50 protein-coding genes (2 of these 50 cut by a window edge) are annotated in these 55,771 nt (G+C 73.2%); 23 read left to right on the top strand and 27 right to left on the bottom strand.

Features of this window, described 5'->3' with window-relative positions; translation table 11 throughout:
- The 3 genes in view from ACQPZP_RS29385 to ACQPZP_RS29375 are tightly spaced (each overlapping or abutting the next) and all read left to right on the top strand, a layout consistent with a single transcriptional unit that may run on beyond the window.
- Positions 1-133, top strand: the 3' end of a protein-coding gene (locus ACQPZP_RS29385; protein ID WP_433472969.1) for a branched-chain amino acid ABC transporter permease. The gene continues 737 nt to the left of window position 1, outside the view; only the last 133 of its 870 coding nucleotides appear in the window; its start codon lies beyond the left edge, outside the window; the stop codon is at positions 131-133.
- Positions 130-1,971 (top strand): branched-chain amino acid ABC transporter ATP-binding protein/permease, encoded by a 1,842-nt coding sequence (locus tag ACQPZP_RS29380; RefSeq protein WP_433472968.1) that lies wholly within the window; start codon positions 130-132, stop codon positions 1,969-1,971. The genes ACQPZP_RS29385 and ACQPZP_RS29380 overlap by 4 nt, the downstream gene beginning before the upstream one ends.
- The gene (locus tag ACQPZP_RS29375; protein WP_433472967.1) at positions 1,968-2,687 is read left to right on the top strand and encodes an ABC transporter ATP-binding protein; all 720 of its coding nucleotides are present in this window, start codon (positions 1,968-1,970) and stop codon (positions 2,685-2,687) included. Before ACQPZP_RS29380 ends, ACQPZP_RS29375 begins: the two co-directional genes overlap by 4 nt.
- Positions 2,688-2,732: 45 nt before the next feature.
- Here the strand turns inward: ACQPZP_RS29375 and ACQPZP_RS29370 are convergent, their stop codons facing one another.
- Positions 2,733-3,725, bottom strand: coding sequence for a ThuA domain-containing protein (locus ACQPZP_RS29370; RefSeq protein WP_433472966.1), 993 nt, complete (start codon positions 3,723-3,725; stop codon positions 2,733-2,735).
- Positions 3,726-3,919: 194 nt separating this feature from the next.
- On the opposite strand from ACQPZP_RS29370, the gene ACQPZP_RS29365 reads away from it, so the two are divergent.
- Complete coding sequence (locus tag ACQPZP_RS29365) at positions 3,920-6,079, top strand: PQQ-binding-like beta-propeller repeat protein (protein ID WP_433472965.1); 2,160 nt, start codon at positions 3,920-3,922, stop codon at positions 6,077-6,079.
- A gap of 25 nt (positions 6,080-6,104) precedes the next feature.
- Here ACQPZP_RS29365 and ACQPZP_RS29360 read toward each other — a convergent pair whose 3' ends face one another.
- Complete coding sequence (locus ACQPZP_RS29360; protein WP_433472964.1) at positions 6,105-6,767, bottom strand: TetR/AcrR family transcriptional regulator; 663 nt, start codon at positions 6,765-6,767, stop codon at positions 6,105-6,107.
- A 38-nt stretch (positions 6,768-6,805) separates the two neighbouring features.
- Positions 6,806-8,650: a bifunctional sugar phosphate isomerase/epimerase/4-hydroxyphenylpyruvate dioxygenase family protein gene (locus ACQPZP_RS29355; protein WP_433472963.1), complete on the bottom strand. Its 1,845-nt coding sequence runs from the start codon at positions 8,648-8,650 to the stop codon at positions 6,806-6,808.
- A gap of 210 nt (positions 8,651-8,860) precedes the next feature.
- Here ACQPZP_RS29355 and ACQPZP_RS29350 point away from each other — a divergent pair, with 210 nt between their 5' ends.
- Positions 8,861-9,274 carry a nitroreductase family deazaflavin-dependent oxidoreductase gene (locus tag ACQPZP_RS29350; RefSeq protein WP_433472962.1) on the top strand — a complete coding sequence of 138 codons (414 nt, stop codon included), beginning with the start codon at positions 8,861-8,863 and terminating at the stop codon, positions 9,272-9,274.
- 18 nt (positions 9,275-9,292) lie between these two features.
- Here the strand turns inward: ACQPZP_RS29350 and ACQPZP_RS29345 are convergent, their stop codons facing one another.
- The 3 genes from ACQPZP_RS29345 to ACQPZP_RS29335 form a co-directional block, all read right to left on the bottom strand.
- A complete protein-coding gene (locus tag ACQPZP_RS29345) occupies positions 9,293-10,576 on the bottom strand; it encodes an RNA polymerase sigma factor (protein WP_433479691.1) in 1,284 nt (427 codons plus the stop codon).
- Positions 10,576-10,995: a YciI family protein gene (locus ACQPZP_RS29340; protein WP_433472961.1), complete on the bottom strand. Its 420-nt coding sequence runs from the start codon at positions 10,993-10,995 to the stop codon at positions 10,576-10,578. The genes ACQPZP_RS29345 and ACQPZP_RS29340 overlap by 1 nt, the downstream gene beginning before the upstream one ends.
- Positions 10,996-11,146: 151 nt before the next feature.
- Positions 11,147-11,905: a hypothetical protein gene (locus ACQPZP_RS29335; RefSeq protein ID WP_433472960.1), complete on the bottom strand. Its 759-nt coding sequence runs from the start codon at positions 11,903-11,905 to the stop codon at positions 11,147-11,149.
- 179 nt (positions 11,906-12,084) lie between these two features.
- Here ACQPZP_RS29335 and ACQPZP_RS29330 point away from each other — a divergent pair, with 179 nt between their 5' ends.
- Entirely contained in the window at positions 12,085-13,305 is a 1,221-nt protein-coding gene (locus ACQPZP_RS29330) for an aldehyde dehydrogenase family protein (RefSeq protein WP_433472959.1), read from the top strand.
- Positions 13,306-13,312: 7 nt separating this feature from the next.
- Here ACQPZP_RS29330 and ACQPZP_RS29325 read toward each other — a convergent pair whose 3' ends face one another.
- Positions 13,313-13,915: a response regulator transcription factor gene (locus ACQPZP_RS29325; RefSeq protein ID WP_433472958.1), complete on the bottom strand. Its 603-nt coding sequence runs from the start codon at positions 13,913-13,915 to the stop codon at positions 13,313-13,315.
- Positions 13,912-15,129 carry a histidine kinase gene (locus ACQPZP_RS29320; RefSeq protein ID WP_433472957.1) on the bottom strand — a complete coding sequence of 406 codons (1,218 nt, stop codon included), beginning with the start codon at positions 15,127-15,129 and terminating at the stop codon, positions 13,912-13,914. The genes ACQPZP_RS29325 and ACQPZP_RS29320 overlap by 4 nt, the downstream gene beginning before the upstream one ends.
- A gap of 161 nt (positions 15,130-15,290) precedes the next feature.
- Between ACQPZP_RS29320 and ACQPZP_RS29315 the strand changes: the two genes are divergently transcribed.
- Entirely contained in the window at positions 15,291-15,728 is a 438-nt protein-coding gene (locus ACQPZP_RS29315) for a hypothetical protein (RefSeq protein WP_433472956.1), read from the top strand.
- 31 nt (positions 15,729-15,759) lie between these two features.
- A complete protein-coding gene (locus ACQPZP_RS29310) occupies positions 15,760-16,335 on the top strand; it encodes a hypothetical protein (protein WP_433472955.1) in 576 nt (191 codons plus the stop codon).
- A gap of 29 nt (positions 16,336-16,364) precedes the next feature.
- Here the strand turns inward: ACQPZP_RS29310 and ACQPZP_RS29305 are convergent, their stop codons facing one another.
- The 6 genes from ACQPZP_RS29305 to ACQPZP_RS29280 all read right to left on the bottom strand — a co-directional run bounded on the left by ACQPZP_RS29305 (position 16,365) and on the right by ACQPZP_RS29280 (position 21,782).
- Entirely contained in the window at positions 16,365-16,685 is a 321-nt protein-coding gene (locus tag ACQPZP_RS29305; protein ID WP_433472954.1) for a GroES family chaperonin, read from the bottom strand.
- A 10-nt stretch (positions 16,686-16,695) separates the two neighbouring features.
- Positions 16,696-17,604, bottom strand: a complete 909-nt coding sequence (locus ACQPZP_RS29300; protein WP_433472953.1) for an NAD-dependent epimerase/dehydratase family protein — start codon at positions 17,602-17,604, stop codon at positions 16,696-16,698.
- A 60-nt stretch (positions 17,605-17,664) separates the two neighbouring features.
- Positions 17,665-18,438 (bottom strand): serine protease, encoded by a 774-nt coding sequence (locus ACQPZP_RS29295; RefSeq protein WP_433472952.1) that lies wholly within the window; start codon positions 18,436-18,438, stop codon positions 17,665-17,667.
- Between the two features lie 17 nt (positions 18,439-18,455).
- Complete coding sequence (locus ACQPZP_RS29290) at positions 18,456-19,403, bottom strand: DMT family transporter (RefSeq protein ID WP_433472951.1); 948 nt, start codon at positions 19,401-19,403, stop codon at positions 18,456-18,458.
- 129 nt (positions 19,404-19,532) lie between these two features.
- A complete protein-coding gene (locus tag ACQPZP_RS29285) occupies positions 19,533-20,300 on the bottom strand; it encodes an SDR family NAD(P)-dependent oxidoreductase (RefSeq protein WP_433472950.1) in 768 nt (255 codons plus the stop codon).
- 24 nt (positions 20,301-20,324) lie between these two features.
- Positions 20,325-21,782: a flavin-containing monooxygenase gene (locus ACQPZP_RS29280; protein WP_433472949.1), complete on the bottom strand. Its 1,458-nt coding sequence runs from the start codon at positions 21,780-21,782 to the stop codon at positions 20,325-20,327.
- 116 nt (positions 21,783-21,898) lie between these two features.
- Here ACQPZP_RS29280 and ACQPZP_RS29275 point away from each other — a divergent pair, with 116 nt between their 5' ends.
- From ACQPZP_RS29275 to ACQPZP_RS29265, 3 genes are read left to right on the top strand one after another with little or no spacing between them, the layout of a single operon-like run.
- Positions 21,899-24,331: a DUF4132 domain-containing protein gene (locus ACQPZP_RS29275; protein WP_433472948.1), complete on the top strand. Its 2,433-nt coding sequence runs from the start codon at positions 21,899-21,901 to the stop codon at positions 24,329-24,331.
- Positions 24,328-26,655, top strand: a complete 2,328-nt coding sequence (locus ACQPZP_RS29270) for a DUF4132 domain-containing protein (protein WP_433472947.1) — start codon at positions 24,328-24,330, stop codon at positions 26,653-26,655. The genes ACQPZP_RS29275 and ACQPZP_RS29270 overlap by 4 nt, the downstream gene beginning before the upstream one ends.
- Positions 26,655-27,047 (top strand): hypothetical protein, encoded by a 393-nt coding sequence (locus ACQPZP_RS29265; protein WP_433472946.1) that lies wholly within the window; start codon positions 26,655-26,657, stop codon positions 27,045-27,047. The genes ACQPZP_RS29270 and ACQPZP_RS29265 overlap by 1 nt, the downstream gene beginning before the upstream one ends.
- Before the next feature lie 18 nt (positions 27,048-27,065).
- On the opposite strand, the gene ACQPZP_RS29260 is transcribed toward ACQPZP_RS29265, so the two are convergent.
- Complete coding sequence (locus ACQPZP_RS29260; protein WP_433472945.1) at positions 27,066-27,731, bottom strand: DNA-binding response regulator; 666 nt, start codon at positions 27,729-27,731, stop codon at positions 27,066-27,068.
- Between the two features lie 76 nt (positions 27,732-27,807).
- Between ACQPZP_RS29260 and ACQPZP_RS29255 the strand changes: the two genes are divergently transcribed.
- Positions 27,808-28,662 (top strand): aldo/keto reductase, encoded by an 855-nt coding sequence (locus tag ACQPZP_RS29255; RefSeq protein WP_433472944.1) that lies wholly within the window; start codon positions 27,808-27,810, stop codon positions 28,660-28,662.
- A gap of 62 nt (positions 28,663-28,724) precedes the next feature.
- Positions 28,725-29,282, top strand: coding sequence for a PadR family transcriptional regulator (locus ACQPZP_RS29250; RefSeq protein WP_433472943.1), 558 nt, complete (start codon positions 28,725-28,727; stop codon positions 29,280-29,282).
- A gap of 21 nt (positions 29,283-29,303) precedes the next feature.
- Here ACQPZP_RS29250 and ACQPZP_RS29245 read toward each other — a convergent pair whose 3' ends face one another.
- Positions 29,304-30,290, bottom strand: coding sequence for a diacylglycerol/lipid kinase family protein (locus tag ACQPZP_RS29245; RefSeq protein WP_433472942.1), 987 nt, complete (start codon positions 30,288-30,290; stop codon positions 29,304-29,306).
- 172 nt (positions 30,291-30,462) lie between these two features.
- On the opposite strand from ACQPZP_RS29245, the gene ACQPZP_RS29240 reads away from it, so the two are divergent.
- Positions 30,463-31,458 carry an alpha/beta hydrolase gene (locus ACQPZP_RS29240; RefSeq protein ID WP_433472941.1) on the top strand — a complete coding sequence of 332 codons (996 nt, stop codon included), beginning with the start codon at positions 30,463-30,465 and terminating at the stop codon, positions 31,456-31,458.
- 20 nt (positions 31,459-31,478) lie between these two features.
- Complete coding sequence (locus tag ACQPZP_RS29235; RefSeq protein WP_433472940.1) at positions 31,479-32,366, top strand: amidohydrolase family protein; 888 nt, start codon at positions 31,479-31,481, stop codon at positions 32,364-32,366.
- Between the two features lie 46 nt (positions 32,367-32,412).
- Here the strand turns inward: ACQPZP_RS29235 and ACQPZP_RS29230 are convergent, their stop codons facing one another.
- The 3 genes from ACQPZP_RS29230 to ACQPZP_RS29220 all read right to left on the bottom strand — a co-directional run bounded on the left by ACQPZP_RS29230 (position 32,413) and on the right by ACQPZP_RS29220 (position 34,945).
- Positions 32,413-33,435 carry a cation diffusion facilitator family transporter gene (locus ACQPZP_RS29230; RefSeq protein WP_433472939.1) on the bottom strand — a complete coding sequence of 341 codons (1,023 nt, stop codon included), beginning with the start codon at positions 33,433-33,435 and terminating at the stop codon, positions 32,413-32,415.
- Positions 33,432-33,821, bottom strand: coding sequence for an ArsR/SmtB family transcription factor (locus tag ACQPZP_RS29225; RefSeq protein WP_433472938.1), 390 nt, complete (start codon positions 33,819-33,821; stop codon positions 33,432-33,434). Before ACQPZP_RS29225 ends, ACQPZP_RS29230 begins: the two co-directional genes overlap by 4 nt.
- A gap of 74 nt (positions 33,822-33,895) precedes the next feature.
- A complete protein-coding gene (locus ACQPZP_RS29220) occupies positions 33,896-34,945 on the bottom strand; it encodes a DUF6777 domain-containing protein (RefSeq protein ID WP_433472937.1) in 1,050 nt (349 codons plus the stop codon).
- Positions 34,946-35,047: 102 nt separating this feature from the next.
- On the opposite strand from ACQPZP_RS29220, the gene ACQPZP_RS29215 reads away from it, so the two are divergent.
- Positions 35,048-36,547 (top strand): serine/threonine-protein kinase, encoded by a 1,500-nt coding sequence (locus ACQPZP_RS29215; protein ID WP_433472936.1) that lies wholly within the window; start codon positions 35,048-35,050, stop codon positions 36,545-36,547.
- Here ACQPZP_RS29215 and ACQPZP_RS29210 read toward each other — a convergent pair.
- The 6 genes from ACQPZP_RS29210 to ACQPZP_RS29185 form a co-directional block, all read right to left on the bottom strand.
- Entirely contained in the window at positions 36,536-37,702 is a 1,167-nt protein-coding gene (locus tag ACQPZP_RS29210; RefSeq protein ID WP_433479690.1) for a VWA domain-containing protein, read from the bottom strand. The two genes, ACQPZP_RS29215 and ACQPZP_RS29210, sit on opposite strands and share 12 nt — an antisense overlap.
- 64 nt (positions 37,703-37,766) lie before the next feature.
- Positions 37,767-40,085 (bottom strand): DUF5682 family protein, encoded by a 2,319-nt coding sequence (locus ACQPZP_RS29205; protein ID WP_433472935.1) that lies wholly within the window; start codon positions 40,083-40,085, stop codon positions 37,767-37,769.
- A complete protein-coding gene (locus ACQPZP_RS29200; protein WP_433472934.1) occupies positions 40,082-41,167 on the bottom strand; it encodes an ATP-binding protein in 1,086 nt (361 codons plus the stop codon). Before ACQPZP_RS29200 ends, ACQPZP_RS29205 begins: the two co-directional genes overlap by 4 nt.
- A complete protein-coding gene (locus ACQPZP_RS29195) occupies positions 41,164-42,669 on the bottom strand; it encodes a DUF5691 domain-containing protein (RefSeq protein WP_433472933.1) in 1,506 nt (501 codons plus the stop codon). Before ACQPZP_RS29195 ends, ACQPZP_RS29200 begins: the two co-directional genes overlap by 4 nt.
- Positions 42,666-43,964 (bottom strand): SWIM zinc finger family protein, encoded by a 1,299-nt coding sequence (locus ACQPZP_RS29190; RefSeq protein WP_433472932.1) that lies wholly within the window; start codon positions 43,962-43,964, stop codon positions 42,666-42,668. The genes ACQPZP_RS29195 and ACQPZP_RS29190 overlap by 4 nt, the downstream gene beginning before the upstream one ends.
- A gap of 57 nt (positions 43,965-44,021) precedes the next feature.
- Positions 44,022-44,783 (bottom strand): M50 family metallopeptidase, encoded by a 762-nt coding sequence (locus ACQPZP_RS29185; protein WP_433472931.1) that lies wholly within the window; start codon positions 44,781-44,783, stop codon positions 44,022-44,024.
- Between the two features lie 267 nt (positions 44,784-45,050).
- Between ACQPZP_RS29185 and ACQPZP_RS29180 the strand changes: the two genes are divergently transcribed.
- The 4 genes from ACQPZP_RS29180 to ACQPZP_RS29165 are packed head-to-tail and all read left to right on the top strand — an operon-like array spanning position 45,051 to position 51,570.
- Complete coding sequence (locus ACQPZP_RS29180) at positions 45,051-47,192, top strand: hypothetical protein (RefSeq protein ID WP_433472930.1); 2,142 nt, start codon at positions 45,051-45,053, stop codon at positions 47,190-47,192.
- A gap of 57 nt (positions 47,193-47,249) precedes the next feature.
- Positions 47,250-48,233 carry an AAA family ATPase gene (locus ACQPZP_RS29175; protein ID WP_433472929.1) on the top strand — a complete coding sequence of 328 codons (984 nt, stop codon included), beginning with the start codon at positions 47,250-47,252 and terminating at the stop codon, positions 48,231-48,233.
- A gap of 14 nt (positions 48,234-48,247) precedes the next feature.
- Entirely contained in the window at positions 48,248-49,390 is a 1,143-nt protein-coding gene (locus ACQPZP_RS29170) for a DUF58 domain-containing protein (protein WP_433472928.1), read from the top strand.
- Positions 49,387-51,570, top strand: a complete 2,184-nt coding sequence (locus ACQPZP_RS29165; protein ID WP_433472927.1) for a DUF3488 and transglutaminase-like domain-containing protein — start codon at positions 49,387-49,389, stop codon at positions 51,568-51,570. Before ACQPZP_RS29170 ends, ACQPZP_RS29165 begins: the two co-directional genes overlap by 4 nt.
- Here the strand turns inward: ACQPZP_RS29165 and ACQPZP_RS29160 are convergent.
- Positions 51,551-52,189, bottom strand: coding sequence for a hypothetical protein (locus ACQPZP_RS29160; RefSeq protein WP_433472926.1), 639 nt, complete (start codon positions 52,187-52,189; stop codon positions 51,551-51,553). The genes ACQPZP_RS29165 and ACQPZP_RS29160 overlap by 20 nt on opposite strands.
- 18 nt (positions 52,190-52,207) lie before the next feature.
- On the opposite strand from ACQPZP_RS29160, the gene ACQPZP_RS29155 reads away from it, so the two are divergent.
- The 3 genes from ACQPZP_RS29155 (at position 52,208) to ACQPZP_RS29145 (ending at position 55,497) form a co-directional block, all read left to right on the top strand.
- Entirely contained in the window at positions 52,208-52,405 is a 198-nt protein-coding gene (locus tag ACQPZP_RS29155; RefSeq protein WP_433472925.1) for a hypothetical protein, read from the top strand.
- Complete coding sequence (locus ACQPZP_RS29150; protein ID WP_433472924.1) at positions 52,402-53,334, top strand: threonine ammonia-lyase; 933 nt, start codon at positions 52,402-52,404, stop codon at positions 53,332-53,334. The genes ACQPZP_RS29155 and ACQPZP_RS29150 overlap by 4 nt, the downstream gene beginning before the upstream one ends.
- 78 nt (positions 53,335-53,412) lie before the next feature.
- Positions 53,413-55,497: a fibronectin type III domain-containing protein gene (locus ACQPZP_RS29145; protein WP_433472923.1), complete on the top strand. Its 2,085-nt coding sequence runs from the start codon at positions 53,413-53,415 to the stop codon at positions 55,495-55,497.
- Here ACQPZP_RS29145 and ACQPZP_RS29140 read toward each other — a convergent pair.
- A protein-coding gene (locus tag ACQPZP_RS29140; RefSeq protein WP_433472922.1) for a protein kinase domain-containing protein crosses the window boundary here: on the bottom strand, positions 55,494-55,771 show its end. The gene runs 1,390 nt beyond the window's last position; 278 of the gene's 1,668 nt are visible here — the last part of the coding sequence; its start codon lies beyond the right edge, outside the window — the gene reads right to left on this strand; its stop codon occupies positions 55,494-55,496. The genes ACQPZP_RS29145 and ACQPZP_RS29140 overlap by 4 nt on opposite strands.

The raw sequence follows: 55,771 nt of genomic DNA, 5'->3' as shown, positions 1-55,771 counted from the left end.
CGGGATCCTGGACTCCTTCGCCGCCGGGCACTTCCAGGGCTACTCCGAGCTGGTCGTGTTCCTGGTGTTCACGGTGGCGATCATGATCCGGCCGACCGGGCTGTTCGGCGAGATGACGGTGAGCCGCGCATGACGGACCTGCTCAGGCATCCCCGCACCCCGCGGCTCGGCGGGATCGCGGTGCTCGTCGCCGCGGCCTGGATCCTGCCGTACCAGGTCGGGAGCTACGCGATCCACGTCGTCGACATCGCGCTGGTGTTCGCGCTGCTGGCGATCGGGATGGGCCTCGCCATGGGCATCGCGGGCCAGATCAACCTCGCGCAGGTCGCCTTCTTCGGGGTGAGCGCCTACGCGACCGCGATCCTCACCACCCACAACGGGCTCGGGTTCTGGCCGGCCGCCGCGCTGGCGATGCTGGCGTCCGCGGTGGTCGGGCTGCTCGTCGGCATCCCGGCGCTGCGGATGCAGTCGCACTACCTCGGCATCGTCACGCTCGGGCTCGCGCTCGGGTTCATCAACTGGACGACGAACGCCGAGATCGCCGGCGGCGCCGAGGGCATCTCGGCCATCCCCGTCCCGCCGATGTTCGGCATCGACCTGTCCAGCGAGTACCTCTACTACTACCTGGAAGTGGTGGTGTTCGCGCTCGCGCTGCTGTTCGGGCGGTTCGTCGTCCGGACCGGCCTCGGCCGGCGGATGATGGCGATGCGCGACGACCCGCTGGCCGCGGGCGCGGTGGGGGCGGAGATCCCGCTGCTGAGGATGACGGCGTTCATGTTGTCCAGCGTGTTCGGCGGTCTGGCCGGTGTGCTGTACGTGGGCCTGATCCGCTACATCGCGCCGGACACCTTCAACATCGCCAACATGTTCCTGCTGCTGGCGATGGTCGTCATCGGCGGCCGGCAGAGCCTGGTCGGCTGCGTCGTCGGCGCGGTCGGCCTCACGCTGATCCGCGAGCAGCTGGTGGACCACCCCACCTACGCGCAGCTCGGTTTCGGCGTGGTCGTGGTGCTCATGGTGGTCTTCGCGCCGACCGGCCTGGCGGGTGTCCCCGCCCGGCTGAAGGCCGTCGTCGACCGGCGCCGCGGCAGGTCCGCCGACCGCGCCGTGCTCGGCCCGTTCCGGCCGTACGAACCCGTTGAGGACACGAGGGCGGAGAAGGACACGACGCCGATGCTGGAGATCGAGAACCTCTCCAAGCAGTTCCGCGGGCTGAAGGCGCTCAAGGACGTCTCCCTCACCGTGGAACGCGGCGAGATCAGGGGCATCGTCGGCCCGAACGGCTCGGGAAAGACGACCCTGTTCAACGTCATCAGCGGCTTCTACAAGGCGTCCGGCGGGCGGGTGCTCATGGACGGCCGGGTCATCTCGGGCGGACGCCCGTACCGGCTGTCGATGCTCGGCCTGGCCCGCACCTTCCAGAACCTCCGCCTGTTCGGGGAGCTGTCCGTCCGCGACAACCTGCTCGTCGCGCTGGACCGGTCGCGCACCCGCGCCATCTGGCGGTACGTGCTGTGGCCGGTCGGCGTCTGGCGGCAGGAGCACCGGCTGCACCGGCAGGCGGACGATCTGCTCGGCCGCTTCGGGCTCGGCGAGTTCGCCGGGGCGCCGCCGGGCTCGCTGCCCTACGGCATCCAGCGCCGTATCGAGATCGCCCGCGCCATGGCCGGCTCGCCCCGGCTGCTGCTGCTGGACGAGCCGGCGGCCGGGCTGAACGGCGAGGAGGTCCGCCAGCTCTCCGAGATCGTCCGGTCCATCCGCGACAGCGGCGTCACCGTCGTGCTCATCGAGCACAACATGGGCCTGGTCATGTCGCTGTGCGAGCGGGTCACCGTGCTGGCGGGCGGCGGCGTGATCGCCGAGGGGACGCCCGCAGAGGTGGCCGGCGACCACGCCGTGATCGAGGCGTACCTCGGCGACTCGGCGATGGCCGGCATGCCGCTGCCGGACACCACGGAGGTGAGCCGATGAAGGCGGGAACCCTCACGGTGGAGGACCTCTCCGTCCACTACGGGGGCGTCTGCGCGGTCAGGTCGATCGGGTTCACGGTGGCGCCGGGCCAGTCGGTCGGCATCATCGGCGCGAACGGGGCGGGCAAGACGTCCACGCTCAAGGCGCTGATGGGGCTGGTGCCGCGCAGCGGCGGCCGGATCCGGTTCGGCGACACCGACCTGGCCAAGGTCAAGGCGCGCGACGTGGTGCGGCACGGGATCGGCTACGTCCCGGAGGGGCGGCACGTCTTCCCCGGCCTCACCGTCGAGAAGAACCTGATGCTCGGTGCGTACGCCCGGTCGTGGCGCGGCGACGGCACCGGGGAGGCGCTCGCCGAGGTGTACGAGCTGTTCCCCGTGCTGAAGAAGATGCGGTCCCGGCTCGCCGGGGCGCTGTCCGGCGGGCAGCAGCAGATGCTGGCCGTCGGCCGCGCGCTGATGTCGCGGCCCCGCCTGATCCTGCTGGACGAGCCGTCCATGGGACTGTCGCCGAAGCTCGTCGAGGACATCCTCGCCGTCCTGGTGCGGCTGCGCGAGGAGGGGCTCAGCCTGCTGCTCGTCGAGCAGAACGCCAAGCTGACGTTCGAGGCGACGAGCGACTGCGTGGTCATGGAGAACGGCGAGGTCGCCATGACCGGGACCTCCCGGGAACTGCGCGAGGACGTCCAGGTCCGGCGCATCTACCTGGGCCTGTAGCGGGGGCCTGTAGCGGGCGGCGCCGCCCCGCTACAGGCCCTGCCGTCACCGGCAGAAGGGCTTCTTGCCCATGGCCGACTCGATGCCGTTGAGCAGCAGCGTCCGGAACTGCGGGGCGCCGGCGAAGTTCGTCCCGTCGTCGGTGAAGGCCTTGGCGTCATGACCGAGCGTGGTGAGCCAGGCCCGTCCGCCGTCGTAGTACTGGCACCAGGCCACGGGGTGGAAGGACCCGTGCCCCGGATGCCCCGACCCGCCCCTCACTCCCTCCGGCAGGGACTTCTCGTCCACGGCCGCGAGGAACCGCACCCGGGACGGGAACGGGACGAGGTTGTACCACTCGTCGCCGAACGTCCAGCGACCCGGAAGGCCGGCGGTGGAGACGTCCTTGCGGTCCACGGTCTGGACGGTCCCGGTCTGCGCGTGCCCGTGGTCGTAGTAGTTCGCGCCGCCGAGGAGCCCCTCGTACCAAGGCCAGTTGTACTCGGTGCCGAACGCGTTGTGGACGCCCACGAACCCGCCGCCGCCGCGGATGTACTGGCGCAGCGACGTCTGCGCGGCGTCGTCCAGGGTGTCGCGCGTGGTGCTCATGAAGATCACGGCGTTGTACCTGAACAACCGTGCGGGGGTCGAGAGCTGGGTGACGTCCTCGGTCCAGTCGACCGCGAACCCGTTCTCCTCGCCCATCTTCACCAGGGCCTTCTGCGCGACGTTCGCGTCGCCGAGCGGCGGGTTCAGCCCGGCGGCGAGGACGGGGCCGAGGTTGGCGTGCCGGGGTCCGGCGGTCCGGCTGTAGACGAGCACCCGGTAGCCCTCGGCGGGGTCGAAGTCGCCCCAGTCGTGATAGCAGCCCGGGTCGGTGCCCCGGCAGACGCCGTAGTCGGGGTCGCCGAGCTGCTGCGCGCCGCGGGCCGGGGGCTCGGCCCGGGTGCCGCCCGCCGACGCGGGCAGCCCGGTGAGCAGCGTGGCCGCGACCAGCGCGGCGGCGGTGCCGGTCGCGGCCGTCACCGCGGTCAGCAGATGGGACGAGGGTCTTCTCATGGTCCGGATTCCTTCCCGACAGAGGCGATCGAAGGTCCGTCTAGCGGTACAGAGTTACCGTTCAGAGGTTGTAGGACGATCTCACGAGGACGGGAAAGCGGCAATACCTTGCCAACTTCGCATCTGCGGCTTACCGTGTCGTCCGTTGATCGGACTCATCAGTCCACCTAGTGGACCTTGAGTTGGGAGAGCAGATGGACCGACGGAACTTCCTGACCGGTGCCGCCGTCATTGGCGGAACGGCCGCCTTCACCCCGCTCCTCGCACCGGAGGCCGAGGCGGCGGCGCGCCCCCGGCTCGCCCTCCCGGTGCCCGAGCAGTCCCGCCGCCTCGGCCGCGCGGCCCGCGACTTCCCCAAGGTCTGCGGGGACTACGGCAACCAGAACCACTCCTCGCTGCGGGGGATCACGCGGGGCAACGTCCGGCACCTCGGCGGCGCGTGGCACGTCAACCTGGAGGGCGGCAGCACCCAGGCGCGCTCGCAGCAGAGCTGCATCGTGGCGCAGGACGGCGTGCTCTACGTCCAGACCGGCCAGCAGAACGTCTTCGCGGTGGACGGCCGCACGGGCGAGGTCAGGTGGAAGACCAACGTCGGTGCCGAGCAGACCAACATGCGCGGGGTCGGCCTCGGTGAGGGGCTCGTCTTCACCACGTCCGGCGCCAACATCGTCTACGCCCTCGACCAGCGGACCGGAGCGGTCGTCTGGCAGCGTGAACTGCTCGTCGCGGGCGAGGGCGACCCGGACTGCGACCCGCAGACCGGGCAGTGCGGCGGCAACCGCGGCGGGCTCGCCGGCGCCATCGTCTACTGGGACGGCCTCATCTACCTCGGCACCGAGGGCAGCACCGCGGGCGCGCGCGGGCGCGGATACGCACTGAACGCCCGGACCGGGGAGACCGCCTGGATCTTCTGGGGCCCGCCCGGGCCGGGCGAGTACGGCAACGACACCTGGGAGGGCGAGACCTGGAAGACCGGCGGCGCCGTCTGCTGGATCCACCCGGCGGTCGACCCCGGGCTCGGCCTCGTCTACTGGACGTTCGGCAATCCCTATCCCCGCACCAACGGCTCCACCCGCGGCGGCACGAACCTGTTCTCCAACTGCCTGGTCGCCATCGACGCCAAGACCGGCGAGCGGCGCTGGCACTTCCAGTCGGTGCACCACGACATCTGGGACTTCGACAACGTGATGGCCCCGGTGCTGTGCGACCTGAAGATCGGGCACCGCACGCGCAAGGTCGTCGTGTACGGCAGCAAGACCGGGATGTACTACATCCTCGACCGGGAGAACGGGAAGCCCGTCCACGGCATGACCGAGCGCCCCGTCCCGCAGGACCCGCGGCAGAAGACGTGGCCGACGCAGCCGTTCCCGGGCGGCGAGCCGTTCGTCCACCAGTCGCCGAGTTTCCACGACACCACGAGGCCCGTCCCGTACTACCCGACCGGGGAGATCTACACGCCGTTCTGGGACGACGCGACCATCCTGTTCCCCGGCGCGGGCGGCGGCGCGGACTGGTCGTACCTGTCCTTCAGCCCGCACACCGGGTTCGTCTACGTCGGGTACGGGCTCGTGAACTCCGCCTACTCCAACACCAACGGCGGACGCGTCAACACGGCCCGCCCCCTCGGCGAGTACTTCTCCGGCGGCATCGTCGCCGTCGACCCGCGCACCAACAGGCCCGTGTGGCGCCGGGAGGGCGAATGGTCGCTGGCGCACGGCAACGGGATCCTGACCACGGCCGGGCGGGTCATGTTCCAAGGGCGTCCCGACGGCGTGCTCGTCGCCATGGACGACGCCGACGGCCGCGAGCTGTGGACGTGGCAGTGCGGCGCCGGCGTGCACACCAGCCCGATCACCTACGAGATCGACGGCGAGCAGTACCTGGCCGTGTTCGCGGGCGGAAACTGGCTGCCCTACCCCGACATCCCCAAGGGCGACCACCTGTGGGCTTTCAAGCTGAACGGAAAGGTCGGCCCCGCGCCCACGCCGAGGCCGCCGTCCAAGCGCAACCAGATCCGCACGGCCGCCGTCACGGGAGCCGTTGCCGGCAACACGGTCACGCTCGGCCGGATCTGGGACGCCTCGAAGAACGCCCCCGGCGACGAGGAGAACTTTGTCGCGCAGAACGCCATGTCGCCGCAGCACATGACGATCCCGGCCGGTACCGAGGTGACGTTCGTGAACCCGTCCGGAAACGAGCATTCGCACGGCGCCGCGTCGTTCTTCGAGCACGAGTTCAACACCGGGCGGCTGAAGCCCGGCGAGTCTTTCCGGCACACCTTCACCAAGAAGGGCGAGTTCTTCTACAACGACCCGGTCTTCCCACAGAGCACCGGAAAGATCGTCGTCCAGTGAGTCGTGGGGCGCGGACCGCGTTCGACTAGCGGCGGCCGCCGGCGGTCAGGTAGGCGACGACCATCTCGCCGATCATCTCGCGGTGCCGGGTCCGGTGCTCGGGCGCGGTCATGTCCCGTCCGAACAGCGCGCCGAACGTGTGCTGGTTGGCGATGCGGAAGAAGCAGAACGAGCTGATCATCATGTGCATGTCGATGGCGTCGACGTCCGCGACGAAGTCGCCGCTCGCGCGGCCGGCGGCGAGGATCTGGGAGATCAGCTCCGACACCGGCCCGCCGAGGTTCACCAGCACCTCCGACTTGCGCAGGTGCTCGGCCTGGTGGATGTTCTCGATGCTGACGAGCTTGATGAAGTCCTGGTGCGCCTCGTGGTGGTCGAAGGTCAGCTCCGCCAGCGTGCGGATCGCCTCGACCGGCGCCAGATGGTGCACGTCGATGGTCGACTCCAGCGCCCTGACCTCGCCGTACGCCTTTTCCAGGACGGCGATGTACAGCTTTTCCTTGCCGCCGAAGTAGTAGTAGATCATTCGTTTGGTGGTGCGCATGAGCGCCGCCATCTCGTCCACCCTGGCGCCGGCGAATCCGTGCCGCGCGAACTCCCGCTGCGCGACGTCGAGTATCTCCGCCCGGGTGCGGTCGGCGTCGCGCTGACGCTCTCCGGCGGCGGGGGTGGCGGGCTGCGACGACATGTGACTCCACGAGGGCGATTGCTGGAGGAGAACTCATCCTATGGCGACGGGACGCGATGGGCCCGCGCGTGCTGGGCGGCGAGCCGGACCGGCGCGTTGACCGCGCCGTAGCCCCGGTAACCGCCGATCCGCTGCACGATTTCGAAGAACACCCGGCCGGAGGTGGCGGTGTAGAAGTGCAGGAATTCGCCGTGCTCGTCCCGGTCGTACAGAAGGCCCAGTCCGCGGAGCAGCCGGTGCCGTTCCGCGCCCAGGTCGTGCCGGGCTTCGAGATCGTCGTAGTAGTTCGCCGGAATGGCGAGCGGGGACAGTCCCGCGTCGCGCAGCCGGCGGGCGCTCGCGACGATGTCCCGGCTCGCGAGCGCGACATGCTGCCACGCCACGCCGGGTACCCCGTCGTGCGCGCCGACGTAGGCGACGTTCAGCGCGACCCGCACACCGCCGTCTTCGCCGGCCACCGCCCGGCTGCGCATCAGCCCGTACGGGTCTGGCAGTTCCAGGCTCTCGTGCGGGCGCAGCCCGAGCACGCTCCGGTAGAACAGCGCCGCCTCGTCGAAGTGGTGCCACGGCTGGGTGAGCGCCACATGGTCGATGTGGGTGATCTCGCCGCCGGCCGCGGGCGGGCGCCGGTCCGCGGCGAAGTCGTCGGTCCAGCTCGTGTGGTCGGGACGGCCCGTCCGGCAGAAGAACAGCTCGGTGCCGTCGGGGGCCGCCACGGCGTCCAGCGGCGCGTCGTGCGGGCCCCGCAGCCGGGGCAGGACGGGTGACAGCAGCGCCTCGGCGCGCTTCACGGACGCGGCGGGATCCGGGGACTCCAGCCCGATCGCGCCGAGGGCGGGGCCGTCCTGGCTCTCCGCGCTCCCGCGGTTCAGCAGGATCCGTGCCCGCCCCTGCTCCCAGAGTTCCACCGGCTTGCCGGTGTGCGTCCCGGTGCGGGTGAAGCCGAGACCGTCCAGCAGCCCGCCCAGCGACCCGGTGTCCGGCGTGGCCAGTTCCGCGAACGCGAACCCGCTCGGCGCCACCGGCCGCGGCGGCGGCGTGAGCGCCGCCGCCCGCTCCGTGCCGCCGAGCCGCTCGCCTGCCTGCTCCTCCAGCGCGATGAGGGAGCGCATGGCGTCCTGCGCGGTGCGCATCGCGGCGGCCTGCCGGAAGATGTCGTTGAACACCTCCAGCGAGAGCGGCCCCGCGTAGCCGGTCCGCAGGACGCTCGCGACCAGCCCCGCCACGTCGAGATCACCCTGCCCGGGGAAGCAGCGGTAGTGCCGGCTCCAGTAGAGGACGTCCATCGGCAGCGCCGGCGCGTCGGCGAGCTGCAGGAAGAAGATCTTCTCGCCCGGGATCGTCTCGATGGCGTAGGGGTCGGTGTCCCGGGCGAGGATGTGGAAGCTGTCCAGGCACAGTCCGAGATTCGGGTGGCCGGCCGCCCGGACGATGCGCCACGCGTGGTGGTAGTCGCTGACGTGCGCGCCCCAGGCGAGCGCCTCGTAGGCGATCCGGATCCCGTGCCCGGCCGCCCGCTCCGCGAGGGCCCTCATCTGCTCGGCGGCCAGGGCGTCGTCGTCGACGGCGGCTGGGGATACGTTCGAGCAGACCAGCATCAGCGAGACGCCGAGCCGTTCCATCAGCGCGAACTTGTGCTCGGCGCGGCGCAGGCCGGCGGCGAGGGTGTCGGGCGGCACCGCCTCGAAGTCGCGGAACGGCTGGTACAGGTCGATGCCCAGGCCGAGGTCGGCGGCACGGCGGCGCACGTCCTCGGGGGCGAGGTCGCCGGCGACCAGGTCGTTCTCGAAGATCTCGACACCGTCGAACCCGGCCGCGCCGGCGGCGGTCAGCTTGTCGGCGAGCGAGCCGCTGAGCGACACCGTGGCGATCGACCTGCGCATCTCGCGACCCGCCTCCCCATTATGGACGAACTAGTACGTTAGCGTAGTGGCTCCGATGAAGCCCGTCCACGGCCGATGAAGGGAGCACTGCCGGCAATAAACGGAGAAAATTTCTCCAGTTTCACTTGCGGGCGGGTGGTCGCCGTGTCACAGTCAAATGGAGGAAGTTCCACCACTTATGTGTCCGCGACACCGTGACGGAGTGATGACATGACCGCCGATCTTCCGCCGAGACTGGCGCGGATGAACCGCGTGCCGTCCCGGATGCTCGCCTGGGGACTCCCGATGGGCCCGCTGGTCCTGCTGCGCACGCGCGGCCGGCGCAGCGGCATGCCCCGCACCACTCCCGTCGCCCTGCTGAAGCTGGACGGGAGGCAGTGGCTCGTCTCGCCCTTCGGCGAAACGCACTGGGTCCACAACGTCCGCGCCGACGGCCGAGCCGAGGTCGGCCGCGGGCGACGGTTCCGCCGGGTGCGGCTCACCGAGATCGACGACGAGCGCGTGGAGCCGATCCTCGCCGCCTATCGCCGAAAGTTCGGCATCGTGCCGTTCGTCCGGGACGCCTTCGGTCGGGACCGGCCAGCTGGAGACAGGCCCGTCTTCCTGCTCGAACCCGACACCTGATCCTCGTGCGCCCGGAGGTCAGAGCGCGGCGAGCTTGCGCTCCAGAACGGTCCGCTCCCGCGTGTTGCCGCAGAGCCGCAGTGCGCGTTCCAGTTCGGTGCGCGCCTCGCCGGTGCGTCCGAGGCGGGTGAGCAGCTCGCCGCGGACGGTCGGCAGAAGGTGCGAGTCATGGAGCGCCTTGGCGGCCACGAGCGCGTCCACGATGGGCAGGGCCGCGGCCGGTCCCTGGGCCATGGAGACCGCCACCGCGCGGTTGAGGTCGACCACCGGGGACGGCGCCAGGCGGCCGAGGGCCTCGTAGATGAGGACGATGCGGTCCCAGTCGGTCTCGTCGACGGAAGCGGCGACGGAGTGGCATTCGGCGATCGCGGCCTGGAGGCCGTAGGCGCCGAGGCCGCGCCCGGCCCGTTCCGCGCGGGTGAGAGCGGCTCGTCCGCGGCGGATCGCGGCGCGGTCCCAGCGGCTCCGGTCCTGCTGTTCCAGCAGCACCGGCTCGCCGTCCGGGCCGGTCCGGGCGGGGAAGCGCGCCGCGGTCAGCTCCAGCAGCGCGAGCAGGCCGTGGACCTCGGGCTCGTCCGGCATCAGCCGGCTCAGCACCCGCGCGAGGCGCTGCGCCTCGCCGGCGAGGTCGAACCGGATCAGCCTGTCGCCGGAGCTGGCCGAGGACCCCTCGGTGAAGATCAGGTAGATGACGCTGAGGACCGGGCCGAGCCGCCCGGCCCGCTCCCCTGGCGGCGGCACCTCGAACGGCACCCGGGCCGCGCCCAGGGTCTTCTTCGCCCGGGTGATGCGGGCCTGCACGGTGGCGGTCGGGACCAGGACCGCCTTGGCGATCTCGTCGCTGGTCAGGCCGCCGACGACCCGCAGGGTGAGCGCCACCCTCGCCTCCCGCGACAGCACGGGGTGGCAGGAGACGAACATCAGCGCGAGGACGTCGTCGTCGATCTGGTCCGGATCCCACAGCACGTCGTCGTCCTCCCGGGCCGGATCGGAGGGGGCGCGGCCGGAGGCCACGCCGCCCTCGCCCAGGTCATGGGCGAGGGCGGCGTACCTCTCGTCGCGGGCGGCGCGCCGCCGGTAGGCGTCGATCGCGCGGCGCCGGCCGACGGTGAGCAGCCACCCCGCGGGGTTGCGCGGCACGCCGTCGCGCGGCCAGGTCACCAGGGCCTCGGCCAGCGCCTCCTGGGCGAGGTCCTCGGCCAGCGCGAAATCGCCGGTGTACCGGGCGAGCGCACCGACGATCCGCGCGGACTCGATCTTCCAGACGGCGGCGACGGCCGCCCGGCCGGTGGAGTCGGGCATCAGAGCTGACCGGTGGCCTCGCGCCACGCCCGCTCCTTCTGGATCCACTCGTTGTCCTGCGGGAACTCGTCGATCGTGGTGACCCGGCGGATCTCGGTCTTGAACCCCGGGCCGGTCATCGGCGACCGCTTCGCCCACTCGACGGCCTCCTCCTTGGAGGCCACGTTGAGGATGTAGAACCCGCCGAACAGCTCCTTGGTCTCCCCGTACGGGCCGTCGGTCACCACCGGCGGCTCGGCAGAGTAGTCCACGACCACGCCCTCCTCCGCGTCGTCGAGCCCCTCGGCGGCGAGCAGCACGCCGGCCCGGATCAGCTCCTGGTTGTACCGGCCGACCGTCGCGATCATCTCGGTGAAGTCGATCTCGCCCATCCCCGCGAACGCCTCGTCGGTGGCGCGCATGATCAGCATGTACTTCATCTTCCGTCTCCCTGTGTCGTCCGGGCCCCTCTCTCGGACCCTCTCATCCCTAGGTCGAACGGGAGGCGACCCGGATCGACACGGCCGCGGATCTTTTTCTGAGAACTTCTGGATCCGCCGTCCACCTGCGAAAACGGGAAGGCGGGAGCCGCTAGGGCGCCGTCGTGTCGACGTCGGCGAGCCAGGCGAAGGCCGCGTCCTGCATGGGACGGTCGAAGACGTGGGGCGCGTCGAAGAAGGCTCCCGTGTACCGGTCCGGCGCCCTCCGGTAGGCCTCGGTGATCTGGCGGTGAGCCCGGTGCATGCCCCGGGTGGGGAAGAGCGGGTCCGCGGTGGCGTAGAGGACCATCAGGGGGGCCGGTGCGTGGGCGGAGACCACGCCGGGCCAGTCGGCCAGGCGGGTCAGGCCCGGCGGGAAGAGCATCCACGAGTGGGCGGCCACGTGCTCTTCGCGGAGATCCCGGAACGAGGACACCATCGCGGCCACGGCGACGGCCCCGATCCCCGGATCGAGCGCGCCGAGGAGGGCGGCCCGGGCCCCGCCGCCCGACAGGCCGATCGTGCCGACGGCGGTGATGTCGGGCCGGGAGCGCAGGTACGCCGCGGCCGCGAGGTCCTCGGAGGCGAGGACACCCGTGAACGAGGTGCCCAGCAGGGTGCACGCCTTCGCCAGGACGTGCTCGTGGTCGCGGGCGGCGAGGTCGTAGCGGTCGGGCTCGCTCGCGTCCGGGCCCGGACCGGGTTCCAGGGGGAACCGGCGGCTGCCCCAGGCGAAGACGTCGTGGACCAGCACGGCGAAGCCCCGGCGGGCCAGTTCGCTCGCGTAGGCGCGGCCGCCGTAGAGCCGGGCCCGCAGACGGACGATCTCCGGAGCGGGCGGCTCCGGCCCGTCGGCGCCGACGACACCCATTTCACCGGTGCGGGCGCGATCGAGGTCGCCCGGCTGCTGCTGGAGGAGGCGGGGCCGCTGCTGCCTCCGGCCGTCCGCACCCCCTCCGACCTGACCTGGAGGACCCCCGTGCCCGTCCGGAGCATCGACGCGCGCTCCGGCGGGCAGCGCGGTGAATACGCCGCCGGCTGTTCGCCGAGGTGCTGCGCGAAGGCTCCTTCCTCGACGTCCGCATCGACTCCGCCGATCCCGGCGCCACCCCGCCCCGGCCCGACCTGCGCCGCACGAACGTCCCGCTCGGTGTCGCCGGCGTGTTCGCCGCCTCCAACTTCCCGTTCGCGTTCGGCGTCGCAGGCGGCGACACCGCCTCCGCCCTTGCCGCGGGCTGCACCGTGGTCGTCAAGGCCCACGAGCTCCACCCGGAGACCTCGGCCCTGACCCTCGGCGCGCTCCGCGCGGGCGCCGCCGCGGCGGGTCTCCCCGACGACGTGGTCCAGCTCGTCCACGGCCGCGACGCGGGCACCGCCCTGGTCCAGGACGGCCGAGTGCGCGCGATCGGCTTCACCGGCTCCCTCCGCGGTGGCCGTCACCTGCACGACCTGGCCATGGCACGTCCGGAGCCGATCCCGTTCTACGGCGAGCTGGGCAGCCTCAACCCGCTCGTCGTGACGCCCGGCGCGGCCGAGGCCCGGCTGATGGAGATCGCCAAGGGCCTGGCGGACTCCGTGACGCTCGGCGCGGGCCAGTTCTGCGTCAAGCCCGGCCTCGTCCTCGCCCCCGCCGGGGCCGGCCTGCCCCAAGCGATGGCCGGGCACTTCACGGCCCTCGCCCCGCAGACGCTCCTCGGCGACTCCATCCGCACCGCCTTCACCGAGGGCGTGGCCGACCGCGCCTCCATCCCCGGCCTGCGCACGGTCGCGACCGGCCGGACGGGCGAGAGCCGCCAGACCGCCGCGCGGCTCATGGCGGGCCCGGTCTCCCTGCTCGGCTCGTCCGAACTCCTCCTGGAGGAATGCTTCGGCCCGGTGACCGTCGTCCTGGAGTACACCGGCGAGGACGACCTCGCCGACGCCCTCGCCTCGACGCCTGGGACTCTCACGGTCACCCTGCACAGCGAACCCGGCGAGACCGGCCTCGCCGCGCGCCTCGCCGCCGTGGCCCGCGACCGGGCCGGCCGCCTGGTCTTCGACTCCTATCCCACGGGCGTCGCCGTCGGCTGGGCCCAGCAGCACGGCGGCCCTTACCCCGCCACGACCGCCCCCGCCACGACCTCCGTCGGCACGGACGCGATCCGGCGCTTCCTCCGCCCGGTCGCCTACCAGAACTGCCCGCCGCGGCTCCTCCCGCCGCCACTGCGCGACAACGACCCGTGGCGCCTTCCCCGGCGGCTCGACGGCGCGCTGGTCCTCCCCGAACGGTGAAGGCCCCTCAGATCCAGCCCTGCTGCCATGCGTGGTGGGCGGCGGCGTGGCGGGTGGAGACCTGGAGCTTCGCCATGGCCGCGGAGAGGTAGTTGCGGACCGTCCCCGGCGCCAGGTGGACCTGGGCGGCGATCTCGTTGACGGAGGCACCGGTGCGGGCGGCGCGCAGGACCTCCAGCTCGCGGTCGGTGAGGGGGCACTCGTCCTCGGTCAGCGCGGAGGCGGCGATGTCGGGGTCGACGTAGCGGCGGCCCGCGGCGATGTCGCGGATGATCTCGGCGAGCCGGGCGGCCGGGGTCGTCTTGGGGACGAAGCCGCGGACGCCGGCGGCGAGGGCGCGGCGGAGCACGGCGGGGCGGGCGTGCCGCGTGACCAGGACGACCTGGGTCGGCAGCGCCGCCCTGATCTCCTCGGCGGCGCGCAGCCCGTCGGCGGGCGGCATCTCCAGGTCCAGGACCGCGATGTCCGGGCGGTGCTCGCGGGCGAGGCGCACGGCGTCGGTGGAGGTGGACGCCTCGGCGACGACGGCGAGGTCCTCCTCAAGGGCGAGCAGGGAGGCGAGGGCGCTGCGGAGGAGGTCCTCGTCGTCGGCGATCAGCAGGCGGATCATCGTCCCTCCTCGTTCCCGGGACCGTCCGCGGGCAAGGACGCCTCGATCTCGAAGCGGCCGCCGTCGTGGGTCCACGTCAGGTCGCCGCCCGCCGCTCTCAGCCGTCCGGACAGGGACCGCAGCCCGGTGCCGGACGTGGTGCCGGACGTGGTGCCGGCGGTGACCTCGAAGGCGCCGTCGTTGGTCACCCGGAGGCGCGCGACGCCGCCGGTGACGCGGTAGTCGACCGACGCGTGGCGTGCGCGGCTGTGCCGGAGGAGGTTGGTGGTGGCCTCTCGCATCACCAGTCCGAGCAGGTGGCGGGCGGCATCACCGATGGCGGCGGGGTCCGCGGTGGTGCGGGCGTCGATGCCCGCCGAGGCCAGGACGCGGGTGGCGTTGGCGATCTCGTCGTCCAGGCTCGTGCGGCGGTAGCCCAGCACCACGGCGCGGGTGTCGCGGAGCGCGTCGGCGGCCAGCCGCCGCACCTCCTTCATCTCGGCGGCGGCGCGCGCCGGGTCGGTCTCGGCGAGCCGGGCGGCCAGCTCGCTCTTCAGCGCGATGACCTGCAGATGGTGGCCCTGGATGTCGTGGAGGTCGGCGGCGAACCGCAGGCGCTCGTCCTTGACCGCCAGCTCCGCCGACAACCGCCGGGCCTGGTCCAGCCGTCCCGTGATGTCCCAGGCCCACAGGGGGCCGAGCATGGCCCAGACGACGAAGGCGGTGATCCCGGGCGGGAACAGCGCGGCGTACACCAGCCGGCCGTCCCCGCTGACCAGGCTGACGGCGCCGCCCGGCAGCGCCGCGAGGGCCGTCGCGCCGATGATCAGCCACCGCCGGGGACGGCCGTCCAGGTACGTCGCGGCGACCGCCGTCATGATGGCGGGCGCCATCGGCCACAGCCCGTAGTTGCGCAGGGTCAGCGGGCAGACGGCGAGCACGATCGCGGCCAGCGCCCCGGCGGCGGGCCAGCCGGCCGGCGGGCGGGGGCGGGCGGTGCACTCGCCGGCCGCCAGCCGCGCGTTGAGGAGCGCCACGACCGCCGTCACCTCGACCACCAGGGCGGCGGCGCTGAAGAGGCGCGGCTGGACCGGCACGTCGCCGTCGAGGATCCACTCGCCGGTGAACAGGATCAGGACGCCCACGTTGGTGCCCGGCACCGCCCACCAGGTATAGCGGCGAAAGCCCGCAAGGCCGGTTCCGCCCTCGTTCGCCCCGTCATGCACGCCGCTCATTGTTCCAGCAGCGCCCCATTTCGGCTGGATGTCATTTGTCCGGTATCTGCATGACAAATGTCATGCGCGCAGATACCGGTCCGTCACTACTGGAGATTTCCGCGTTCCCGCAGGCTGAGGACGTCGGAAAGCCCGACGGCGGTAAGGGAGGGAGAACCCCCGTGCAGGCTCGGAGCGAGATCACGCTGACCCGCGAAACCGGCGCGCCCCGCCACGGCGGCTGGGGACATTTCGCGCGGCACTACGTGGAGATGGTCATCGCGATGGCGATCGGGATGTTCGTCTTCGGCGCGGCCGTGGGCGGCGTCCTCGCGCTCGCCGGGGCGGAGCCGTTCATGGAGCGTCACCCCGAACTGGAGTCGCTGGAGATGGCGTTCGACATGTCGGCCGGGATGCTCGTCTGGATGCGAGTGCGCGGTCACGGCCTGGCGGGCTCGCTGGAGATGTGCGGGGCGATGTTCGCGCCGCTGGCGGTGCTGTTCCCGCTGCTGTGGCTGGACGTCGTCTCCGCCGGCTCCATGATGACGCTTGAGCACGCGGTGATGCTCCCGCTCATGTTCGTCGTCATGCTCCGCCGCCGCGACGAGTACTCCCATTGACCACCACCTGTCATGTTCGGAAGGCGGCGTCATGTCCGAAGTAGTGCACGAGCGGCGGGGACCGTTCTGGACGCTGATGCGGCGCTGGCCGACCGCGCTGGCCCTGGCGTCAGTGGTGCTCATCTGGAGCGCCGGCCTGGGGGACCTGGCCGACGCGGTGTCCGGGTTCGGGGAGGCGGTGCTCCTGCTGCCCCTGGAGTACCTGATCCTCAACCGGATCGGCCGCCCCGCGATGTCCTGGCCCGTGATCGGCGCCATCGTGGCGGCCATCGTCGTGATCGATCTGCTGGACGTGGTGGCGCTGTCGACCGTCGTCATCGCCGTCGCGCTGGTCCTGCTCGTCTGGGGTGTCATCGGCGAGGCGCCGGACGGGAGGGCCTCGTTCGGGATCCAGGCCGCGGGGATGCTCGGTTTCGGCGCCATCGCGTTGGCGGGCCTCGCGGTGGACCCGGACCTGGGCCGCTACCTGGTGGCGGCGGGCTGGTTCCTGCACGGGGTGTGGGACGCCGTGCACCTGAAGCTCGACAGGGTCGTGTCCCGGTCGTACGCCGAAGCCTGCGGCGTCGTCGATGTCGGGGTGGCCGCCATGCTGCTCTTCCTGGTGTGAGCACGCGGGGGCGTCTCGAAGGGGCCCGGTCAGAGGTAGAGGCCGGTGCCGTGCTCGGGACGTTCGCTGGCGATGGCGTGCAGGTCGCGCTCGCGCATGATGAGATAGTTCTCGCCCTGGATCTCGACCTCGTACTGGTCGCCGGGGTGGAACAGCACGCGGTCGCCGGGCTTGACGATCCGCACGTGGTGGCCGACCCCGCAGACCTCGCCCCACACCAGGCGGTTCTCCTGCTCGACCGTCGCGGGGATGACGATGCCGCCGGTGCTGCGGCGCTCACCGCTGTCCTTGTCGACCTTGATCATGACGCGGTCGTGCAGCATCTGGACTTCGAACTTGGGCTCCGGCACGAGCGCGAGTTTATCCGTCCTCGCGGGTCAGGGCGTTCCAGGAGGCGGCGATGATCTCCGGCAGCGTGGAGCGTTCCGGCCGCCAGCCGAGGTCGGCCCGGATGGCGGCGGCGTCGCAGACCAGCACCGGCGCCTCAGGGCGGGCCGGGCGGCGGCGGACGGGCACCGGCCGGCCGGTCGCCTTCTCGACGGCGGCGATCACGTCGCGGACGGCCGTCCCGGTGCCGGTGCCGGTGTTGTAGACGCGGTCCTCGCCGGGACGGACGGCCTCCAGTGCCCGGACGTAGGCGGCGGCGAGGTCGTCCACGTGCAGGAACTCGCGGACGGCCAGCCCGTCGCCGTTGATCTCCAGGTGCGGGGCCCGGCCGGCGGCCACCGCGAGCGCCTTCGGGATCAGCCGGGTCTCGTCGGGGTCGGCCCGGCCGTCCACCGACCCGGCGACGTTGAAGGTGCGCAGCACGACCGCGCCGATCGCGCCCGTCCGGGCATGGAAGCGGACGGCCTGCTCGGCGGCGAGCTTCGACGCACCGTACGGGCTGGCCGGCGCCGTCTCCGCGCTCTCGGGGATCGGCCGCCGCCCGGTCGCCCCGTACACGGCGGCCGTCGACCCGAACACGACCCGGTCCGTGTCCACCGCCTCCAGCAGGTTCACCGTGCCCTGGACGTTCGCGGCGAAGTACCGCAGCGGCGCGCCGAACGACTCGCGGACGCGGGCGAGCGCCGCGAGATGGCAGACCCCGTCGTAGCGCCCGCGCGGGAGCGTGTCCGGGGCGAGGAGGTCGCCGTGGACGGGACGGACCCCGTCCGGCACGCCGGCGTCCCGCCGTACCAGCCCGTCCACCTCGTGCCCGGCCGCGGCCAGCCGCCGCGCGACCGCGTATCCGATGTATCCCGCCGCCCCCGTCACCAGTACCCGCATACGGTCAGCATCCGGCCGGGACGGCGGGGCGGCAACGTCCGCATCAGGGCAGGGTCCGCATCAGGGCAGGGAGGTGAGCCTCGCGTAGACGCCCGGGTAGCCCGGCTCGCCGCAGCCGCGGCCCCAGGACACCAGTCCCACGACGCGTCCGCGGGCGATCAGCGGGCCGCCGCTGTCGAACTGGCACGAGTCGGCCTTCTCCGATCCGGCGCACAGCATGTCGGACGGGTCGAACGAGTCGCCGTACGCGCGCTCGCACGCCGCGTCGCCCGGAAGCGGCACGGCGGCCTCCCGCAGACGCGTGTTGAGCAGGTCGTTCTCGGAGGTGAAGCCCCAGCCGGCGATCCGCCCGGTCCGGGCTGAACCGGGCGTGCCGAGGGGCGCGGCAGGACGGTTCACGCGGCGCGCCAGCGTGAGGACGGCGAGATCGTGGTGGCCGACGGTCTCGCCCTCGAACGAGGTCTCCCGGTACTTGGGATGCATGCGGACGGACTTCACCTCGACCGTCTCGCCGCCGCGGCCCGTGAGGTCGTCCCGGCCGAAGGTGGCCGTCAGGACGCCCGGCACCGAGCGGAACATCGAGACGCAGTGCCCCGCGGTGAGGAGCCGGTCCGGCTTGATCAGCACGCCGCCGCAGAACTGGCCGGACGGCCGGACGAAGAAGACCGGCGACCCGACCGCGGCCAGCCACGGATACGCCGCGGACCGCGCCGGGGTCCCGCCGACGACGGCGTTCGCCGGAGCCGCGGGCAGCGGGAGCAGCAGGGAGGCGGCGAGCAGGGCGGCGGAGGAGAGCAGGGCCGTGCCGAGGGCCCGGCGGCGGGAAAGGGCCATTGCGGCAATGTAAGCGATCAAGAGCGAGCGCGCACGCCCTTCCCGGCGGCCGCCTCCGGCGCCGCTCGCGCCGACCGCTCGTAACGGGGGAACGACAGCAGCGCGACCAGCGCGAGCACGAAGCCGCCCGTCCGCAGCGCGAACGGCACGGTGTCCCGCGGCCACTGCTCGTCGAACAGGACGGTGCTGCTGACGAGCAGGTACGTCCTGCCGATGACGGTCAGCACGACCGCGACGATCGCGACCCGGCAGCGCTGCAGCGCCACCTGCAGCTGCGCGAGCGCGAGGGCGGCCAGCACGAACGTCAGGTACGGGTAGGCGGACTCCATCACCGCCCGGATGCTCCCGGTGTCCTCGTAGACGATCGAGATGCCGCGGATCCCGGCCTCGGCCAGCCCGGCGCACGCGCCCGCGCCGATCCCGTAGGCGACCCCGGCGAGCTTGCGGGCGTGCCGGCCGCCCGCGCGGCGGTCGCCGACCAGCCACACCAGCGCCGCGACGACCACCGCCGGGGCGCAGACCGCGGCCATCGTCCACGGCTCGGTGAGCGTCCCGGTGAGCGTGGCGTCGGCGCGCAGCTCGCCCTCGGACGTGGCGGACAGCCCGATCAGCACCGTCGCGAGCACGAACAGCGCGACGCTCGCCCACTCCCGGGCGCTCAGCCGCTCGCCGAGGAACCGCACCGCGAACGCGACGAGGAACACCAGGCTGACGGCGAAGATCGGCTGCGCGACGGCGAGCGAGACGGCGGAGAACGCCACCACCTCGTAGCCGAGGCCGAGGAACAGCAGCAGTCCGCCGACCAGCCACACCGGGTCGGTCATCATGAGCCAGCCGACGCGGAGCGGACGGCCTCCCCGGAGCGGCTCCATGCGGCGCGCGGAGATGCGGAAGATGAGGAAGGCGACGTAGTAGACGGTGGTCGCGATCAGCGCGAGGGCGGCATAGCCCAGGTCGTGACCCATCGGGTGAGACCTCTCGGCGGACGGGGGCGGGGGGTGGGAGGAGCCGTCGGCGCGCCATCGAAGCGACTCGATCTGCCACCTTGCCCTGTCGCACCGCGCGTGACAAGGCCGTGACCCTTGACTAATCGATCACTCGTATTTACGGCCCGTAGTGGACGACAGCCGCGCGACCAGCGAGCGGGGCAGCAGCCGGCCGACGCCGACGGCGACCTTGTACTGCAGGCCCGGGATGCTGACCCGCACGCCCCGGCGCAGGTCGCGCAGGGCGGCGTCGACCACGTCGTCCTTGTCGAGCCACATGAATTCCGGGACGTCCGACATGTCCATCTGGGCCCGCTCGTGGAACTCGGTGCGCACGAAACCGGGGCAAAGCGCCATCACTCGGACCCCGCCCTGCGACCGCCCCCCGATGTCGGCCGCGACGCCCTGGCTGAAGTTCACCACCCACGCCTTGGACGCCCCGTACGTGCCGCGCGTCGCGAACGCCGCGGCCGACGAGACGTTGACGACGCCGCCCCGTCCGCGCTCCAGCATCCCGGGCAGGACGGCGTGGGTGAGCCGGAGGACGGCCTCGCAGTGCACCTTCAGCATGGTCAGCTCGTCCGATACCGGGACGTCCAGGAACACGCCCTTGTTGCCGAACCCGGCGTTGTTGACCAGCAGGTCGACGTCCTCGCGGACGCGCTCCTCCGCCGCCGCCAGACCCTCCTCGGTGGAAAGGTCGGCGGGCAGCGCCTCGGCGTGCACGGCGTACCGTTCGCGCAGTCCGGCGGCGGTCCGCTCCAGCCGCTCGGCGTCCCGGGCCAGCAGGACCAGGTCGAACCCGTCCGAGGCGAGACGGCGGGCGAACGCGGCACCGATCCCCGCGGTGGCGCCGGTGATGAAGGCGGTCGGCATGGCACCGAGCCTAGGCCGCGCCGGCTACCGGGCGGTAGCGTGCCGCGCGCGGAAATCCCGCGGGTCGGGACGGCGGGTCGCGCGGCGGTAGGCGAAGGTGTACCCGGGCCAGTTGTTCACGACCTTGCCGTCGGCCGTCATGTACCAGCTCTTGCAGCCCGCCTCCCAGACGGTCGCCCGCATCCGCTCCCGCATCTCGCGGGTGAACGCGTCCTGGACGTCCGGCTTCACGTCGATCCAGGCGAGCCCGGCGTCGCGCAGCGCCCGCACGCAGCCGGCGACGTACCGGAACTGCGACTCCAGCATGTAGATGATCGAGTTGTGCCCGAGGTTGGTGTACGGCCCGTAGAGCAGGAACAGGTTCGGGAAGCCGCTGACCGTGATGCCGAGATGCGCCTGCGCGCCGTCCCGCCACGCCTCGTTCAGCTCGCGCCCGCCCCGCCCGGCGATCTTCATGGGGGAGAGGAACTCGGTGGACCGGAACCCGGTCGCGTAGACGATGGCGTCCACCTCGTACGCGCGGTCCGCGGTGGCGATCCCGGTCGCCGTGATCCGCTCGACCGGGTCGGTCACGAGGTCCACGTTCGGCCTGTTCAGCGCCGGATAGTAGTCGCCGGACAGCAGGATCCGCTTGCATCCCATCCGGTAGCCGGGGACGAGGTCGGCGCGCAGCCCGGGATCGCCGACCTGCTCCGCCAGGTGGCGGTGGAAGCCGCGTTCCAGGAGCCCCATCAGCCGCGGATACCTGATGAAGCCGAGGGCCCGCGCCTCGAACATCGTGTAGATCCGGGCGCGGCTCAGCTCGTACGCTCCGGGCACGGTCCTCAGGACGGCCCGCTCCCACGCCCGGTAGGGCCGGTCCGGCTTGTCGATCACGTACGGCGCGGACCGCTGGAACAGCCGCAGCTCCGCCGCCTCCTTCGCGATCTCCGGGACGATCTGGATCGCGCTCGCCCCCGTCCCGATCACCGCGACGCGCCTGCCGCGCAGGTCGGTGCCGTGGTCCCAGCGGGACGAGTGGAACGCGGGCCCGGCGAACGACTCGCGTCCCTCGATCGGCGGCAGCTCGGGCCGGTTGAGCTGCCCGCACGCCGAGATCAGCACCCGGGCGTCCAGCTCACCGGCCGTCGTGGAGACCCGCCACAGCGCCGCGTCCTCGTCGAACCGCGCCTCGGTGACCTCGGTGCCGAACCGGATCCTGCCGAGCACGCCGTACTTGCGGGCGCAGTGCCGCAGGTATTCGAGGATCTCCGGTTGCGGAGGGAAGCGGCGCGACCAGTCCGTCTTGCGCTCGAACGAGAACGAGTACAGGTGCGACGGCACGTCGCAGGCCGCCCCCGGATAGGTGTTGTCCCGCCAGGTTCCGCCGAGGTCCGCGGCCTTCTCCAGGATCACCACGTCGTGGACGCCGGCCTCCCGCAGCCGGATCGCCATCCCGATCCCGCCGAACCCGCTTCCGATGATCACCACGCTGTGTGCCATGGGCCGTCCCGAATGTCATTCTGCAGCGGTACCACCCGAGCGTAGGTGACCATGAGGTCACTGAACAGATGCCGGAATCCGCGGCTTTTGTCGGTCGCTCCTGCCAGCATCCCGCCATGGTCTACGACACCCTGGTCGCCGAGGCGCGCAAGAACGACGGCCTGGACGGCGTCCGCCTCGCCGCCCTCGACAGGGCCCGCCCGCTCTTCGAGCACATCGGCGGGCGCCTCCCGACCGGAACCGAGATCCGCCTGAATCTGGAAGGGCGCCCGGACGGTGACGGCAGGGCCGCCGCCGTCTTCTGCCTCATGCTGATGGTGGGCTTCGGCGACTACGGCTACTGGGAGTACCGCGGAACGCTGCTGAGACTGGTGTCGAAGACCGACGGCTGGACACCGGACGAGGTCGCGGTCATGCTGCAGTGCGCGATCGATCTCCGGGGGAGCGAGGACCGGCTCGCCGCCGTGCTGGAGGCCGCGCTGGCCGCCGCGCAGCGACTCGACGCCGGCGGCCTCCGCGAGGTCGGGCCCCGGCTCCGGCGCGCCGACCGGAGGTTCGCGCGGGCGGACGTCCCGATCGGGCTGCGCGCCCCCGTCGACAGGCGGTTGCGGTCACTGCTGGCGAGCATGGACGAGGCGTACGTCTCCCATGGGCTGCTGCCCGTGCGCGAGCCCTGGGTCGCGGCGTTGCGCGACCGCCTGAGGACGGCGCCCACGCTGGAGCTGGCCCGGTTCGTTCGGCATCTGGCCGGTCTGTCCGCACCGCGTCCCTCACAGAAGTGGCGCCGGGAATGCCTCTCTCTGGCCGACGCCGCGTCCGGGCGCGACGCCGTGGCCGAATGCCTGCGCGCGCTCGCGGAGGACGAGCCGCTGGACACCGGCGAACACGGCCCGCACGCGGACTGGGTGAGCGGTGGCCACGACTACCGGTACCTGGTTCACCAGAACCACGGGGACGTGGCGCGCGGCATCCTCTGGGCGGCGGCCCTGACCGGCGGCGCGGAGACCACGTCCCGGCTCTCCGCGCTCGCCCTGCGCGCGGGCGCACCCGGCCGCGACCTCTACGAGGACCTGAAGCTCGCGGGAGCGGCGATCAACGCGCTCGGCGCGATCGAGGACCCGGACGCGCTCGCGGTGCTGTGGGGACTGCGCGCGAAGATCAAGAACCGGGCCCTGCGCAAGCAGCTCGACACCGCGCTCCAGGCCGCCGCCGAACGGCAGGGCATCACGCGCGCTCAGCTCATCGAGCGCACCGTCCCGGCCCATGGCCTGCGGCCGGACGGGGCGCTGGAGCGGACGCTCGGCGAGCACACGGCACGGGTCGCGGTCGAGGACGCGGCGACCGTCCGGCTCACCTTCGCCGACGCCGGCGGCCGCGCCTCCCGGACGGCCCCGGCCGCGGTCAAGGACGGCTTCCCGGACGAGCTGAAGGGGCTGAAGGCCGTCGCCAAGGAGGTCCGGGGAACGCTGTCGAGCGAGCGGGCCCGCGTCGAGGGCACGATGTCGGAAGACCGCGTCTGGCCCTACCGCGAATGGTGCGAGCACTACCGCGACCACCCGATCACCGGCGTCGTCGTCCGCGGCCTCATCTGGGAGTTCCAGGACGAGGACGGCGTGTGGCACGCCTCCCTGGAGAGCACGGGAGACCCCGTGCGGGTGCGGCTCTGGCACCCCATCCGGGCGACGCCCGGCGAAGTCCGGGCCTGGCGGGAGCGCGTGGTCGACGAGCAGATCCGGCAGCCGTTCAAGCAGGCGTTCCGCGAGATCTACCTGCTCACTCCGGCCGAGGAGGAGACGCGCACGTACTCCAACCGGTTCGCCGCGCACATCGTCCACTACCGGCGGCTGTACGCGCTGTTCAAGGAGCGCGGCTGGCAGGCCAACTTCCTCGGCCGCTACGACGGCGGCTACAACGGCGAGGCGCGCGGCGAGTTCGGCGGCGGCGAGTGGCGGGCGTGCTTCTACCACGACCCGGCCGACGACGCCGACTGGGCGCCGGAGTACGCCGCGACCGACCAGGTCCGGTTCGAGCGAAAGCAGGGAAGCCGATGGCGGGAGGCGCTCGTCGCGGACGTCCCGCCCGCCGTGTTCAGCGAGGCGATGCGGGACGTGGACCTGTTCGTCGGCGTCACCTCGATCGCCGCCGATCCCGACTGGGCCGACCGGGGCGAGGACAGGTACGCGGCCTACTGGCGCGAGGCGACGTTCGGGGCGCTGACCGCGACCGCCGAGGTGCGCCGCGCCGCGCTGGAGCGCATCCTGCCGCGCACGAAGATCGCCGGCCGCTGCTCCGTCGACGGCCGCTACCTGGTCGTCCGCGGCGAGCTGCGCACCTACAGGATCCACCTCGGGTCGTCCAACATCCTGATGGAACCGGACGACTCCTACCTGTGCATCGTGCAGGCGAGAGGCGGCGGCCGGGGCACCCCGTACCTTCCCTTCGAGGACGAGAGGCTCTCGCTCATCCTCAGCAAGGCGTTCCTGCTCGCGGCCGACCATAAGATCACCGACGAGACGATTCTGGGACAGATCAGGAGGGGCGCCCGATGAACCTGGCCGCACGGCTGTTGCGCGCCATGACGGACCCGACGCCGGAGGACGAGGAGTTCCGCACCTGGTACCCCGGCCTGTCGGAACTCTCCGACCAGGACCTCGGCGACCTCCTGCCCGCCGCGTACGCGGTCGGTGCGAAGGCGCCGTTCGTGTCGACCTCCGTCCGGTTCAGGGTGGAGGACGAAGGCAAGAACAGGCAGCCGCGCTACACGCCGGAGGCGTGCGAGCGGATGTTCGAGGCGCTCGTCGGCGGCCTGGCCCAGCGCGAGTGGGCGGACCTCGACCTCGGAGCGGGCGCGCTCCTGCGCTGCACCGGCCCGTGGCCGGACGTCGCGCGGCCGGCCCGCACGCTGGTCGAGTACCTCCTGGGCAGGAAACGCGACGAGCAGCGATTCGCCCTCCTCGCGATCAGCGGGCTCGCGGGCGAGGACGTCATGCACGTCACGGCGGAACGACTTCGCCAGAAGGTGACGGGGCCCATCGCGCTCGACGAACTCGACGTCATCCTGCGTCTCGCCCCGGCGGAGCGTGTGCTGCTGACGGAACTGGGCCGTAGCCGGTCCTACAACTCCCCGCCGCCCCTCCCGGAGTTGTGGGATCGCGTCGCCGGCATCGCCGCCTATGCCGAGTTCGCCCGCCGGGCCCTGGAGACGGCCGCGGACCGTGTTCGAGCCGTTCAGCGCGGAGAGATCCCCTACCGGGCCGACAGGACGTTCGCCTCCGACGAGGTCGAGACCCTCGGCCGCGCCGTGCGCCTTGTCCTGCGGAACGACGAGCCGTGGCTTCCCGGCTTCTTCGACCAGCTCCTGCCCGGCATCTCGGTGGCCCCGACCGAGGCGAAGACGCTGCCGTCGCAGGCGCTGCTGTACGAGCTCGTCCGGGCCGCGCAGGAGTTTCCCACGCCCGAACTGGTCACCGCGGTCCGGACCGTTCGCGGGAGCGTCCGCCACGCCGGGGTGCCCAAGCAACTCGACAAGATGCTCAAGAAGGTCGAGGCGGCCCTCGCCGAGCGCACCGACGTCGCCCTGCGCCTCCCTGATCTCGGCTTCGGCCCGGACGGCGTCCTCCGGCGGGAACTCGGCGGCTACACGGCCGTCGTCACCGTCACCGACAAGGCCGAGCTGACCTTCGAGAAGGACGGCAAGGCCCTGAAAGGCGTCCCCGCGCCCGTCCGCCGCGACCACAAGGACGCGGTCAAGGAGCTGCGCGACCTCGTGAAACGGGTCTCAGCCCAGTTGGTCACCCTCGCGCGGGCGCTGGAGGGCGGCTTCACCGTCGACGCCGCCCACCCGTTCGGCCGCTGGCGGGACACGCTCCTCCGCCACCCGATCGCCGGGCCCACGGTGCGCACGCTGATCTGGCGGATCGAGGTCGCGCCCGGCGACCGGCGGGCCGTCCTCCCGGCGACCGGCGAACTCCCGGACGCCGCCGATGACGCGGCCGTCCGCCTGTGGCACCCGATCGGATCCGGGCCGGACGAGATACGCGCGTGGCGCGACCTGCTCGTCGACCGCGGGATCCGGCAGCCGTTCAAGCAGGCGTTCCGCGAGATCTACCTCCGCACGCCCGCCGAGGAGGAGACCGGGACGTACTCCAACCGGTTCGCCGCGCACCTCGTCCACTACCGGAGGATGTTCGCGCTGTTCCGGGCCCGCGGCTGGACGAGCAGCCTGCTCGGCCCCTGGGACGGCGGCGGCGCGGACGAAGCGGTCCGCACGCTCGCGGCGGGGGAGTGGCGGGTCAGGTTCTCGCACGTGCTGGCCGACTGGCAGGGCGATCAGGAGATCGCCGGGACGAACCGGGTCATGTTCGACCGCCGCGAGGAGGGTGCCTGGCGGGAGGCGCCGCTCGACGCCGTCCCGCCGCTGGTGCTGAGCGAGGCGATGCGGGACGTGGACCTGTTCGTGGGCGTCACGTCCATCGCCGCCGACCCCATGTGGGAGGACGGTGAGGCGCACGAGTACTGGGTGCGCGAGTGGTACGCCGACCTTGGCGAATCCACGAAGACCCGGGTGGACGCCCTGGAGCGCGTCCTGCCCCGCACGAAGATCGCCGACCGCTGCTCGATCGACGGCCGCCACCTGATCGTCCGGGGGCGGCTGCGCACCTACAAGATCCACCTCGGCTCGGCCAACATCGTCATGGAGCCGGACGACACGTTCCTCTGCATCGTCCCGGAGCGCCGCAAGGCCGGGGCGAAGGTGTTCCTGCCCTTCGAGGACGAGCGGCTCTCCCTCATCCTCAGCAAGGCCTTCCTCCTCGCCGCCGACGACGAGATCGACGACGAGTCCATCCTGGCGCAGATCAAGCGAGGTGACTGATGCCGGCCGTGAACTTCCGGGACGAGACGGCGACGGGAAGGCCCGTCGCCGAGTTCGAGGTGGCCGGGCTGCCGGACCGGATGACCGTCCGGGAGCTGATCAGGCTCCGGGTCCGCGAGGAGGTCGCCCGGCACAACGCGCGCCCGTCCGACCGGTTCAACGGCCTGGTCCGCCCGGACGACGCCGAGACGGAACTGAACGGCTACCGGCTCCGCGAGGCCCGCCGCATCGACTGGGAGCGGCAGGCCGAGATCGCCGAGCGCGCCTTCCTCGGCAACGGCTTCTTCGTGCTCGCCGCCGACCGCCAGGTGGAGGACCTCGAGGAGGAGATCGACCTCACCGCCGGCCCCGACCTGGTCTTCGTCAAGCTGGTCCCGCTGGTCGGCGGCTGACCGGCGTCCGGCGGACGGCTATCCGATCAGGCCGAGCTCGTGGGCGCGCAGGCCCGCCTGGAAGCGGGAGCCGGCGTCCAGCAGGGTGAGGATCTCCGCGACGCGGCGCCGGTAGGTGCGCAGTGACATGCCGAGCTGCCGCGCCGCCGCCTCGTCCTTCAGCCCGCCGGCGAGCAGCCGGAGGATGCGGCGGCTCTCGTCGGTCAGCGCGGGCGGCCGGTCGCGCCGGTAGTCGGCCAGCTCGATCGCCGTCTCCCAGGTCGCCCAGAACAGCGACACGACGCCCTTCACGACGCTCGGCGACCGTACGACCGTGTACTCGCGGACGCCTGCCTCCGGCGGGCCGGCCAGGATCGCCACCCGGCGGTCCACGATGATCGTCTCGTGGGGGAGCGGCGTGGCGCAGATCCGCACCCGCGTTCCGGCCCTCGCCATCTCCACCAGGTGCCGCTCGGACTCCTCGTCCGCGAGCGCCGCCGGGTTGTGCAGCTTGTAGGAGGGCGGCCGCGGCCGGATCCTGCGCCGCTCGGCGACCAGCCGTTCCCGGAACCCCGGCAGCGCCCACGTGTTCAGGTCCGTCGCGGCGCAGGCGAACTCCTCGCGCGCGAGGAACAGCCGGCCGGCGCGCTCGACCAGCTCGGCCTCGCCGCGCAGCACGACATTCCGGTCCATATCGACAGTCATCAGGATTCAGTCTGCCACGGTGGCAGCAAGCTGCCAGCCGCTCGTGCCGGACGGGTCCGCGCAGCACAGTGGAGCCATGACACAGCATTTCGATCTCGGCGGCGACCTGCGGATCTCCCGGATGGGCTTCGGCGCGATGCGGCTGCCCGCGAGCACCCGGGGCGGCCCCGCCAACGACCGCGGCACCGGCCTGAAGATCCTGCGCAGGGCCGTCGAACTGGGCGTGGACCACATCGACACCGCCGCGTTCTACTACCACCCGGACGGCCAGGCGGCGAACGAGCTGATCCGCGCGGCGCTCGCCCCCTACCCGCCCGGCCTGGTCGTCGCCACGAAGGTCGGCCCGTACCGGGGACCGGGCGACCCGTACCCGTCCGGGCAGCTCCCGGCGTCCGGGCTGCGCGCCGAGGTGGAACGGAACCTGGCCGAGCTGGGCCTCGACCGCCTCGACCTCGTCTACCTGCGGCCCGGCGGCCTGGAGACGCCGCAGGACGAGCCGATCGGCGAGCGCTTCGAGGTCCTCGCCGGACTGCGCGAGGAGGGCCTGATCCGGCACCTCGGCCTGAGCCACGTGAGTCCGGCGCAGCTCGACGAGGCGCGGAGGATCGCACCGGTCGCGGCCGTGCAGAACCGGTTCGACGTGACGCAGCCGCAGGACGCCGCGCTCCTGGAGACGTGCGAGCGCGAGCACATCGCCTACGCGCCCTACTTCCCGCTCGGCGGGTTCGGCATCCCGGACGACGCCCGCGTCAACGCGATCGCCGCCCGGCACGGCGCGACCGTCCCGCAGGTGCTCCTCGCGGGCCTGCTCGCGCTCTCGCCCGTGATGCTCGCGATCCCCGGCACCGGCTCCCCGGACCACCTGGAGGAGAACGTCGCGGCCGCGGACCTGGCCCTCGCTCCGGAGGACCTCGCCGCCCTGAAGCGCTGAGGATGGCGCGCGGCGCCGGGCGGAGCCCTTACCCTGAACAGGTTTGCGATCAGGGGGAGCGGATGTCGACGACGCGGCTGCTGGTGCTCGGCGGGGTGCGGCGGTTCGGGCGGGCGCACGGTTACGAGGTCCGCCGCGAGCTGATCTCGTGGGGATCGGACGAATGGGCCCACGTGAACCCCGGCTCGATCTACCACGCCCTCAGGCAGCTGGCCAAGGAGGGTCTGCTGCGCGCCCACGAGGTGGAGGAGAGCGAGGCGGGGCCGCCGCACACCGACTACGAGATCACCGAGGCCGGCCGGACCGAATTCCTGCGGCTGCTGCGCTGCGCCCTCGCCACGGTCGACGTCCGGCATCCGGAGATGCTGACGGCCGGCCTCGGTTTCCTCACCGAGCTGCCGCGCGCCGAGGCGGTCGGGCTGCTCCGCGAGCGGCTGGACGGCCTGGCCGGCTGGCGCGCGTCCGTCGCCCCGCACCTGGACGAGCAGGACCCGGCCGACCACCTGCGCGAGCTGCTCGGCTGGTGGGTCCACTCCGCCGACTCCGCCGCCGTCTGGACGCGCGGCCTCATCGAGCGGCTGGAGTCCGGCGCCTACACCATGGCCGACGACCGCGCGTGACCGGCGGCCGCGGCCGGCGGGTCACGTGTCGAGGAACGTCCGCGGGACGATCACCCGCAGCGCGTTGCCGCGCAGCTTGATCGACACCGGGGTGCGGCCGCGGATCTCGCCGTCCACGTCCACCCGCATCGGCGGGTCGGTCTCGATCTCGACCTGGGCGGTGGTGAGGAACGCATCCTCCTCCAGCGACCGCCACCGGCCGGTGAGGACGTGCCGGGCCGTGGCCGACGCCAGCCGCAGCCGCCGCTCGTCGCCCAGCCGGTAGACGGCCAGCAGCCGGTCGTCCGGGCTGGCGTCGCGGGCGATGCGCTGCCCGCTGTGGTGCGCGCCGTTGGCGATGTTCAGCTGGTGCGTGGTGAGCTCGCGCGTCACACCGTCGATCTTGACGCGGGCGGTGAACGCCTCGTGCCGGGGCAGCAGCCGCGCGGCCGTGAGCGCGTAGGCGGGACGCCCGACGAACTTCTTGAGCGTGTGCGGGACGTGCTCGGCGACCTGGACCGACAGGCCGAGGCTCACCATGTTCGCGAAGATGTGCTCCCGGTCGGTGCCCGGGCCCTCGCCCTGCGGGTCGCCGGTCGACTCGAACCAGCCGACGTCCACGTCCGCGACCTTCCCGGCGCCCGGCCGGCCGAGGGCGAGGGTCTCGACCGCGCCCGGCAGGTCCAGCGGCAGCTCCAGGCTCCGGGCGAAGTTGTTGGTGGTGCCGAGCGGCAGCACGCCGAGCGCGATGTCCCGGTGCGCGAGGTGCCCGACCGCCTCGGCGACCGTGCCGTCCCCGCCGCCGACCACCACCAGGTCGGGCTCCAGCGCGAGGACGTCGGCGAACAGCTCCCGCAGCCGGGAGGGGTCGGTGACCGGGAAGACGTGCGGGAATTCGAGGCCGGCCTCGCGCAGCAGCCGGCGGGCGGTGCCGTAGAGCCGGCGGCCCCGCCGCGAGCGGGAGTTGATCACCAGCACCGCGCGGCCGCCGGCCGCGATCGCCGATTCCAGCTCCGCCTTGCTCCGCATCTGGACGCTCCGCATCTGGACCGGTCGCCCCCTTCGTCCGCGTCACCCTACAAGGAACGTGGACCGGAACCTCCGGCCCGACATTTGATAAACCGATTACACAGCGTTGAAACACGGCTGTCAGCGGGAATCCTTACCCACAGGCGCACATCTGAATGACCGGGGCGGGAACATGCGGCTGCGGGGTTTGGCGGGAGCGGGATTCATCGTGATGGTCGCCGGGTTGACCGCCTCGATCGCGGCGGGCGGCACGGCCCCGCCCGGAGCCCCCTCCGACGACGGCGCGACCGTGGTCGGCGAGCGCCGCCCGCGCCGCCGCGTCCTCGACCTCGCCATCGGCTCCCCCGTCCTGGACGCCGTCGCGCACGCCCGCCTCCTGCTGCCCCGCGGCTGGTCACGGGACGCCTCCCGCACCTGGCCGGTGCTCTGGCTCCTGCACGGGGCCGGCGCCGGCCGGGACGGCCACACCGCGTGGAGCGACCACAGCGACATCGAGGAACTGACCGAGGACGCCGATGTGATCGTCGTCATGCCGGACGGCGGCCCGTGCGGCAATTACACCGACTGGTGGAATCGCGGCGCGGGCGGCACGCCGAAGTGGGAGACCTTTCATCTCGCCGAACTCCGGCAGATCCTGGAACGCGGATACCGCGCCGGGCCGGACCGCGCCGTCGCCGGATACGCGATGGGCGGGCTCGGCGCGCTGGCGTACGCGGCCAGGCACCGCGGCCTCTTCCGGGCGGCGGCCTCGTTCAGCGGTCCCGTCCACACGCTGCACCGCGACCCGTCCGGGCTCGACGTCGCCGACCTCGTCGAGCTCGGCGTCGCCATCGGCGCGCCGTCCTTGGACTGGACGGACGTGTGGGGCGACCCCGACGAGCAGCGTGTCGTGTGGCGGCAGCACAACCCGTACGACCTCGCGGGCCGGCTCGCCGGCGTCCGCGTGCACGTGAGCGCCGGCGACGGCACCCAGGGCCCGTACGACCCGGGCGCCGGTCCCGACGTCCTGGAGGCCCTCGCCCACACCGTCTCCCAGGAGTTCGCCGGGAAGCTGCGCAAACTCGGCATCCCGGTCTCGACGCACTTCTACCGGGGCACCCACACGTGGCCCTACTGGCGGCGCGAGCTCCGCGCGGTGCTGCCCGCCCTGCTGGCGGAGATCACCTGACGTCCGGTTAGGGTCGGGGGGTGACCGAACCCCATTCTGATTCTGCCGTCCCCGCGTTCTGGCGGGCCCTCGGGTTGCCCGGCATCATCGACGTGCACGTCCACTTCATGCCGCCGCGGCTGATGAGCGCGGTCTGGGGGTACTTCGACGAGGCCGGCCCGCTGATCGGCACCGAGTGGCCCATCCGGTACCGGGACTCGGAGGAGGAACGGCTCGCCTTCCTGCGCGGCCTCGGCGTCCGCGCGTTCACCTCGCTCGCCTACCCGCACCGGCCCGGCATGGCCGAGTCGCTGAACGAGTGGACCGCCCAGTTCGCCGCCCGCGTCCCCGAATGCCTCCAGACCGCGACGTTCTACCCCGAGCCCGGCGTCGAGGACTACGTGCGCCGCGCCCTGGACACCGGTGCCCGCGTGTTCAAGGTCCACCTCCAGGTCGGCGGCTTCGACCCGCGCGCCAAGGAGCTCGACGCGGTGTGGGGGATGCTCGCCGACGCAGGGGTGCCCGCCGTCGTCCACGCCGGTTCGGGCCCGGTCGCCAACGGCTACACCGGCCCCGGCCCGTTCGGCGAGGTCCTCGCCCGCCACCCGCGCCTGACGGCGATCGTCGCGCACCTCGGCGCGCCCGAGTTCGACGGCTTCTTCGCCCTCGCCGACGAGTACGACCGCGTCCACCTCGACACGACGATGGTCTTCACCCGCTTCGCCTCGCTCGCCGGGTTCCCGGACGCGCTCCTGCCCCGCCTGCGCGCCCTCGGCCTGGCCGGGCGCATCCTGCTCGGCACCGACTTCCCCAACATCCCCTACGAGTACGCGCACCAGTTGGAGTCGCTGGCCGCGCTCGACCTGGGCGACGACTGGATGCGCTCCGTCTGCTGGCACGGCCCCGCCGGACTCTTCGGGCTGGCCTGAGCGGCGGGCCGCCCGCGTACCGGCGGCGGCGTGGTCGCGAGGGGCGTCAGTGGTCACATGGCGCGCTGCCCGCGTGCCGGTGCGGCTCGCCTGCCTCCGCCACATGGCGGGGGCCGTGCGGGTCGTCGCAGTGGCCGTGCCCGCCGCCGTCCGGCTCGTCCAGGTGGTCGACCTCCAGCGTCGTGTGCGTGATCCCGTACCAGTCGCGCAGCAGTTCCTGAAGATCGCGGCGGACGGCGTGGCAGTCGCCCTGGATGTCGACGAGCACGTGCGCCGACAGCGCAGGGTAGCCGGAGCTGACCTCCCAGACGTGCAGGTCGTGGACCTCCTCCACGCACGGGCGCCCGGCGAGCCGGGTGCCGAGCTCGGACGGGTCGATGCCGGCGGGCGCGGCCTCCATGAGCACCCGGCCCGCGTCGCGCAGCAGCCGGTATCCGGACTTGAGCATCAGCGCGGCCACCAGCAGCGAGGCGATCGCGTCGGCGCGGGTGAAGCCGGTCGTCCACACGACCAGGCCCGCGACGGCGGTCGAGATGAACGCGAACAGGTCGTTGAGGATGTGCTGGAACGCGCCCTCGACGTTCAGGCTGCGCCGGTCGGCCCGGCTGATCAGCACGGTCGCCGCGATGTTGACGGCGATGCCCGCGACGGCCGTCCAGAAGACGAACTGGCCCTCGACGGAGGGCGGCTCGACCAGCCGCCGGACGCCCTCGTACACGAAGTAGACCGAGAGCAGGATCAGCGTCAGCCCGTTGAGCTGCGCGGACAGGATCTCGGCGCGGCGCAGGCCGAAGGTGAAGCCGCCCTTCGGCGGGCGCGCGGCGATGCGCATCGCGACCAGCGCCAGCGCGATCGCGAACGCGTCCGTCATCATGTGCGCGGCATCGGTGATCAGCGCGAGCGAGCCGGCGACGAAGCCGATGGCCACCTCGCCCGACATGTAGGCGAGGATCAGCGCCAGCGCGGCGGTGAGGAGCCGCCTGTCGGCGCCCGCCGAGACGGCGTGCCCGTGCCCGTGGCCGTGCCCGTGCCCGCTGTCGTGCCGTCCGGACGCCTGCTCCCCGATCATGTGCCCTCCTCCCCGTGTCCGACGTGGGTGAGGGCGAGATCGAGCAGCAGCCGGACGTGCGAGTCGTCCAGCCGGTAGTAGGCCATCCGGCCGGCCCGGCGGACCCGGACGACGCGGTTGGCGCGCAGCAGCCGCAGCGCGTGCGAGACCGCCGACTCCGAGTGCCCGCAGGACGCGGCGATGTCGCACACGCACATCTCCCCGCCTTCGAGCAGCGCGATGATCACCCGCAGCCGGCCGGGGTCGGACAGCAGCCCGAACACCTGCGCCAGCTCGGTGATCGTCTCGGCGTCCGGCAGGGACCCGGCGACGACGGCGACCTTCTCGGCATCGACCACGCGGACGGCGCACGCGTCGGCGGGAACAACGTCTGAAGCACTGCTCATATGAGCAAATATATCGCACCCCGGGCCGGGCGGCCGCCCGGGGTGCGAACGCCCAGGTCAGGAGACCGCCCAGGTCAGGAGACCACAGGGGCGGGCTCCTCCGATGGCGGGAGCGAGATCGGGCTCTGCGGCCCGTCCCCGGGCGGCACCATCCCGCCCGTTCCCGTACCCGGCTCCTGCGGGGTCACGCCCGGTGATTCCGGGGAGATCCCCGGAGCGGGCGTCTCCGTCCCGGGCGACTCGGTGCCCGGTGATTCCGTCCCGGGCGACTCGGTGCCCGGCGACTGCGTGCCCGGCGACTCGGTGCCGGGGGACTCCAGGCCGGAGTCGGACGGCGCGGGGGAGTCGCCGGTCGGGACCTCCGTCTCCGTCGGCGGCAGCGCGACCGGCGGGCCGTCCGCCGGTCCCGCGGTGGCGCGGGGCCGCTCGAACCCCATCGTCGCCTCCGGGTCGACGAGGACGAAGGTGACGATCGTGCCCTTCCGGGAATCCCGCGGACTGATCCGGGTCACATTCCGTTTCTCGAATCCCGGCCAGGATCGGCCACCGTAGGACGCGTTCCGAGTGGAGATCTTTTTTGCCGGAGGGGTCAGGGGATTGCCGCAATTGCACTTCACGGTGGGCACCCCGTAGCCATTGATCAGAACGCCCATTCCGGCCTGCAGGACGGCGGGGCCGCTCGTCGCCTTCCCGTTCGAGTAGCCGTGGTTGGTGACGAGCGTGTCGGTGCGCAGCAGCACCGGGGTCAGCCGGGACACATACCTCGGGATGTCGCTCACCGGGATGCCCTGCGCGCCCGCCCAGGCGCGCGCCTTGTCCGGGTTGGCTTGCAGGAACGCCACGAGCTTCTGCCGGTCGCAGGTCGACGCCTGCCGCGTCCCGCCGTACAGGCCGGGAGAGTCGCCGACCTTCGTGCCGCCGGCCCGCGGCCGGTCCTTCACGCCCGTCTTGTCGGTGTTCGACACCAGCGTGTAAGGGTCGGGGCCCGGCGAACCCACGGTCAGCCGCGTGATGGTCGCGCCCGCGTCGCTGCAGCCGGACAGCATGCCCGCCGCCGCCACGAGTGCCGCGGCGGACGCGGTGAGCGCCCTGTGCCGTGCAATTGCCGAAAAGATCTCAATCATGCGTCGTCTCCCCGCTCCGGGCCGGCCGAACCTATACTCTTTGATGCCGGGCAGAGTGGATTTGTGCCCGGTGAAGGCCCATATTTCTCACGGGGGGTACGAATGGTGAGCCCGGTTCCCCTCACCGCGGCCGACCCCACCCGCCTCGGCGGCTGGGAACTGCTGGGCCGGATCGGCGCCGGCGGCCAGGGCGTGGTCTACCTCGGCCGGCCGGCCGAACCGGGCGCCGAACCGCCCCGCGTCGCGATCAAGCTGCTGCACGCCCAGCTCCTGCGCGACGCCGGCGCGCGGGAACGGTTCGTCCGCGAGCTGGCCCTGCTCCAGCGCGTCGCCGGGTTCTGCACCGCGCAGATGCTCGCCGCCGACATGGCGGACGACCGTCCCTACATCGTCAGCGAGTACGTGCCTGGGCCGTCGCTGCGCGCCCTCGTCCACGACGAGGGGCCGCGCACCGGAGCCGACCTCGACCGCCTGGCGATCAGCTCGGTGACGGCGCTGTCGGCGATCCACCGCGCGAACGTCGTGCACCGCGACTTCAAGCCGCAGAACGTGCTGATGGGCCCGGACGGGCCGCGCGTGATCGACTTCGGCGTCGCCCGCGCGTTCGACGCGGGAGCCACGCTGACCAGCCAGGTCGTCGGCACCCCCGCGTACATGGCGCCCGAACAGTTCACCGGCCACGTCGAGCCGACCACCGACATGTTCGCCTGGGCGAGCACCCTGCTGTTCGCCGCCACCGGCCGGGACCCGTTCGCCGGCGGCCCGCCTCCCACCGTGATGTACCGGATCATGAACGAGAAACCCGACCTCCGCGTCCTGCCGGAGCCGCTCGCGGAGGTCGCCGACGCCTGCCTCGCCCAGGACCCGAAGGCACGCCCCGCCTCGGAGGACGTCCTCCTGTGGCTGCTCGGCCAGCGTGAGCGGCTCCCGGACCTGGACGTCGTGCCCAAGAACCTCTCGGCTCCGACGGCCCCCGCCCCGACGGCCTCCTCCGCGGCGCCCTCCGCTCCGACGGCCCCCGCCCCGTGGCCCGAGCCGTGGACCACGGGGGAGGCCGGCCCGCCCGGCGGTTCCGGGCCCGCCACGGAGGAGCCGGGAACGGTCACCTACACCGCCGGTCCGGGGCAGGCGCCGTGGGCCGCGGACGGAGCCGTGAGCGGAACCGCGGACGAGACCGCGGGCCGGGCCGCGGAGAGGGCCGCGGCCCCGCCTCCGTGGAGGTACCGCGGGCTGCGGCGCGGCCCGGCCGTGGTGATCGGCCTGCTCCTCGCGGGTTTCCTCGCCGCCTTGGACGTCGCCGCCCTGGCGATCCTGATCGCCCGGCCGTCCCTCTCCGAGGGGCATCGCGGCGCCCTGCTGCCCGTGGTGGCCTCCTCGTTCGCCGTCGTGGCGGTGGTCACGCTCGTGGCGGTGATCCTCGCGTGGCGCGGCAGCCGGCCGGCCGCCGGGACGGTGATGGCCGCGCGCGTGGCCCGGGTCGCGATGTGGGCGGCGTGGGGCGCGCTCGTCGAGATCCAGGTGTCCGCGCTCGTGGGGCACGCGCTCCTGACCGCCCTCGTCGTGGTGCTGCTGGCCCGCGGCCTGGCCAGGTCACCCGTCTGAGGCGTTGCGCTCGGACCACTCCTTCAGGTCGCGGCGCTCGATCGCGGCGGCCATCAGCCCGGGGAACGCGTCCGGCGTGCACGCGAACGCCGGCACGCCCATCGCGGCCAGCGCCGCCGCGTTCTCGTGGTCGTAGGCGGGCGCGCCCTCGTCCGACAGCGCGAGCAGCACCACGACCTGGACGCCCGCAGCCGTCAGCGCCGCGACCCGCTGGAGCATCTCGTCCCGGATCCCGCCCTCGTACAGGTCGCTGATCAGCACGAGGATCGTGTCGGCCGGCCGCGCCACGAGCCCCTGGCAGTAGGCGATGGCCCGGTTGATGTCGGTACCGCCGCCGAGCTGGGTGCCGAACAGCACCTCGACCGGATCGTGCAGCTGGTCGGTCAGGTCCACCACGCCGGTGTCGAACACCACCAGGGACGTCCGCAGGGACCGCATCGACGCGAGCACGGCCCCGAACACGCTCGCGTACACGACCGACGCCGCCATCGACCCGCTCTGGTCGATCGCGAGCACCACGTCCCGCTTGACGGCCTGCCGGCGCCGCCCGTACCCGATCAGCCGTTCCGGGACGAGCGTCCCGTGCTCGGGAAGGTAGTGCCGCAGGTTCGCGCGGATCGTCCGCTCCCAGTCCACGTCGGCGAGCCGCCTCGGCCGCAGTACCCGCGCGGACCGGTCGAGCGCCCCTCGGACCGCCGACCGCGTCTTCTGCGCCAGCCGCCGCTCCAGATCGCGGACGACCTTGCGCACCACCGCCCGCGCCGACTCCCGGGCCTTGTCGGGCATCACCCGGTTGAGGGACAGGAGCGTCCCGACCAGGTGGACGTCCGGTTCGACGGCCTCCAGCATCTCGGGCTCCAGCAGCAGCCGGGTGAGGTCGAGCCGCTCGATCGCGTCCTTCTGCATCACCTGCACGATGCTGGAGGGGAAGTACGTGCGGATGTCGCCGAGCCACCGCGCCACCGACGGCGCCGAATCCCCGAGCCCGGCGCTGCGCCGCCCCGGCCGGGAGCGCCCCTCGTCCCCGCCGGCCCCGTAGAGCTTCTCCAGCGCCCCGTCCATCCGCGCGTCGTCCCCGGCGAGCGTCGCCCCGGTCCCGTCGGCGCGTTCGCCTCCGAGCACCAGCCGCCACCGCCGCAGCCGGTCCTCGGCCATGCCTTCCTCGCTCACGCCCGCACCTTCCGTCCGCGTCCGGGGCTCGGCTCGACACGCCGAATGGTCATGAGTGCGTCCAGCCGAGAATGCGCAGGGCCGTGTCCGCCGCCGGCGCCGCGCGATGTTCGTCCACGTCGTCCTCGTGCGGGGGAGATGTGCCGGCCGCGGGCCTGTCACGCCGGCGGAGCCGCTCGCCTATGGTGCGGCGTTCGGCGGCGGGGAAGGCGCCGAAGGTGCGGCGCAGGAGGGGGAGGACGTCGGTGAACGGGCCGGCGGGCAGGCCGGAGATCCACTCGTCGACGAGCCGCAGGAGGGCCTCGTCGTGCATGAGGAGGAGGCCGCCTCCGGACAGGAACCCCTCGACCCAGGCGGCGGCGCGGTCGGGTGCGGCGCCGGCCGAGACGGCGCGCGCCATCCGGTCGGGGACGTCGTCCAGGCGCCCGGCGTCGAGGAGGAGGCGGGTGAGACGGCCCTCGATGAGGCCGTGCAGGCTGTCCGGGCGGGCGAGGAGGCCCTCCAGGGTGCGGCGCCAGCGTTCGATGTGGCCCTCGTCGGCGAGGAGGGACAGGGCGCCGTGGACGGCGTCGACGTGGCCGAGGAACTCGCGGGCGGCGTCGTCGTCCAGGCCCGTGATCGCGGGCGGGAGGCCGACGCAGACCCGCACCACGAGGCCGTCGGCGACGGTGCGCAGCGGGCCGGTGGAGGTCGCGCGGACGTCGCCGTAGCGCAGCGCGCGGACGATGGCGGGCATCGCCGACATCAGGTGCGCGACGTCGGTGTCGACGGCGGCCCGGTCGGCGAGCGCCCGCATGACGGTGGGGAGCGCGTCGCCGAGGTCGGCGAGGAGGCAGCGCTCGGCGACGGACGTCAGGTCGGCGAGGGTGGCGGCGTCCGTGGCCAGCGCCTCGGCGCGGGCCGTGGTCGCGCCGCGGACGGTGGTGCCCCACGCGCCCGCCTCGATCAGCTCGACGTCGAACTCGGGACGCCAGACCAGCGTCCACGTCTCGCGGAACGTGCCCTTGGAGCGGCTCTCGGCCGGCACGCCCCAGTGGACGTCCAGCAGCCGGAGGCGGTGCAGCAGGCGGCTGCGCTCCAGGTCGGTGGGTTTGCGCAGGTCGAGGTCCTGCTCCTTGCCGAGCGCGGACGGCTTGAGCCGCAGCCGCCGCTGCTCGGCCTGCAGGTCGCGCTGGAGCGGCACCATCGGGGTCCGCTCCGGGACGGCGCCGAGCCGTTCGCCGACCACCATGCGGTTCTGGATCAGCTCGACCGGCAGATCGGCGCCCTCGCACAGCACGGCCCGGGTCGCCTCGGTGACCTCGTCCAGCCCGGCGAGGGGACGCCCGCGCAGCGCGGCCAGGGTCTCGGCGAGGCGGACGGCCTCGATCACGTGCGCGGAGGAGACGTGCAGGTCCTCCTCGCGCAGGACGCGGGCGGCGGCGGTGAGCCAGCGCTCGATCGGGCGGTCGCGGGCCGTGAACAGGTGGTGGTACCAGCCGGGGGAGCGCACCCCGGCGCCGTAGCCGGAGCGTCCGGCGAGCCGGCCGTGCGTCCACGGCACCCAGGTCATGGCGACCTTGGTCTTCGCCAGGCCGCGCAGCGTCCGGTCGTCGCGCGTCGCCGGGACCTTGGCCAGCAGGGCCGGGACGTGCCAGGCGCCGCAGACCACCGCGACCCGCTCGTGGCCCTCCCGCAGGGTGCGGCGCAGCGTCCGGCGCATGTGGGCCTCGCGCTGCTCCTCGCGGCGCAGGTGGCCGGGCGGCAGGCCGGCGGACGCGGCCTCGTCCGGCGGCGCGGCCAGCTGGGCCCGCAGTTCCGCCATGGCCTCCGCGATCGCCGGGAACGGTGAGGGGCCGCCGCCGCGGTGCTCGACCACGTCGTCCCACCAGCGTTCGGCGTCGTCGTACCCGGCGGCCTTCGCCAGCCAGCCCAGCGGGTCGAGCCGGATGCCCTCCGCGGCCCGCTCCGCCGCGGCGGGCCCGTCCGGCCCGGGCTCCGGCCCACCGGGCGGCTCGGCGGGCGGCTCACCGGGCGGGGCCTCGTCGTCGGCCGGGACGAGCTGGTTCGCGGCCGGCAGGTCGCAGAACCGGACGGGGACTCCGGCGGACAGGGCGTACCGGATCGCCTGCCATTCCGGGCTGAACTCGGCGAACGGCCAGAACGCGGCCCTGCGGTCGCCGTCGCCGGGCCCGGGGGCGGGGGAGTAGGCGAGCAGCGCGACCGGCGGGACCATCCCCTCGTCGCCGGCCAGCTCCACGATCGCGTCCGCCTCGGGCGGCCCCTCGATGAGCACCGCGTCCGGCTTGAAGTCCTCAAGGGCGCCGCGCAGCGCACGGGCCGACCCCGGCCCGTGGTGCCGGACGCCGAAGACTTCGACCTGGCTCAAGAGACCTCCCGGCAGGCGCGGTAGAAGTCGCGCCACTCGGGACGGTCCCGGACGACCGCCTCCAGGTACTCCTGCCAGACCACCCGGTCGGACACGGGGTCCTGGACGACGGCGCCGACGATCCCGCCCGCGACGTCGGCGGCGCGCAGCACCCCGTCGCCGAAGTGCGCGGCCAGCGCCAGCCCGCTGGTGATCACCGAGATGGCCTCGGCGGTGCTGAGCGTCCCGCTGGGCGACTTCAGCTTGGTGCGCCCGTCGGCCGTGGCCCCGGACCGCAGCTCGCGGAACACCGTGACCACGCGGCGGATCTCCTCCAGGCCCGCCGGGGTCTCGGGCAGCTCCAGCCCCGCGCCGATCTGGTCGACGCGGCGGGCGACGATGCCGACCTCGTCCTCCGCGCTCTCCGGCAGCGGCAGCACGACCGTGTTGAAGCGGCGGCGCAGCGCGCTGGACAGCTCGTTCACGCCCCGGTCGCGGTCGTTGGCCGTTGCGATGACCGTGAAGCCCTTGCGCGCCTGCACCTCTGTGTTCAGCTCGGGCACCGGCAGCGTCTTCTCCGACAGGACGGTGATCAGGGTGTCCTGGACGTCGGACGGCATCCGGGTCAGCTCCTCGATGCGGGCGACCTGGCCGCGCCGCATCGCCCGCATGAGCGGGCTCTCCACCAGCGCCCGCTCCGACGGGCCCTCGGCCAGCAGCCGCGCGTAGTTCCACCCGTAGCGGATCGCCTCCTCCGCCGTGCCCGCCGTCCCCTGCACCAGCAGCGTCGAGTCGCCGCTGATCGCGGCGGCGAGATGCTCCGAGACCCAGGTCTTCGCCGTCCCGGGGACGCCGAGCAGCAGCAGCGCCCGGTCGGTCGCCAGCGTCGCCACCGCGACCTCCATCAGCCGCCGCGGCCCCACGTACTTCGGGCCGATCGCGGTGCCGTCGGGCAGTTCCCCGCCGAGCAGGTAGGTGGTGACGGCCCACGGCGACAGCCGCCAGCCGGGCGGCCGCGGCCGGTCGTCGTGCTCGGCCAGCCGCGCCAGCTCGCCGGCGTGGTCCTGCTCGGCGTGCGGCCGCAGGACGGCGTCGTCTGTCACGTGAGCTCCTTCAGCATCTCGTCGCGGAACCGCAGGGTCGCGATCAGGTCGGTGACGGCGCGCGGGGCCGCCGGTTCCAGCTCCTCCAGGCGGGCCGCCGCGGCGGGGTCGAGCCGCTGGTCGGCGAGCCGGCACAGCTGCGTGACCAGGTGCTCGTCGCGCCGCGTGGGACGCTCGGCGGACGCGGTGAGCGTCCCGGCCACCGCCGACGCGAGCGGCCCCGTCCACGGCCCGGGGACCCGTTCGAGGACCCGCAGCAGATCGGGCCGCCCCTCCACCCAGCGGATCAGGCCGGCCGCGGCCCGGTCGCGCTCGTCGTCGGGCAGGACGGACAGCAGGTCGGCGAGCGCCTCCGGCTCGTCCACCATCACGCCGCCCTTGAGCAGCGCCCGGGCCCATCCGCCGTCGCGCTGGCCGAGTGCGGCCCGGGCCCATCCGATGTGGACGTCCCGCCCGTCCGCCTCCGGGACCGGGAGGCAGACGATCTCCATGGGAGGCAGCCCGAACAGCTCCGTCCAGGTGGACAGCGGGGTGCGGGCGAGGATCTCCCGCAGCCACGCGGCCCGGGTCCCGACCGGAGCGCCCCCGCCGCGCGGCGCGAACGATCCGACCGGATGGAACGGGACGCCGTCGCGCGCCATGTCCTCGTCGTGGGCCTGCGGCGGATCCACCCGGATCCAGGTCTGCTTCCGGCCCCGCTCCGTCCGGGCCTGCGGGGTCAGGCAGGCCCGGGCACGCGCGGCCATCCGCTCTCCGTACGCGGATCCGGGCAGGCGGGCCAGCAGGTCGGACGCGAGCTGCCGGACGTCCTTGCCCCTGTCCTCCAAGGCGTCCTCAAGGAACGCTTCGTCGTCCAGCGACAGCCCGTGCTCGAACGTGGCGAGGAACGCCGCGCGGTCGGGGGCGGGCTCCTTCGCCCACGTCGCGCGCAGCAGTTCCCGCGCGCGCTCCGGCTCGGACCCGCGGAGCCTGGTCAGATAGGCCACGCGCCGGTTGCGCGTCCCGGTCTCCCACACTTCGGCGCCGCCGCCGGGGTCGTCCCCCGAGCCCACCAGATAAGCCCAGTCGGTGTTCTGCAGGGCCAGCCAGACGCCCCGCCTCCCGGCCGCCCGCGCGATCGACGGCCGCAGCACCCGATCGCTGCGCCCCCGCTCCAGCAGGTCCGGAAGGGCCTGGGCGGGCACGCGGAAGCCACGCGCAGCCGCCGCGTCCAGCCATTCGGGCAGCACCCGGATCTGCTCCCCGGCCAGGATCCGCCGCAGCCGCACGGCCGCCGCCTCCGGCACCACCGGGACGTCCTCCACCGGGGCGAGCGCGACCGGCTCGGCCGTGACCGGCGCCGGCACGCGCCCGGCCCGCCGCTGGACGGCCAGCAGCGCCGCCTGGTCGAGCAGCCGTCCCGCCCTGTCGCCGTTCCCGGCGGGGGCCGCGGGCAGGACGGGCGGGTCGCGGCGCTCGGTGCCGAGGAGAGCGGCGGTGACGTGCTCGCTCCACGCGGTCACAGGATCACCGTCCCCTCGTCCTCGTGCCAGGCCGCCAGCGGGCGAAGGCCGCGCGGGCTCCACTCCCCGGCCAGGGTGACGGGCCCGCCGCCCGACAGGGCGAGCAGCCGCCACGGGTCGCCCATCCGCAGGGGCAGCGCGTCCCCGGCTTCGTCGGCCACGTAAAGGTCGCCTCCTTCGGCGCGCGCCAGCCGGACGTTCTCCAGCGTCGCGGGCCAGCGGTCCAGCCAGGGATCCCGCGCCAGGGCCGCCGCCTGCTCGTCCAGGAATCCCTGGACGGACGTCCCGGCGGGCGCGCTCGCCACAGCCGCCCCATGCCGGTCGGCGACCAGCGCCCGCAACGGCTGCGATCCCGGATAGAAGGCCAGCCCGGCGTCGACTTCCGTACCCACGACCAGCGACGCGTCCAGGGATGTGCCCGGTGCGGCGAACGACAACACGAGGGCGGGACGCCCCGTCCGCCGCCCGCGAAGCCATACCCGCCGCGTGGTCAGCAGATCCTGCGCGGTGTCGTGCGACCCCGTCACGCACCACTGGTCCCGGACGCGTTCCCCGCCGCTCAGGACCTCCTCCTGCGGGACGGTGAACCCGACCCGCGACCGGACGGTCTCACGCAACCCCTCGGGCAGCTCGTCCCGCCGCCGGTGGGCCCGGACGAGCAGCCGCAGCAGCGCGTACTCCTCCAGCAGGCGGTCGGGCCAGCCCGGGCGGCGCGGGATCGCGGCGAGCCCCCTGACCTGCCCGGCGAGGGCGCCCGCCTGCGCGTCGACCAGCCGCCGCGCCGCGTCGTCCCACAACCGGTAGGGGGCCTTCTCCGCCTGGGCGAGCCCGTGCGCGACCTGGTCCCGGAGCCACTGGTCGAGTTCGGCGAGCCCGTCGTCGACCCGCCGCTCCCGCCGCTCGGCCGTCTTCGGATCCCGCCCTCTGGCCGCCGACGCGACCCTGCGCTCCGCCGCCTTCTCGGCGCGCTCCCGCCGCTCCTCGATCCACTCGGCGGCCCACCCCGGCCGCGTCCCGGCCTCGATCACGCCGTCCGCCCACAGGAGCAGCAGCCCGAGCGCGTGCTTGCACGGGAACTTCCGGCTCGGACACGTGCACCGGAACGCGGGCCCAGTCAGATCGGCGCACGCCCGGTAGACGGACGCGCCGCTGCCCTGGCACTCGCCCCAGACGGCCTCGTCATCGCACCCCGTCCGACCCCACTTGGCAGGCTTGGCGACACCGCCCGCCGCCTTGGCGCCCGCAGCGTCCGGCGCAAGCCCGGCCACCTGCTCCCGAGACCACCGATCCCTCACACCACCGAAGCTATCGGTGCCCTAGGACAATCGGCGGCCTCCGCCGCCGGTCCTCCGTCAGCCCACGCCGCCGAAGCCGGGCGGGGTCGGGAGGTCGGGGAGGGAGACGTCGGGGATGAGGAGCGTGCCGCCGGTCAGCAGGGCGAGCAGGGCGGTGGCGGCGAACAGGCCCACCCAGGCGAGGCCGGGGACCCCGGTGAGGTGGGCGAGCTGGTCGGCGTCGGAGCTCGGCGCCATGTGGCGGGAGCGCATCCGCTGCAGCTCGATCACGGGCCGGGTGGCGGCAAGCAGCAGGAACCAGGCGGCCAGGTAGGCGAATCCGGCCTGCACCGTGGCGCTGCCAAGCCACGACACCCCGAAGACGATCGCGCCCGTGGCGATCACCGAGAGCGCGCCGTAGGCGTTGCGGATCATGATGAGCATCGCCGCGAGCAGCGCCAGCGAGAACCACAGCATCAGCGTGATGCGGCCGTCCGCGAGGAGGAGCGCGAAGAACAGCCCGAGCAGCGGCGGCGTGAGGTAGCCGGCCATCGCCGTGAGGATCATTCCCGGGCCGTGCGGCTTGCCGCGCGACACGGTCACGCCCGAGGTGTCGGAGTGCAGCTTGATGCCGTCCAGCTTGCGGCCGGTGACGAGCGCGAGGAGCGCGTGCCCGCCCTCGTGCGCGATCGTCACGGTGTTGCGCGCGATGCGCCACGTCGGGCCGTGGATCACCGCGGCGAGCGCCACGAGACCGACGAGGCCCACCAGCCACCACGGCGGATCCGGCTGTGTCCCCGTCACCCGGTTCCACAGGTCGGCGATGCTCACGTTTTCCACGTCCACCTCGGAGTCGTCGTCGCGATGCCCAACAGTAGGACGTCGGGGATAACGTTCGCGTTCGGTTCGCCTCGGTCGTTGTCCGGCGCAGGCGGAGAATGTGATCCATGTCACGATGGGTCACCCGTAACCTGTCGCGTCTCCCCGGGTTTCGCCAGGTCGATCTTCGCAATCCCGTTACGGTGTGACCCGCATTCCCGTTATGGTGCCCTTCGCGTCCGGGGTCGCGGCTCCCGCTCCCCGGCGTGACGAGAGGGTGAGCGGGGATTGAACGGGGACCGATCCTCCGCGCGTGCGACCGGTGCGCGCGGGCTTTTCCACCACTTCCGGCGCGACCGGCTGACGGGTCAGATCGCGATCGGGCTCGTCGGCGTGCTCTGCGTGAGCGCGCTCGTGTACGGGGTGGGCACCGCGAGCGCGCGCTACCGGCTCTCGGACGTCGGGGCCTGGCTCGGCGCGAGCGCGAAGGGCCTGGTCGTGCACGCCAACGGGCTGGCCGGCAAGGTCGACGGCAAGGCGACCGTGGTACCGCAGATGCGCGGCCACCATATCAAGATCGTTCAGGACGGCACGACGGTGCTGCTGGTCGACGAGGACACCGGCGTGGTCAGCCGGATCGACCCCTCCCAGCTCAAGATCACCAAGAGCCGGCAGGTCGGCGGGCCGGGGATGCAGGTGGTGTCCGCCGCCGGGGCCGCCTACACGGTCGACCTCGTCAAGGGCTCGGTCCAGCAGATCGACCCGCTGAACCTCACGCCGGTCGGGGGGCCCGCGACGCTCACCGCGCCGCTCGGGCAGGCCGGGATCGACACGGACGGGTCGCTGTGGGTGCCCGTCCCGCAGAACGGGACGGTGGTCCCGTTCCAGAACGGCCGCCAGGGCAGGCCGGTGGCGGCCGGCAAGAGCGGTGACCGCCTCGCGCTGACGATCGCCGCCGGGCGCCCGGTGATCACCGACAGCACGGCCGCGACGGCGCTGATCGTCCGGCCCGAGGGCACGCGGCGGATCAACCTGCCCGCGCCCGTCGCGCAGGCGAAGTACGGCGTCAAGGTCCCGGCGGTCGCCGACGGGCAGATCGTCCCGATGCTCGGCGCCGGCGGCGCCCTGTACCTGCTCGACACCGGCGTCGGGCGGGTCGACTCGGTCGCCCTGCGCATGCCGGACCACTCCTTCGAACCGCCGCACGTCCTGGGTTCCCGCGTCTATCTGCCGGACCGGACGTCCGGGCGGCTGCTGGTCTTCAACACCGAGCGCAACGCCTGGGAGCCGCCGATCACGGCCACCCGGCCCGGCGGGGCCGTCGAGATCGTCGTCCGCGACCACATGCTGTGGGTGAACGACCCGGACGGCCCGACGGCGCTCGCGTTCGACCCCGAGGGCCGCGTCAAGCGCATCAAGAAGTACGAGGACAAGATCCCGGGCAGCGCGCGGCGGCCGCTGCCCGTCCAGGCCAACCCGGGCAACGGGCAGGGCAACCGCAACGGCGATGGCGGGGGCGACGGCGGCTCCGACCCCGTGCCGCCCGGCCGGCCCGCGAAGCCGCCGGCGAAGAAGGACCCGACCGCGCCCGACCCGCCGACGCCCGCCGCGTCCGGCGACAACGGCTCCGTCAGGGTGCGCTTCACCGCGGCCGCGCAGCCGCAGGGCGTCTACCCGGTGACCCGGTTCGTCCTCCTCGGCCAGAACGGCAGGCCCGTCGCCGGGGCGACCCCCGCGCAGTTCCCCGGCGGCGGCCAGGGCGGGACGTTCACCGTCGGCGGCCTCACCTGCGACTCGACGACCCACACCTACAAGGTGGCCGCCGAGTACAAGGGCAAGAACGGCAGGACCGCCTACAGCGAGTCCGGCGACGTGGGCGCCACCGCCTGCACCGCCCCCGGCCCGCCGACCGGCCTCACCGCGACGCCCGTCAACCACGGGGCGAACCTCAGCTGGGGCCGCTCGTCCGGGTACGACGTCACCTACGTGGTGACCTCACCCAGCGGGACGGTCACGACCACGGGCACATCGAAGTCGATCAGCGGCCTGCCCAACGCGGCGACCCACACCGTGACCGTCAGGGCGCGCAACGGCGCCGGTGACTCCACGGAGCTGACGAAGACCGTGAATCTCGCTTATCCCACCAGGCAGATTCAGAACCAGAACAACGGCCAGACCAACACGATCATCCGGCCGGGCCCGAGCACAGCCGGTTCGACGGCCCAGAAGATCCCCCAGGGTCAGATCATCACGATGACCGTGGTGTGCCAGGTCCAGGGGCAGTCGTACCACGAGCCGGAGAGCAACACCACCAGCACGGTCTGGAACAGAGTTCAGACGCAGTACGGCAACGGCTACCTCAACGACACGCTGGTGGCCACATCCAAGAACGGCTACCCGTCGAACGGCCTTTACGAATGCGAAATGTGAGCGGCGGAGGCCGATGGCGGGCGAACGATCCATGTCGAGCATGCGGGGATGCGGACCATGAGTGAGAACGGAGCGGTGGACGCGGATGCGCTGGCGGGGCGGTTCGCGCAGATGTTCGCGGCGCTGGCCGGGAACATCGAGCGGGTCGTGCGCGGCAAGCGGGAGAAGGTCGAGCTGGCGCTGATCTGCCTGCTGTCGGAGGGGCACCTGCTGGTCGAGGACGTCCCGGGCGTCGGCAAGACGACGCTGGCGCGGGCGGTGGCGGCGTCCGTCGAGGCGAAGTGGGCGCGGATCCAGTTCACGCCCGACCTGCTGCCCAGCGACATCACCGGTGTGTCGATCTTCAACCAGGGGACGAACGCGTTCGAGTTCCACCAGGGCCCGATCTTCGCGAACCTCGCCGTCGCGGACGAGATCAACCGCGGTTCGCCGAAGACGCAGTCGGCGCTGCTGGAGGTCATGGAGGAGCGCCGGGTGACGGTCGAGGGCACCCCGCATCCGGTGCCGCGCCCGTTCATGGTGATCGCGACGCAGAACCCGGTCGACATGGACGGCACGTACCCGCTGCCGGAGGCCCAGCTCGACCGGTTCCTGATGCGGATCTCGATGGGGTATCCCGACCACCAGGCCGAGGTGGCGCTGCTCGCGGGCGCCCCGACGGGCACGACGCTCGACCAGATGGCGCCGGTGCTGGGCCGCGAGGACCTCGCCCGGATGATCGAGTTCGCGCAGCGGCTGCATGTGGCGCCACCGCTGTACGACTACCTGGTGCGGGTCGTCGCGACCACCCGCGAGCACCCCGACCTGCGGCTCGGCGCGAGCCCGCGGGCCGGCATCGCGCTGCTGCGCGCGGCGCGGGTGCGGGCGGCGGCGGCCGGCCGCTCCTACATCGTCCCGGAGGACGTGAAGGCGCTCGCGGTCCCGGTCATCGCGCACCGGCTGATCGTCACGCCGGAGGCCGAGCTGCGCGGGCGGTCCGGCGCCGACGTGGTCGGGGAGGCCCTGCAGAACGTGCCGACACCGCAGGCCGCCGGTGTCTGAGAAGCGGGTGTGACGTGCTGACGCCGCTCGGATGGGGGACGGCGGCCGTCTCGGCGCCGCTGTACGCGGCGGGCTGGTGGCTCGGCTATCCGGAGCCCGCCGTGCTCGCCGTCGCCGGGCTGGCCGCGGTGGCGGCCGCCGCGCTGTGGACGCTGCCGCGGCCGAGGCTGGACGTCCGCAGGGAGATCGCGCCCACGAAGGTTGAGCGCGGCGAGCCCGCCGTCGGCGTCCTGCACGTGACGAACAAGGGACGCGGCGTCCGGGGCCTGAGCGCGCAGGAGACCATCCGTGCCGGGGCGGGCGCCACGTCGGTGGCGGTCGACATCCCGCGGCTGCGGCCGGGTGGGAATCGCACCGTGACGTACCGGCTGCCGACGGACCGGCGCGGCGAGATCCCGGTCGGGCCGCTGCGGCTGGTGCGCGCCGACCCGCTCCGGCTGGCCCGCCGGGCCAGGGAGTACGGCGCGCCGGAGGTCCTGCTCGTCCGGCCGAGGACGGTGCGGCTGGCGCTGCTGCCGTCCGGCCGCGCCTACCACCTGGAGGGCCCGACCAGCGACAGGTCCCCGGCCGGGACGGCGACGTTCCACGCGCTGCGCGAGTACGTGATCGGGGACGAGCTGCGCCATGTCCACTGGAAGTCCTCGGCCCGCACCGGCACGCTCATGGTCCGCCAGCTCGTGGACGCCAGCCTGCCCACGACGACGGTCGTGCTGGAGGCGCGGCCCGGTTCGTGGCCGGAGCCCGACGACTTCGAGCTGGCCGTGGACGCGGCCGCGTCGGTCGCGGTCGGCGCGGCGTCGGCGAGCTTCCCCGTCCGGATCCTCACCGGGAACGGCCGGCTGGCCGACACGCGCGGCGGGCCGGACGACGTGGAGGTCCTCCTCGACCGCCTCACCGCCGTCCGGACGGAGGAGGGGCCGATGTCGACCGTGGACGCGGTGCGCCGTGTGCGCGCGGGCGGGTCCCTCGTCGTCGTGACGAACGGCGCCGCCGAGCTCGGCCGGATCGCGTCGGTCCGGAGCCGCTTCGACCGGGTCGTGGTGCTGCGGGTGCGGCCGCCCGGGCCGGCGGCGGCCCCGCCCGGCGTCCAGCTGGTCGACTTCGCCGACCTGGACGGGCTGGCGGAGTCGTGGCGGCGGCTGGGGAGCGTCCGTTGACCCGCTACGTGTCGCTCGCCGTGACGGCCTGCCTGGTGGCCGTCGCCGGCCTGTCGTTCCAGCGGGTGTTCGGGTTCGGGCCGGTCGTGCCCGTCGCCGCCGTCGCCGCGGTCGTGCCGACCCTGCTCTGCGGGCTCCTGTCGGGCCCGCGCAAGGACAAGGGCCCCTGGCCGCTGTGGATCTCGCTCGTGCTGACCGTCGTCGCCTGGGCGGGGACGGTCTCGGTCACCGTCCTGCGCCCGGCCCTCGGTGACGGGACGCTGCCGCAGACGCTCCGCGAAGGCGTGCTCAGCTCGTGGAAGTCGATCCTGACCACGCTGCTGCCCGCCCCGGCGAAGCCGGAGTTCCTCGTCCTGGTCAACGTGGTGGTGTGGCTGGCGGCGTTCGCGTCCGCCGAGCTGGCGCTGCGGACCTCGCTGCGCGCCCTCCCGGGCCTGCCCGCCCTCGCCGTGTGGGCGGTCGCGCTGCTGCTCGGGGTGGACGGACCCGGGAACAACCTGCCGCTCGCCGCCGCGACCGTGGTGCTGATCGCCGTGCTGGTCCTCGTCCGCGCGGACGGGCCGCGTCCGGGTGTCGCGTGGCGGCCGCTCGTGATCGGGATGCCGGCCGCCGCGGTCCTCGGCGGGCTGGCGTTCGCCGCCGGGCCCGTCGTGCCCGTCAGCGCCGAGCCGTACAACCCGCGCGAGCAGGTGCAGGCTCCGCCGCCCCAGCAGCGCGACAGCGTCAGCCCGCTCGACCGCGTCGGGGGCTGGCTGCTGAGCCCCGACCAGGTCATGTTCAGCGTCCAGGCGAAGCGGAACGAGATCGAGCGGCTCGCAGTCCTGGACAGGTTCGACGGTGTGACCTGGTCGTCCACGGCCCGGTTCGTCCCGACCGGGAGCCGCGTACCGCAGGGGCCCGCCCCGGACAAGAAGCACGCGGTCGCGCAGCGCATCACGATCCGCGACCTGCCGGGCGTGTGGGTGCCCGCCGCCGACCGGCCGCGCGAGGTCGCCGGGCTGCCGGTCGTCGTCGACCCCGGAAGCGGCGCGCTCGCCGCCGCGCAGCCGCTGCGCTCCGGGCAGACGTACCGGGTCGACTCCGTCGTCCCCGAGTGGACGGCCGACGATCTCGCCGACGCTTCCGTCGCCAACGACGCCGAGGCCGTCGCCGCGCGGGAACTGCCGTGGGGTCCGGGCGCGAAGGAGCCGCCCGTCCAGCTGGCCGAGTTCCGCAAGTTCGCGGAGGCCGCGACGCAGGGCGCCGTGTCGCCCATCCAGAAGGCCGCGATGCTCGCCGAGTACCTCAAGCGCTACGCCAGGTACGACGTGACCGCCCCGCCCGGGCACAGCTACCGGCAGCTCGACTACTTCCTCGGCGAGGGCAGGCGCGGCACGCCCGAGCACTTCGCGACCGCCTACTCCCTGCTCGCCCGGACGCTCGGGCTGCCGTCCCGCGTCGTCGTCGGTTTCGACGGCGGGAACCGCGTGGGCGACACCGTCCAGGTCCGTTCCGGGGACGTCATGGTGTGGCCCGAGATCAAGTTCGACGGGCTCGGCTGGATCCGCTTCAACCCGCTTCCGGACAGCGCGCGCAAGTCCAAGAAGAACGACTCCGTCGCGGCGGGGGAGACGGAGCAGAAGCTGGAGCAGGCTCAGAAGAACGCGGCCTCCCAGCAGCGCGGCCAGGGGCCGGGCAACACGCCGCAGAAGGGACCGCAGAAAACGGCCGCGGAAGACGGGTCGCCCACCCCTTGGTGGGTTTTCGCCTCCATCGCGGTGGGTGTGCTCCTCATCGGCTACCTGTTCGCGGTTCTGCTCGCGCCCGCCTTGCGCAGGCGACGCCGCCGGGCGGGGACGCCCGCCGCCCGCATCACCGGCGCCTGGCATCAGGCGCTCGACCACCTTTCGGACGTCGGCCTGTCCACGGCCCGGACCCTGACCGCGCACGAGGTCGCGCGGTTCGGCGCGTCCAACGTCGGCGAGGACGCCCACGGGCACCTGGGCCCGCTCGCCGACCTCGTCAACCGCAGCCGCTTCGCCGCGTCCCATCCGGACCCGCACGCCGCCGACCGGGCCTGGCACCACACCGACGAGCTGGGCCGCCTCGTCACCGCGAAGGCCGGGCGTCTGCGCCGGCTCCGCCGCCGGCTGCACCCGCGGTCGCTGAAGGACCGCCGGGTCACCGGGAAGGGACGCTGACCCCGATCTCGCCGCCCAGCACGGCGCCCGTCTCCAGCTCCAGGTCGTCCCCGCTCCAGAACCGGCCCGGGTCGAACCAGTTCGGGCGGCGGCCCTTCGGCAGCAGCCCCATCGACTGGTACGTCACCGCGACGATCTCCGCGCAGAACGCCGTCTCCAGATTCACGTCCCGCTCGGCCGGGCGCCGGACGGGCACCCGCCCGCGCATCCACCGCGTCGCCAGCTTCGACGTGGACGGGAACGGGGTGCCGTCCAGCCGCGCCACCGCGCGCAGCGCCGCGTCCTCCATGGCCCCGGTCGGCGGCGGTTCGAGCTGCCGCAGCCAGGCCCGCTGCCCGTACCGGTTGCCCCAGGCGAGGACGGCGTCGCGGAGGTCGTGCAGCTGCGCGCCGCGGTGGTGCCCGCCGGTCCACATGTCCCGCAGCGAGCGGCCCAGCTCGGCGTGCCACATCAGCGGCGGCAGGTCGTCGATGACGAGCGACATGCCGACGTGGTTGACGGGGCTGTTCGTCGTCATCTGGATGGCGCGGTCGGCGACCGTCCGGCCGCGGAACAGCCACACGTCCCCGGTGCGGGTCAGCTCGGTGGCCTCGTCGAGAGAGATGCTCGTACCCGGCATGATCGATACCGTAGCCGCATGCGAACGTGGAAAACGCCCGGCCCGTGGAAGGCGCCCAGCCTGTGGAAGGCACTGGGCGTCGCCGGGTTCATCGGCGTGGCCGCGACCGGGGCCGTGATCGTGCGCGCGGAGCGGCGGCGCCGCTCCTACACGCCCGACGAGATCCGGCAGCGCCTGCACGAGCGGCTGGACGAGTCGTCCGGGGAGCGGCCGTGACCGTCCGCGCCGTCCGCCCGCCGGGCCCGGACGATCTGGACCGCGCCTGGCGGGCCGTGACCAGCGCGCTCGACCCGACGCCGCTCGTCCCGTCCGGCCTGGCGCCCGGCGCGCTGCTGAAACTGGAGTCGTTCCAGCCGACCGGCGCGTTCAAGGTGCGGGGCGCGCTCGCGGCCGTCGCCGCCCTCGCGGAGGGGGAGCCGGCGGTCACCGCGAGCGCGGGCAACCACGGCCTAGGCATGGGATACGCGGCCGCGAGGTCCGGCGCGGACGTCACCGTCGTCGTTTCGACCCGGGCGTCCCAGGTCAAGGTCGACGGGATCGGCGCGTTCCCGGTGCGGCTCGTCCAGCACGGGACGACCTACGACGAGGCCGAGGCGCACGCGATGACGCTGCCCGGCCACTACGTCTCGCCGTACAACGATCCGGCGGTCATCGCCGGGCAGGGGACCATCGGCCGCGAACTCGAACGGCAGGTGGACGGGCCGCTCACCGTCATCGCGCCGGTCGGAGGCGGGGGGCTCCTCGCGGGCCTGTGCCTGTGGGCGCGCGAGCGCGGGAACGTGCGGGTCGTGGGGGTGGAGTCGGCGGTGTCGCGCGGCGTCTCCGCCTCGGTGGCCGCCGGGCGGGTCGTCACCGTCGAGGTCGGCGAGACGTTCGCCGACGGGCTGCCCGGAAACCTCGAACCCGGCTGCGTCACGCCGCAGGTGATCGGGCGCACCGCCGAACTCACGTCCGTGACCGACGACCAGATCCGGACGGCGTTGCGCTGGCTGTTCCACGAGCACGGGCTCGTCGCCGAAGGGGCGGGCGCCGCGGGCGTCGCCGCCGTCCTCGCCGGGCGGGCCGACATCACCGGCCGCCCCATTGTGATCGTTTCCGGACGAAATAGTACCGCTGAGACATTCACCAACGCAATTCGCGAATAGTGAGGATCGCCATTCTTCCCGGAAACGCGGACGTCTTGGGACGGAAGCCGCTACGGTGTCTCGGGCGAGCGGGGACAGGTGATTCGGGACGTGGTGGGCCTGAAGGTGTTGTTCCGGCGTGACCGGCTGACGGGCCAGGTCGCCGCCGGTCTCGTCGGGGTGCTCGTCATCGCCGCCGGCGTCTACGGGGTGGGCGTCGCCAGCGCAAAGTACCGGATCGCCGACGTCGGCGCCTGGCTCACCGCGCGGGACAAGGGCGTCGTCGTGCACGTCAACGGCCCCGCGGGCAAGGTGGACGGCAAGACCGGCGTGATCCCGCAGATGCGCGGCCACGACATCAAGATCGTGCAGGACGGCGCCACGGTGCTGATCATCGATCTGCACACCGGCGTGGTCAGCCGGCTCGACCCGTCCCAGCTGGACATCGGCGCGAGCCGCGCGCTCGGCAAGGGCATCCAGGTCCTCGCCGAGGCCGGCAAGGCGTACACGGTCGACTCGGTCAAGGGCGTCGTCCAGCAGATCGACCCGGTCGGCCTGACGCCGGTCGGCGCGCCGGCCACGCTGCCCCCGGTCCTCGGGCAGGCCGGCATCGACGCGCAGGGCACGCTGTGGGTGCCGGTGTCGCGGGACGGACAGGTCTCGGCTTTCAAGGACGGCCGGCTGCGGCCGCCGGTCCGCGTCGGCGGAGCGGGCGACAGCCTCGCTCTCACGATCGCGGGCGGAGACCCGGTCGTCACCGATTCCACCGCCGCCACCGCCACGGTCATCAAGCCGTCCGGGGCGCGGCTCACGGTGAGCCTGCCGACGACCGTCCGGGAGGCGGGACGCGGCGGCGTGCTGGCCCCGCCCGCCACCGAGGGCAAGACCGTCCCGCTGCTGGTGCCCGGCACCGGGTCCCTGGTCACGGTCGACACCGACACCGGCCGGTACTCCAGCGCGCGGCTCGCCATGCCGAAGCACCGGTACCGGCCGCCGCAGATGCTCGGTGCGAAGGTCTACATCCCGGACGAGACGGCCGGGGCGCTGATCGTGTACGACTCGGCGGGCAACCGGTTCGAGCCGCCGGTCCCGGTGACCGGGCGGCCGGCCCCGCTGGACGTGTTCGTCCGGGACGGGCTGCTCTGGGCGAACGACCCGACCGGCCCGCGCGCCGTCGTGATCGACGGGCAGGGCGGCCACAAGGCGATCGACAAGTACAAGGACAGGGTGGCGGGCGGCCCGAAACGCCGCACCCTTCCGCTCCCCGGCGGGGACGCCCCGCCGCCCTCCATGTCGCCGCAGAGCCCGCAGCCGCCCGCGCCGCCGCGTCCCGGGCAGCCGCCGGGGGCGCCGGCCAACGTGTCCGTCACCCCGGGCGCGGGCACGATGCGGATCGACTTCCAGCCCTCGCAGGGCGACGGGATCACCGGGTACGTGCTGAAGGACGTCCCGTCCGGCCTGACGGCGAGCCCGTCCGCGATCCCCCAGGGCGCGGGCCCCTTCACGTTCACGGTCGCGGGCGGCGACTGCGGCCGCGAGTACCGGTTCCGCGTCGCCGTCCGTTACCGGGACGCCCGCGGCCGCACGCGTGAGCAGGTGTCGGCGGCCAGCGACCCGGTCCGGCCGTGCGTGACCCCGGGCGCACCGACCGGCCTGAAGGCGCAGGCCACGACGTCCGGGGCCAAGGTCTCCTGGACGGCCCCGCCCGGCGCGGCGACGTACAGGCTCAACTGGGACGGTCCCGCCCAAGGGAGCACGACGGTGTCGGCCACGGCCGCGACGCTCGGAAACGTGTGGACGAACGGGTCCTACACCTTCACCGTCGCCGCCGTGAACGATGCCGGCGCGGGGACGACCGCGACCCTGACCAGCGGGCTGGCCGGCCCGACGCACGATTACGCCGTCCGCATGAATGGCAATTCCGACGGCTACATCAGGTCGACACCCGACGCGAACAACGGCGCGATCATCGCCACGATGCACGACAACAATGGCGAGAAGGTCGTCGTGCACTGCCAGGAGAAGGGCGCCCACTACACCCATCCCCGGGACTCGAACCTCACCGGCGACACGTACGCCAAGATCACGTGGCAGGGCAAGACCGGCTACGTGATCGGCTACCTGGTCAGCACGCCGGGCGACTGGAACGGCTACGCGGGACCGGCCGTGTGGAGATGCGCCTAACCGCGCTTCTTCCCCTTGCCGATGCAGGCGGGCTGCGACCACGACACGTCCGGAGCCTGGCCCTGGTTGAGCCGCAGCACCGCGCCGACCTTGAAGCAGTGGACCACGTTCGGCCGCACACCGGGGAACGTCGCCGAGCGGGAGCCCGCGGCGACCGTCACGATCGGTTTGCTGCCGGCGGGCTGCTGCTGGATCAGCAGCGGGAGCTCGCGCGCGGCGGGCGGCAGCGTCCAGATGAGCGCCGCCGTCCCGCGGACCGGCTTCGCGACCACCT

It is taken from the genome of Spirillospora sp. CA-142024 (genome assembly GCF_050942325.1).
In the GTDB taxonomy this organism is placed as follows: Bacteria; Actinomycetota; Actinomycetes; order Streptosporangiales; family Streptosporangiaceae; genus Spirillospora.
The sequence above is the reverse complement of the archived record's forward strand: the minus strand, read 5'-3'. Positions and strand labels throughout refer to the sequence as shown.

Excerpts from the sequence above, each read along its gene's own strand:
- ACQPZP_RS29340 (WP_433472961.1), bottom strand. The coding sequence starts at position 10,995 with ATGAAGTACATGCTGATCATGCGCGCCACCGACGAGGCGTTCGCGGGG.
- ACQPZP_RS29240 (WP_433472941.1), top strand. The coding sequence starts at position 30,463 with ATGCGGCTGCGGGGTTTGGCGGGAGCGGGATTCATCGTGATGGTCGCC.
- ACQPZP_RS29335 (WP_433472960.1), bottom strand. The coding sequence starts at position 11,905 with ATGGGTGTCGTCGGCGCCGACGGGCCGGAGCCGCCCGCTCCGGAGATC.
- ACQPZP_RS29325 (WP_433472958.1), bottom strand. The coding sequence starts at position 13,915 with ATGATCCGCCTGCTGATCGCCGACGACGAGGACCTCCTCCGCAGCGCC.
- ACQPZP_RS29380 (WP_433472968.1), top strand. The coding sequence starts at position 130 with ATGACGGACCTGCTCAGGCATCCCCGCACCCCGCGGCTCGGCGGGATC.
- ACQPZP_RS29260 (WP_433472945.1), bottom strand. The coding sequence starts at position 27,731 with ATGACTGTCGATATGGACCGGAATGTCGTGCTGCGCGGCGAGGCCGAG.
- ACQPZP_RS29365 (WP_433472965.1), top strand. The coding sequence starts at position 3,920 with ATGGACCGACGGAACTTCCTGACCGGTGCCGCCGTCATTGGCGGAACG.
- ACQPZP_RS29285 (WP_433472950.1), bottom strand. The coding sequence starts at position 20,300 with ATGCCGACCGCCTTCATCACCGGCGCCACCGCGGGGATCGGTGCCGCG.
- ACQPZP_RS29295 (WP_433472952.1), bottom strand. The coding sequence starts at position 18,438 with ATGGCCCTTTCCCGCCGCCGGGCCCTCGGCACGGCCCTGCTCTCCTCC.
- ACQPZP_RS29360 (WP_433472964.1), bottom strand. The coding sequence starts at position 6,767 with ATGTCGTCGCAGCCCGCCACCCCCGCCGCCGGAGAGCGTCAGCGCGAC.
- ACQPZP_RS29220 (WP_433472937.1), bottom strand. The coding sequence starts at position 34,945 with ATGATTGAGATCTTTTCGGCAATTGCACGGCACAGGGCGCTCACCGCG.
- ACQPZP_RS29355 (WP_433472963.1), bottom strand. The coding sequence starts at position 8,650 with ATGCGCAGGTCGATCGCCACGGTGTCGCTCAGCGGCTCGCTCGCCGAC.
- ACQPZP_RS29270 (WP_433472947.1), top strand. The coding sequence starts at position 24,328 with ATGAACCTGGCCGCACGGCTGTTGCGCGCCATGACGGACCCGACGCCG.
- ACQPZP_RS29255 (WP_433472944.1), top strand. The coding sequence starts at position 27,808 with ATGACACAGCATTTCGATCTCGGCGGCGACCTGCGGATCTCCCGGATG.
- ACQPZP_RS29215 (WP_433472936.1), top strand. The coding sequence starts at position 35,048 with ATGGTGAGCCCGGTTCCCCTCACCGCGGCCGACCCCACCCGCCTCGGC.
- ACQPZP_RS29250 (WP_433472943.1), top strand. The coding sequence starts at position 28,725 with ATGTCGACGACGCGGCTGCTGGTGCTCGGCGGGGTGCGGCGGTTCGGG.
- ACQPZP_RS29210 (WP_433479690.1), bottom strand. The coding sequence starts at position 37,702 with ATGGCCGAGGACCGGCTGCGGCGGTGGCGGCTGGTGCTCGGAGGCGAA.
- ACQPZP_RS29155 (WP_433472925.1), top strand. The coding sequence starts at position 52,208 with ATGCGAACGTGGAAAACGCCCGGCCCGTGGAAGGCGCCCAGCCTGTGG.
- ACQPZP_RS29275 (WP_433472948.1), top strand. The coding sequence starts at position 21,899 with ATGGTCTACGACACCCTGGTCGCCGAGGCGCGCAAGAACGACGGCCTG.
- ACQPZP_RS29320 (WP_433472957.1), bottom strand. The coding sequence starts at position 15,129 with ATGAGCGGCGTGCATGACGGGGCGAACGAGGGCGGAACCGGCCTTGCG.
- ACQPZP_RS29280 (WP_433472949.1), bottom strand. The coding sequence starts at position 21,782 with ATGGCACACAGCGTGGTGATCATCGGAAGCGGGTTCGGCGGGATCGGG.
- ACQPZP_RS29350 (WP_433472962.1), top strand. The coding sequence starts at position 8,861 with ATGACCGCCGATCTTCCGCCGAGACTGGCGCGGATGAACCGCGTGCCG.
- ACQPZP_RS29265 (WP_433472946.1), top strand. The coding sequence starts at position 26,655 with ATGCCGGCCGTGAACTTCCGGGACGAGACGGCGACGGGAAGGCCCGTC.
- ACQPZP_RS29160 (WP_433472926.1), bottom strand. The coding sequence starts at position 52,189 with ATGCCGGGTACGAGCATCTCTCTCGACGAGGCCACCGAGCTGACCCGC.
- ACQPZP_RS29175 (WP_433472929.1), top strand. The coding sequence starts at position 47,250 with ATGAGTGAGAACGGAGCGGTGGACGCGGATGCGCTGGCGGGGCGGTTC.
- ACQPZP_RS29230 (WP_433472939.1), bottom strand. The coding sequence starts at position 33,435 with ATGATCGGGGAGCAGGCGTCCGGACGGCACGACAGCGGGCACGGGCAC.
- ACQPZP_RS29300 (WP_433472953.1), bottom strand. The coding sequence starts at position 17,604 with ATGCGGGTACTGGTGACGGGGGCGGCGGGATACATCGGATACGCGGTC.
- ACQPZP_RS29225 (WP_433472938.1), bottom strand. The coding sequence starts at position 33,821 with ATGAGCAGTGCTTCAGACGTTGTTCCCGCCGACGCGTGCGCCGTCCGC.
- ACQPZP_RS29290 (WP_433472951.1), bottom strand. The coding sequence starts at position 19,403 with ATGGGTCACGACCTGGGCTATGCCGCCCTCGCGCTGATCGCGACCACC.
- ACQPZP_RS29375 (WP_433472967.1), top strand. The coding sequence starts at position 1,968 with ATGAAGGCGGGAACCCTCACGGTGGAGGACCTCTCCGTCCACTACGGG.
- ACQPZP_RS29245 (WP_433472942.1), bottom strand. The coding sequence starts at position 30,290 with ATGCGGAGCAAGGCGGAGCTGGAATCGGCGATCGCGGCCGGCGGCCGC.
- ACQPZP_RS29310 (WP_433472955.1), top strand. The coding sequence starts at position 15,760 with ATGTCCGAAGTAGTGCACGAGCGGCGGGGACCGTTCTGGACGCTGATG.
- ACQPZP_RS29370 (WP_433472966.1), bottom strand. The coding sequence starts at position 3,725 with ATGAGAAGACCCTCGTCCCATCTGCTGACCGCGGTGACGGCCGCGACC.
- ACQPZP_RS29345 (WP_433479691.1), bottom strand. The coding sequence starts at position 10,576 with ATGCCCGACTCCACCGGCCGGGCGGCCGTCGCCGCCGTCTGGAAGATC.